This is a genomic window from Pseudomonas sp. HR1 (genome assembly GCF_030175875.1).
Taxonomy (GTDB): domain Bacteria; phylum Pseudomonadota; class Gammaproteobacteria; order Pseudomonadales; family Pseudomonadaceae; genus Chryseomonas; species Chryseomonas oryzihabitans.
The window spans coordinates 1-55,354 of the sequence record NZ_JASNRF010000009.1 but is presented as its reverse complement, the minus strand read 5'-3'; the positions used below and the strand labels follow the sequence as shown (position 1 = coordinate 55,354).

At 66.5% G+C, this 55,354-nt stretch carries 54 protein-coding genes, 1 other RNA gene and 1 pseudogene (1 of these 56 cut by a window edge); 23 read left to right on the top strand and 33 right to left on the bottom strand.

The genetic code is table 11. The features are described 5' to 3' along the window. The 16 genes from ftsZ to rsmI form a co-directional block, all read right to left on the bottom strand. A protein-coding gene (gene ftsZ, locus QKY98_RS22590; protein WP_007162050.1) for a cell division protein FtsZ crosses the window boundary here: on the bottom strand, window positions 1-127 show its 5' portion. The gene continues 1,055 nt to the left of window position 1, outside the view; only the first 127 of its 1,182 coding nucleotides appear in the window; its start codon is at window positions 125-127; the stop codon falls past the left edge of the window. A gap of 53 nt (window positions 128-180) precedes the next feature. After that, entirely contained in the window at window positions 181-1,425 is a 1,245-nt protein-coding gene (ftsA, locus tag QKY98_RS22585) for a cell division protein FtsA (protein WP_007162051.1), read from the bottom strand. Window positions 1,426-1,441: 16 nt separating this feature from the next. After that, window positions 1,442-2,296 carry a cell division protein FtsQ/DivIB gene (locus QKY98_RS22580; protein ID WP_007162052.1) on the bottom strand — a complete coding sequence of 285 codons (855 nt, stop codon included), beginning with the start codon at window positions 2,294-2,296 and terminating at the stop codon, window positions 1,442-1,444. Between the two features lie 65 nt (window positions 2,297-2,361). Further along, window positions 2,362-3,777 carry a UDP-N-acetylmuramate--L-alanine ligase gene (murC, locus tag QKY98_RS22575; protein WP_007162053.1) on the bottom strand — a complete coding sequence of 472 codons (1,416 nt, stop codon included), beginning with the start codon at window positions 3,775-3,777 and terminating at the stop codon, window positions 2,362-2,364. Between the two features lie 34 nt (window positions 3,778-3,811). After that, window positions 3,812-4,882, bottom strand: a complete 1,071-nt coding sequence (gene murG / locus QKY98_RS22570; RefSeq protein ID WP_267400909.1) for an undecaprenyldiphospho-muramoylpentapeptide beta-N-acetylglucosaminyltransferase — start codon at window positions 4,880-4,882, stop codon at window positions 3,812-3,814. Continuing rightward, window positions 4,872-6,071 carry a putative lipid II flippase FtsW gene (gene ftsW, locus QKY98_RS22565; protein ID WP_027600273.1) on the bottom strand — a complete coding sequence of 400 codons (1,200 nt, stop codon included), beginning with the start codon at window positions 6,069-6,071 and terminating at the stop codon, window positions 4,872-4,874. The genes murG and ftsW overlap by 11 nt, the downstream gene beginning before the upstream one ends. After that, the gene (gene murD, locus QKY98_RS22560) at window positions 6,071-7,414 is read right to left on the bottom strand and encodes a UDP-N-acetylmuramoyl-L-alanine--D-glutamate ligase (RefSeq protein ID WP_284671630.1); all 1,344 of its coding nucleotides are present in this window, start codon (window positions 7,412-7,414) and stop codon (window positions 6,071-6,073) included. Before murD ends, ftsW begins: the two co-directional genes overlap by 1 nt. 5 nt (window positions 7,415-7,419) lie before the next feature. Beyond that, window positions 7,420-8,502, bottom strand: a complete 1,083-nt coding sequence (gene mraY / locus QKY98_RS22555) for a phospho-N-acetylmuramoyl-pentapeptide-transferase (RefSeq protein WP_007162057.1) — start codon at window positions 8,500-8,502, stop codon at window positions 7,420-7,422. Continuing rightward, a complete protein-coding gene (locus QKY98_RS22550; protein WP_284671629.1) occupies window positions 8,502-9,869 on the bottom strand; it encodes a UDP-N-acetylmuramoyl-tripeptide--D-alanyl-D-alanine ligase in 1,368 nt (455 codons plus the stop codon). The genes mraY and QKY98_RS22550 overlap by 1 nt, the downstream gene beginning before the upstream one ends. Then, window positions 9,862-11,331 (bottom strand): UDP-N-acetylmuramoyl-L-alanyl-D-glutamate--2,6-diaminopimelate ligase, encoded by a 1,470-nt coding sequence (locus tag QKY98_RS22545; RefSeq protein WP_150339418.1) that lies wholly within the window; start codon window positions 11,329-11,331, stop codon window positions 9,862-9,864. Before QKY98_RS22545 ends, QKY98_RS22550 begins: the two co-directional genes overlap by 8 nt. Beyond that, the gene (locus tag QKY98_RS22540) at window positions 11,328-13,022 is read right to left on the bottom strand and encodes a peptidoglycan D,D-transpeptidase FtsI family protein (RefSeq protein ID WP_371099671.1); all 1,695 of its coding nucleotides are present in this window, start codon (window positions 13,020-13,022) and stop codon (window positions 11,328-11,330) included. The genes QKY98_RS22545 and QKY98_RS22540 overlap by 4 nt, the downstream gene beginning before the upstream one ends. Window positions 13,023-13,081: 59 nt before the next feature. Further along, window positions 13,082-13,375, bottom strand: a complete 294-nt coding sequence (gene ftsL / locus QKY98_RS22535; RefSeq protein ID WP_007162061.1) for a cell division protein FtsL — start codon at window positions 13,373-13,375, stop codon at window positions 13,082-13,084. After that, window positions 13,372-14,313: a 16S rRNA (cytosine(1402)-N(4))-methyltransferase RsmH gene (gene rsmH, locus QKY98_RS22530; RefSeq protein WP_145155642.1), complete on the bottom strand. Its 942-nt coding sequence runs from the start codon at window positions 14,311-14,313 to the stop codon at window positions 13,372-13,374. The genes ftsL and rsmH overlap by 4 nt, the downstream gene beginning before the upstream one ends. Window positions 14,314-14,315: 2 nt before the next feature. Next, window positions 14,316-14,771 (bottom strand): division/cell wall cluster transcriptional repressor MraZ, encoded by a 456-nt coding sequence (mraZ, locus tag QKY98_RS22525; protein WP_007162063.1) that lies wholly within the window; start codon window positions 14,769-14,771, stop codon window positions 14,316-14,318. Between the two features lie 288 nt (window positions 14,772-15,059). Next, window positions 15,060-15,415, bottom strand: an RNA gene (gene rnpB, locus QKY98_RS22520) — RNase P RNA component class A. A 61-nt stretch (window positions 15,416-15,476) separates the two neighbouring features. Beyond that, window positions 15,477-16,322: a 16S rRNA (cytidine(1402)-2'-O)-methyltransferase gene (rsmI, locus tag QKY98_RS22515; RefSeq protein ID WP_115945329.1), complete on the bottom strand. Its 846-nt coding sequence runs from the start codon at window positions 16,320-16,322 to the stop codon at window positions 15,477-15,479. Between the two features lie 123 nt (window positions 16,323-16,445). Here rsmI and QKY98_RS22510 point away from each other — a divergent pair, with 123 nt between their 5' ends. The 4 genes from QKY98_RS22510 to QKY98_RS22495 are packed head-to-tail and all read left to right on the top strand — an operon-like array spanning window position 16,446 to window position 19,799. Next, complete coding sequence (locus tag QKY98_RS22510; protein WP_144957093.1) at window positions 16,446-18,233, top strand: penicillin-binding protein activator; 1,788 nt, start codon at window positions 16,446-16,448, stop codon at window positions 18,231-18,233. Further along, entirely contained in the window at window positions 18,230-18,604 is a 375-nt protein-coding gene (locus QKY98_RS22505; protein ID WP_044342451.1) for a YraN family protein, read from the top strand. The genes QKY98_RS22510 and QKY98_RS22505 overlap by 4 nt, the downstream gene beginning before the upstream one ends. A 32-nt stretch (window positions 18,605-18,636) precedes the next feature. After that, window positions 18,637-19,230: a phosphoheptose isomerase gene (locus tag QKY98_RS22500; RefSeq protein ID WP_007162067.1), complete on the top strand. Its 594-nt coding sequence runs from the start codon at window positions 18,637-18,639 to the stop codon at window positions 19,228-19,230. After that, on the top strand, window positions 19,227-19,799 hold the full coding sequence (locus tag QKY98_RS22495) for a BON domain-containing protein (RefSeq protein ID WP_007162068.1): 573 nt from the start codon (window positions 19,227-19,229) through the stop codon (window positions 19,797-19,799). Before QKY98_RS22500 ends, QKY98_RS22495 begins: the two co-directional genes overlap by 4 nt. A 65-nt stretch (window positions 19,800-19,864) precedes the next feature. On the opposite strand, the gene QKY98_RS22490 is transcribed toward QKY98_RS22495, so the two are convergent. Beyond that, the gene (locus tag QKY98_RS22490) at window positions 19,865-20,101 is read right to left on the bottom strand and encodes a DUF2171 domain-containing protein (RefSeq protein WP_027600263.1); all 237 of its coding nucleotides are present in this window, start codon (window positions 20,099-20,101) and stop codon (window positions 19,865-19,867) included. Window positions 20,102-20,249: 148 nt separating this feature from the next. Between QKY98_RS22490 and QKY98_RS22485 the strand changes: the two genes are divergently transcribed. Next, window positions 20,250-20,903, top strand: a complete 654-nt coding sequence (locus tag QKY98_RS22485) for a sulfite oxidase-like oxidoreductase (protein WP_284671628.1) — start codon at window positions 20,250-20,252, stop codon at window positions 20,901-20,903. 7 nt (window positions 20,904-20,910) lie between these two features. Here QKY98_RS22485 and QKY98_RS22480 read toward each other — a convergent pair whose 3' ends face one another. Then, window positions 20,911-21,315, bottom strand: coding sequence for a hypothetical protein (locus QKY98_RS22480; protein ID WP_007162071.1), 405 nt, complete (start codon window positions 21,313-21,315; stop codon window positions 20,911-20,913). Next, complete coding sequence (locus tag QKY98_RS22475; protein WP_284671627.1) at window positions 21,312-22,532, bottom strand: N-acetylmuramoyl-L-alanine amidase; 1,221 nt, start codon at window positions 22,530-22,532, stop codon at window positions 21,312-21,314. The genes QKY98_RS22480 and QKY98_RS22475 overlap by 4 nt, the downstream gene beginning before the upstream one ends. Window positions 22,533-22,812: 280 nt before the next feature. Here QKY98_RS22475 and osmE point away from each other — a divergent pair, with 280 nt between their 5' ends. The 11 genes and pseudogenes from osmE to QKY98_RS22425 all read left to right on the top strand — a co-directional run bounded on the left by osmE (window position 22,813) and on the right by QKY98_RS22425 (window position 34,496). Next, entirely contained in the window at window positions 22,813-23,151 is a 339-nt protein-coding gene (osmE, locus tag QKY98_RS22470; protein WP_007162073.1) for an osmotically-inducible lipoprotein OsmE, read from the top strand. Between the two features lie 192 nt (window positions 23,152-23,343). Continuing rightward, entirely contained in the window at window positions 23,344-23,865 is a 522-nt protein-coding gene (locus tag QKY98_RS22465; protein ID WP_007162074.1) for a hypothetical protein, read from the top strand. A 231-nt stretch (window positions 23,866-24,096) separates the two neighbouring features. Continuing rightward, the gene (gene ilvD / locus QKY98_RS22460) at window positions 24,097-25,932 is read left to right on the top strand and encodes a dihydroxy-acid dehydratase (protein ID WP_027600792.1); all 1,836 of its coding nucleotides are present in this window, start codon (window positions 24,097-24,099) and stop codon (window positions 25,930-25,932) included. A gap of 439 nt (window positions 25,933-26,371) precedes the next feature. Next, complete coding sequence (locus tag QKY98_RS22455; RefSeq protein ID WP_042137190.1) at window positions 26,372-27,598, top strand: maltoporin; 1,227 nt, start codon at window positions 26,372-26,374, stop codon at window positions 27,596-27,598. Between the two features lie 63 nt (window positions 27,599-27,661). After that, window positions 27,662-28,690, top strand: a complete 1,029-nt coding sequence (locus QKY98_RS22450) for a sugar ABC transporter substrate-binding protein (RefSeq protein WP_284671626.1) — start codon at window positions 27,662-27,664, stop codon at window positions 28,688-28,690. A gap of 106 nt (window positions 28,691-28,796) precedes the next feature. After that, window positions 28,797-29,879: an ABC transporter permease gene (locus tag QKY98_RS22445; protein WP_007162078.1), complete on the top strand. Its 1,083-nt coding sequence runs from the start codon at window positions 28,797-28,799 to the stop codon at window positions 29,877-29,879. Next, complete coding sequence (locus QKY98_RS22440; protein ID WP_042137188.1) at window positions 29,879-30,646, top strand: ATP-binding cassette domain-containing protein; 768 nt, start codon at window positions 29,879-29,881, stop codon at window positions 30,644-30,646. The genes QKY98_RS22445 and QKY98_RS22440 overlap by 1 nt, the downstream gene beginning before the upstream one ends. A 912-nt stretch (window positions 30,647-31,558) precedes the next feature. Beyond that, window positions 31,559-31,840: pseudogene (locus QKY98_RS24110) on the top strand (HAMP domain-containing protein); the annotation flags it as partial. Between the two features lie 153 nt (window positions 31,841-31,993). Continuing rightward, window positions 31,994-32,698: a methyl-accepting chemotaxis protein gene (locus QKY98_RS24105; RefSeq protein ID WP_372237665.1), complete on the top strand. Its 705-nt coding sequence runs from the start codon at window positions 31,994-31,996 to the stop codon at window positions 32,696-32,698. A 116-nt stretch (window positions 32,699-32,814) separates the two neighbouring features. After that, the gene (locus tag QKY98_RS22430) at window positions 32,815-34,173 is read left to right on the top strand and encodes a nucleobase:cation symporter-2 family protein (RefSeq protein WP_027600795.1); all 1,359 of its coding nucleotides are present in this window, start codon (window positions 32,815-32,817) and stop codon (window positions 34,171-34,173) included. Window positions 34,174-34,295: 122 nt separating this feature from the next. Continuing rightward, the gene (locus QKY98_RS22425) at window positions 34,296-34,496 is read left to right on the top strand and encodes a hypothetical protein (protein WP_007162082.1); all 201 of its coding nucleotides are present in this window, start codon (window positions 34,296-34,298) and stop codon (window positions 34,494-34,496) included. Here QKY98_RS22425 and QKY98_RS22420 read toward each other — a convergent pair. Together QKY98_RS22420 and QKY98_RS22415 are read right to left on the bottom strand one after the other, a co-directional pair. Further along, window positions 34,493-34,987, bottom strand: a complete 495-nt coding sequence (locus QKY98_RS22420; protein ID WP_284671625.1) for a 2-thiouracil desulfurase family protein — start codon at window positions 34,985-34,987, stop codon at window positions 34,493-34,495. The two genes, QKY98_RS22425 and QKY98_RS22420, sit on opposite strands and share 4 nt — an antisense overlap. 31 nt (window positions 34,988-35,018) lie before the next feature. Continuing rightward, window positions 35,019-35,651, bottom strand: a complete 633-nt coding sequence (locus QKY98_RS22415) for a 2OG-Fe(II) oxygenase (protein ID WP_027600255.1) — start codon at window positions 35,649-35,651, stop codon at window positions 35,019-35,021. A gap of 179 nt (window positions 35,652-35,830) precedes the next feature. On the opposite strand from QKY98_RS22415, the gene QKY98_RS22410 reads away from it, so the two are divergent. Continuing rightward, a complete protein-coding gene (locus QKY98_RS22410) occupies window positions 35,831-36,568 on the top strand; it encodes a DUF2059 domain-containing protein (RefSeq protein ID WP_181125924.1) in 738 nt (245 codons plus the stop codon). 6 nt (window positions 36,569-36,574) lie between these two features. Here QKY98_RS22410 and bipL read toward each other — a convergent pair whose 3' ends face one another. Next, window positions 36,575-37,513, bottom strand: coding sequence for a phospholipase BipL (gene bipL, locus QKY98_RS22405; protein ID WP_284671624.1), 939 nt, complete (start codon window positions 37,511-37,513; stop codon window positions 36,575-36,577). 182 nt (window positions 37,514-37,695) lie between these two features. On the opposite strand from bipL, the gene QKY98_RS22400 reads away from it, so the two are divergent. From QKY98_RS22400 to QKY98_RS22385, 4 genes are read left to right on the top strand one after another with little or no spacing between them, the layout of a single operon-like run. Continuing rightward, on the top strand, window positions 37,696-38,166 hold the full coding sequence (locus QKY98_RS22400; RefSeq protein WP_042137179.1) for a MarR family transcriptional regulator: 471 nt from the start codon (window positions 37,696-37,698) through the stop codon (window positions 38,164-38,166). 3 nt (window positions 38,167-38,169) lie between these two features. Continuing rightward, window positions 38,170-39,624 (top strand): efflux transporter outer membrane subunit, encoded by a 1,455-nt coding sequence (locus QKY98_RS22395; RefSeq protein ID WP_007162088.1) that lies wholly within the window; start codon window positions 38,170-38,172, stop codon window positions 39,622-39,624. Between the two features lie 16 nt (window positions 39,625-39,640). Next, window positions 39,641-40,852: an HlyD family secretion protein gene (locus QKY98_RS22390; protein WP_007162089.1), complete on the top strand. Its 1,212-nt coding sequence runs from the start codon at window positions 39,641-39,643 to the stop codon at window positions 40,850-40,852. A gap of 54 nt (window positions 40,853-40,906) precedes the next feature. Further along, a complete protein-coding gene (locus QKY98_RS22385; RefSeq protein ID WP_044342444.1) occupies window positions 40,907-42,433 on the top strand; it encodes a DHA2 family efflux MFS transporter permease subunit in 1,527 nt (508 codons plus the stop codon). Between the two features lie 8 nt (window positions 42,434-42,441). Here QKY98_RS22385 and QKY98_RS22380 read toward each other — a convergent pair whose 3' ends face one another. The 3 genes from QKY98_RS22380 to QKY98_RS22370 form a co-directional block, all read right to left on the bottom strand. Further along, window positions 42,442-42,816 carry a c-type cytochrome gene (locus tag QKY98_RS22380; protein ID WP_108582597.1) on the bottom strand — a complete coding sequence of 125 codons (375 nt, stop codon included), beginning with the start codon at window positions 42,814-42,816 and terminating at the stop codon, window positions 42,442-42,444. Further along, complete coding sequence (mutM, locus tag QKY98_RS22375) at window positions 42,813-43,625, bottom strand: bifunctional DNA-formamidopyrimidine glycosylase/DNA-(apurinic or apyrimidinic site) lyase (protein ID WP_027600251.1); 813 nt, start codon at window positions 43,623-43,625, stop codon at window positions 42,813-42,815. Before mutM ends, QKY98_RS22380 begins: the two co-directional genes overlap by 4 nt. Before the next feature lie 250 nt (window positions 43,626-43,875). Further along, window positions 43,876-44,700: an HDOD domain-containing protein gene (locus QKY98_RS22370; protein ID WP_161796604.1), complete on the bottom strand. Its 825-nt coding sequence runs from the start codon at window positions 44,698-44,700 to the stop codon at window positions 43,876-43,878. 220 nt (window positions 44,701-44,920) lie between these two features. Between QKY98_RS22370 and QKY98_RS22365 the strand changes: the two genes are divergently transcribed. Then, window positions 44,921-45,460 carry a type 1 glutamine amidotransferase domain-containing protein gene (locus tag QKY98_RS22365; RefSeq protein WP_284671623.1) on the top strand — a complete coding sequence of 180 codons (540 nt, stop codon included), beginning with the start codon at window positions 44,921-44,923 and terminating at the stop codon, window positions 45,458-45,460. A 330-nt stretch (window positions 45,461-45,790) separates the two neighbouring features. Here QKY98_RS22365 and QKY98_RS22360 read toward each other — a convergent pair whose 3' ends face one another. The 8 genes from QKY98_RS22360 to QKY98_RS22325 all read right to left on the bottom strand — a co-directional run bounded on the left by QKY98_RS22360 (window position 45,791) and on the right by QKY98_RS22325 (window position 54,290). Beyond that, window positions 45,791-46,381 carry an LON peptidase substrate-binding domain-containing protein gene (locus tag QKY98_RS22360; RefSeq protein ID WP_007162095.1) on the bottom strand — a complete coding sequence of 197 codons (591 nt, stop codon included), beginning with the start codon at window positions 46,379-46,381 and terminating at the stop codon, window positions 45,791-45,793. Window positions 46,382-46,469: 88 nt separating this feature from the next. Further along, a complete protein-coding gene (locus QKY98_RS22355; protein WP_027600802.1) occupies window positions 46,470-47,177 on the bottom strand; it encodes a PqiC family protein in 708 nt (235 codons plus the stop codon). An 85-nt stretch (window positions 47,178-47,262) separates the two neighbouring features. After that, window positions 47,263-49,515 (bottom strand): DNA topoisomerase IV subunit A, encoded by a 2,253-nt coding sequence (gene parC / locus QKY98_RS22350; RefSeq protein ID WP_284671622.1) that lies wholly within the window; start codon window positions 49,513-49,515, stop codon window positions 47,263-47,265. Window positions 49,516-49,669: 154 nt separating this feature from the next. Continuing rightward, window positions 49,670-51,568, bottom strand: coding sequence for a DNA topoisomerase IV subunit B (gene parE, locus QKY98_RS22345; protein WP_042137169.1), 1,899 nt, complete (start codon window positions 51,566-51,568; stop codon window positions 49,670-49,672). A 7-nt stretch (window positions 51,569-51,575) separates the two neighbouring features. Next, the gene (locus QKY98_RS22340) at window positions 51,576-52,184 is read right to left on the bottom strand and encodes a YqiA/YcfP family alpha/beta fold hydrolase (RefSeq protein ID WP_044342439.1); all 609 of its coding nucleotides are present in this window, start codon (window positions 52,182-52,184) and stop codon (window positions 51,576-51,578) included. 93 nt (window positions 52,185-52,277) lie between these two features. Next, on the bottom strand, window positions 52,278-53,084 hold the full coding sequence (gene cpdA / locus QKY98_RS22335; RefSeq protein ID WP_042137165.1) for a 3',5'-cyclic-AMP phosphodiesterase: 807 nt from the start codon (window positions 53,082-53,084) through the stop codon (window positions 52,278-52,280). A gap of 139 nt (window positions 53,085-53,223) precedes the next feature. Next, complete coding sequence (locus QKY98_RS22330) at window positions 53,224-53,679, bottom strand: DUF1249 domain-containing protein (protein ID WP_007162101.1); 456 nt, start codon at window positions 53,677-53,679, stop codon at window positions 53,224-53,226. Beyond that, window positions 53,670-54,290 carry an NUDIX domain-containing protein gene (locus QKY98_RS22325; protein WP_027600805.1) on the bottom strand — a complete coding sequence of 207 codons (621 nt, stop codon included), beginning with the start codon at window positions 54,288-54,290 and terminating at the stop codon, window positions 53,670-53,672. The genes QKY98_RS22330 and QKY98_RS22325 overlap by 10 nt, the downstream gene beginning before the upstream one ends. A 186-nt stretch (window positions 54,291-54,476) precedes the next feature. Between QKY98_RS22325 and QKY98_RS22320 the strand changes: the two genes are divergently transcribed. After that, window positions 54,477-55,226 carry an RsiV family protein gene (locus tag QKY98_RS22320; RefSeq protein WP_007162103.1) on the top strand — a complete coding sequence of 250 codons (750 nt, stop codon included), beginning with the start codon at window positions 54,477-54,479 and terminating at the stop codon, window positions 55,224-55,226. The last annotated feature ends 128 nt before the right edge of the window (window positions 55,227-55,354 follow it).

Genomic DNA, 55,354 nt, shown 5'->3' with positions numbered 1-55,354 from the left:
CACAGATGAATTCGACGCCTTCAACACCGCTTTTGACCATGTGGTTGACGGCGTTGCCACCGCCACCGCCCACGCCGATGACTTTGATCACGGCGCTTTGTGGAATGTTGTCTACGAGTTCGAACATGGTCCCCTCTCTTCCTTTCGGATCTTCGCCTACTGCCGCGGTTTAATTGTGAATTACAAGTTGCCCTGGACCCAACGCTTCATGCGTTCCAGGACTGTGGATTTGGTTTCGCTGCTATATCCGCCAGAAACAACCGGCAAGGGATCGGTCTGCTTTTGCAGGCCATAGAGCAACAGGCCGACGCCTGTGGAATAGATCGGGTTGCTGATCACGTCAGTCAGACCCTTGACCGTCTGGGGCACCCCCAGGCGTACCGGCATATGGAAAATCTCTTCCGCCAGCTCGACCGCGCCTTCCATCTTCGCGGTACCACCGGTGAGTACGATCCCAGCGGGGATCAGATCCTCGTAACCACTGCGGCGCAGTTCCGCTTGCACCAGTGTGAATAGCTCATCGTAACGGGGCTCGACCACTTCCGCGAGGGCCTGACGCGACAATTCTCGCGGCGGACGGTCACCCACGCTGGGCACCTTGATGGTTTCGCCCGGTCCAGCCAGTTTCGCCAAGGCACAAGCATACCGAATCTTGATTTCTTCGGCATATTGCGTTGGGGTTCTCAAGGCCATGGCAATGTCATTTGTGACTTGGTCGCCAGCAATAGGTATCACCGCCGTATGGCGGATGGCGCCTTCGGTAAAGATGGCTATATCGGTGGTGCCGCCGCCGATGTCGACCAGGCAGACGCCCAGTTCCTTTTCATCGTCGGTCAGCACCGAATAGGCCGAGGCCAGTTGTTCAAGGATGATGTCGTCGACTTCCAGGCCGCAACGACGAACACATTTCTCGATGTTCTGCGCGGCGTTGACGGCGCAGGTCACGACGTGAACCTTGGCTTCCAGGCGGACGCCGGACATGCCCAGGGGTTCGCGCACCCCTTCCTGGTTATCGATCACATAGTCCTGGGCCAGGGTGTGCAGCACGCGCTGGTCGGCGGGGATGGCCACCGCCTGGGCGGCATCGAGCACCCGCTCGATGTCCGCAGGGCTCACTTCACGATCGCGGATCGCCACGATGCCGTGGGAGTTCAGGCTGCGAATGTGATTGCCGGCAATGCCGACGAAGGCCGAATGGATCCGGCAACCGGCCATCAGCTGGGCTTCTTCGATGGCCCGCTGGATGGAGGCGACGGTGGATTCGATGTTGACCACCACGCCCTTCTTGAGCCCGCGCGACGGATGGGTGCCGATCCCGACGATCTCGATCTGACCATCGGAAGACACCTCGCCGACCAGAGCCACGACCTTGGAAGTGCCGATGTCGAGGCCGACGATCATCTTGCCGCTTTGCACGCTTGCCATAGTAAAAAACTTCTCCTCAATGCTTGGCCGGTTCGGTCACGGGGGTGGCAGCGACAGCGGGATCACGCCAGGCCACGGCCAGACCGTTCGGATAACGCAGATCGATCCGCGCGATATTGTCCATCTGTGCCTTGAGCACCTGATCGTACAGGCGCATGAAGCGCCGCATCTTTTCCACCAGCTGGTCGCGGCCGAACACCAGTTCCAGGCCCTGACCGGTGGTGAGGTACCAGCTGCCGCGCTCGTGCATTTCCAGGCGCGACACGGTGTAACCGAGCGGCCGGAGCATCTGGCTGAACATCTGGTACTGCTGCATTACCTGCTGCTGGGCCCGCTTGGGGCCGTACAGCCGCGGTAGATTGTCATAGTTGGCCAGATCCTGCGGGGCAAAAGCCTCACCCTGGTTATTCAGCAGCGCCTCGTCGCCCCAGCGGGCGATGGGCATCTGCTCTTCCAGGCGGATGCTGATCTCGTCCGGCCAGACGCGGCGCACCTCGGCGTGGGCGATCCACGGCATGGTTTCCAGTTCGTGGCGCATGTCGGCCAGGTCGACCTGGAAGAAGGTGGTGCCGACGAAGGGCGCGATGCGCTGCTGCACCGCCCCCTGGCTGATGTAGGACAGGTCGCCCTTGACGCTGACCTTGGCGATCGGCCGGTCGGCATAGGGCAGCAGGCGCTGGGCACCTTCGTAGGTACCGAAGCCCAGCCCCAGCAGCAGGAACGGCCAGAGGATGCGCTTGAGCAGCCCCAGGCTCGGGCGTGGCAGGCGTGTCGACAGCGGCTCTTCGGCGACCAGGCGACTGGCGCCCCGCTGCTCGGCGTTGCGCGACCGGCCGAAGCCGGGCTGGTTGTGACGTAGGGTGGCGACCAAGGTTCAGCCCTCCACGTGCGCGCCGGCAACAGCGGTTGCCGGCAAGGGGTTGTACGGATGAAGGCTCATGCCGAACTCCCGGCGGTCGCGGCAGTGGCGAACAGCGGGTGCTTGAGCAGTTGCGGCGCCAGCGCGCCGATGTCACCCGCGCCCTGGCAGAGCAGGATGTCGCCCGGGCGCAGCAGCGGCTTGACCAGCGGGGCGATGTTGCTGCCGCGCTCCACGTAGATGGGATCGAGCTGGCCGCGCTGGCGGATGCTGTGGCAGAGCTGACGGCTGTCGGCGCCGGGAATGGGCTCTTCGCCGGCCGGATAGACTTCCATCAGCAGCAGGACGTTGGCATCGGCCAGCACCTGGACGAAGTCTTCGTAGAGATCGCGGGTACGGCTGAAACGGTGCGGCTGATAGACCATCACCAGTCGGCGCTCGGGCCAGCCGCCGCGCACGGCCTTGATCACCGCGGCGACCTCGCGCGGATGATGGCCGTAGTCGTCCACCAGCATGACGCTGCCACCGGCGACCGGCAGTTCGCCGTACACCTGGAAGCGCCGCCCTACCCCCTGGAAGCCGGACAGGCCATTGAGGATGGCCTCGTCGCTGACGCCTTCGTCGGTAGCGATGGCGATGGTGGCCAGGGCGTTGAGCACGTTGTGCACGCCCGGCATGTTGACCGAGACCGCCAGGGGCGCGCGGCCCTCGCGCAGCACGGTGAAATGGGTACGCATGCCTTCCTGGCGGATGTCCACGGCGCGCACGTCGGCGTCTTCGGCGGTGCCGTAGGTGACGGTGGGCCGGGCGACCTGGGGAATGATCTCGCGCACCACCGGATCGTCGACGCAGAGCACGGCCAGGCCATAGAACGGCAGGTTGTGCAGGAAGTCGACGAAGGTGCGCTTGAGCCGGTTGAAGTCACCCTCGTAGGTGCTCATGTGGTCGGCGTCGATGTTGGTGACCACGGCGACCATGGGCTGCAGGTGCAGGAAGCTGGCGTCGCTCTCGTCGGCCTCGGCGATCAGGTAGCGGCTGGTGCCGAGCTGGGCATTGGTGCCGGCGGCATTGAGGCGGCCACCGATGACGAAGGTCGGGTCCAGGCCTTCGGCCGCGAACACCGAGGCGATCAGGCTGGTGGTGGTGGTCTTGCCATGGGTACCGGCGACGGCGATGCCGTGGCGATAGCGCATCAGCTCGGAGAGCATCTCGGCGCGGGGCACCACGGGAATGCGCTGCTCGAGGGCGGCGGAGACCTCCGGGTTGGATCTGTTGATGGCGCTGGACACCACCAGCACATCGACCTGATCCAGGTTCTCGGCGCGATGGCCGATGTAGATGCGCGCGCCGAATTGCTGCAGGCGCGCGGTCACCGCGGACTCCTTGAGGTCCGAACCCGAGACTTCGTAACCCAGGTTCAGCAGCACCTCGGCGATGCCGCACATGCCGACGCCGCCGATCCCGACGAAGTGGATGCGTCGAATGCTGCGCATGCGCCGAACTTCGGCCTGAATGGCACTTTGCGACTTAACCACGGGCAACCTCCAGACAGGCGTCGACGACTGCACGGGTGGCATCGGGTTTGGCCAGGGCTCGGCTGCGAGCGGCCATGCCGGCAAGACGTTCGGGATGCATCAGGACCTCGGTAAGCTGCGCGGCGAGATCCGCCGGGCGGGTGGAATGTTGCGGCAGCACCACACCGGCACCGGCGCGCTCCAGGAAGCGCGCATTGCTGGTCTGGTGGTCGTCGATGGCGTGCGGCAGGGGAATCAGCAGCGCCGGCAGACCGGTGGCGGTCAGCTCGGCGACGGTCAGGGCACCGGCCCGGCAGATCACCAGGTCGGCCCAGGCATAGGCGGCGGCCATGTCGGCGATGAAGGGCTGGACATCGGCCTCCACGGCGACGTTGGCATAGCGCTCGGCGGTGACCTCGGCGTGCTGGCGACCGGCCTGGTGGCGGACCAGCGGGCGAAGTCCGGCCGGCAGTTGCGCCAGGGCCTCGGGCAAGAGCTTGTTGAGCGGCTCGGCGCCCAGGCTGCCGCCCAGCACCAGCAGGTTGGCGGCGCGCTCTTCCAGCGGTGCCCGGGTCACCGGGGCGAAGAGTTCGGCGCGTACCGGATTGCCGGTGGACAGGCGCTTTGCGGACGCCGGGAAGGTATCGGCGAAGCCTTCGCAGACGCGCGCGGCCATGGGCACCAGCAGGCGATTGGCGGTGCCGGCGTGGGCGTTCTGTTCGTGGATCACCAGCGGGATGTTGCACAGCTTGGCGGCCAGGCCACCCGGACCGGTGACGAAGCCACCCAGACCCAGCACGCAGACCGGCTTGAGCCGGCGCATGAGGCCGATGGCCTGCATGAGCGCGCCACTGAGCTGCAACGGCGCCTTCACCAGGGAGCGCACACCCTTGCCCCGCAACCCGGTGACCGGAATGTGGTGCAGGGTGATGCCGGCCTTGGGCACCACGTCGTTCTCGATGCCGCGAGGGGTACCCAGCCAGTGCACGGTATAGCCGCGGGCTTCGAATTCACGGGCGCAGGCCAGGGCCGGGAAGACGTGCCCGCCGGTACCGCCGGCCATGATGAGGACGTTAGCGGACATCGGCGAAATCCTCTTCGGTGAATTCCACATCCTCGGTATCCACCAGGGTGCGTCTCTCCCATTCGATGCGCAGCAGCAGGCCCATGCTCACGCAGCAGATCACCAGGGAGCTGCCGCCATAGCTGAGGAACGGCAGGGTCAGGCCCTTGGTCGGCAGCAGGCCGACGTTCACGCCGATGTTGATCAGGAACTGGCCGATCCACAGCATCGACAGGCCATAGGCCACGTAGGCCGAGAAGAACTGCTTGGACTGCTCGGCCCAGTGACCGATGAACAGGCCGCGCACGCAGACGAAGAGGAACAGGCCGACGGTGGCCATGGCGCCGATCAGCCCCAGCTCTTCGGCCAGTACGGCAAAGAGGAAGTCGGTATGGGCTTCGGGCAGATAGAACTGCTTCTGGATGCTGTTGCCCAGTCCGAGGCCGGTCCAGCCGCCGCGACCGAAGGCGATCAGCGCCTGGGTCAGCTGGTAGCCGGAACCGAACTGGTCGGCCCAGGGATCGGTGAAGGTGATCAGACGCTGCATCCGGTAGGACTGGGTCTGCACCAGCACGAACACCGCCAGCACCGCCAGGGCGACCATCAGCAGGAAGCGGAACAGACCGACGCCGCCGAGGAACAGCATGGCGCCGGCAGCGCCCATCATCACCACGGTGGCGCCGAAGTCGGGTTCGCGCAGCAGCAGCATGGCCATCGGCAGGAGCACGATGAAGGGCTTGAAGAAGCCGGCCCAGGTGTGGCGCACCTCATGCTGGCGACGGACCAGGTAGCCGGCCAGATAGAGCACCACGAAGACCTTGGCGATCTCCGAGGGCTGCACGTTGAAGATGCCGAAGCCGATCCAGCGCAGAGAGCCGTTCACCTCGCGACCGATGCCGGGCACCAGCACCGCTACCAGCAGCAGGAAGGCGATGATCAGCAGCGGAAAGCCGAAGCGCTGCCAGGTGGCCATGGGGATCAGCATCACCACGCCGCAGGAGACGAAGCCGATTGCCAGATAGATCAGGTGGCGGTACATGAAGTACAGCGGATTGCCGGACTGGGCGGCGGCCACCTCGGAAGACGCCGAGGTCACCATCACCAGACCGAGGCCGAGCAGCAACAGGCAGCCGGCCAGCAGCGGGAAGTCCAGGTCGATGCCATGGCGGCTCGCCAGCGGCGAGGGATAGGGACGCAGCAGGCTGAGGATCATGCCAATGCCTCCACGGCCTGGGCGAACAGCCGTCCGCGTTCTTCGAAATTGCGGAACATGTCGAGACTGGCGCAAGCCGGAGACAGCAGCACGGCGTCGCCCGGCTGGGCCAGCCGACGGCTCTCGGCCACGGCCTCTTCCAGGGTGGCGACGCGCAGCTGCTGCACGGTGGCCGGCAGGATCTCGGCGATCCGCGCGGCATCACGCCCCAGCAGCACCACGGCGCGGCAGTGACGGGCGACGGGTTCGCGCAGGGCGCTGAAATCGGCACCCTTGCCGTCGCCGCCGGCGATCAGCACCAGTTGGCCGGCGATGTCGTCGCCCAGGCCTTCCACGGCGGCCAGCGCCGCACCGACATTGGTCGCCTTGGAATCGTTGTAGTAGTTGACGCCCGCGACCTCGCCCACCCACTGGCAGCGGTGCTCCAGCCCCGGGAAGGCGCGCAGGGCCTCCAGCATGGGCGCCATGGGCAGACCGGCGGCCTGGCCGAGTGCCAGCGCAGCCAGGGCATTGCTGTGGTTGTGGGTACCGCGGATCTTGAGTTCCTCGACATCCAGCAGGTTGTCGAAGGCCAGCGCCAGATAGCGGCGGCCCTCCTCCTCGCGAATGCCAAAGGCACGGAAATCCGGACGTCCCAGGCCAAAGGTCAGGCAGAGCACGCCCTCGCCGATCAGCGGCCGCGACAACGCATCGTCGCGATTGACCACCACCTGGCGGGCGCCGCGGAAGATACGGTGCTTGGCCTGGTGATAGGCCGGCATGCCGGTGTAGCGATCCATGTGGTCTTCGCTGAGGTTGAGCACCGTGGCGACCTCGGCGTTGAGCCGCTCGCAGGTTTCCAGCTGGAAGCTCGACAGCTCCAGCACATAGAGCTCGACGTCATCGGCCAGCAGATCCAGCGCCGGAGTGCCCAGGTTGCCCCCCACGGCCACGCGCTTGCCGGCGCGCCGCGCCATGTCGCCCACCAGGGTGGTGACGGTGCTCTTGGCGTTGGAACCGGTGATGGCGACGATGGGTGCCTGGGCATGGCGCGCGAACAGGTCGATGTCGCCGGACAGCCGCACGCCGCGGGCGGCGGCCTCCTGCAGCGCCGGTGTTTCCAGGGCCAGGCCGGGACTCACGTAGAGTTCGGCGGCGCGGGCCAGGAAGTCGGCATCCAGCTCGCCGCAGCGCACCTCGACCTGGGGATACTGGGTTCTCAGGGTCGCGAGTTCCGGCGGCTGTTCCCGCGTGTCGGCCACGGCAAAGGGCACGCCCCGGCGCGCGAGAAAGCGCACCAGCGACATGCCACTCTTGCCGAGGCCGACGACGATACGGAACTGGTCGGAAGCGATGAGCACTGCGATTACCTCAACTTCAGGGTGGCGAGACCGAACAGCACCAGGATCACGGTGATGATCCAGAAGCGCACGATGACCCGCGGTTCGGGCCAGCCCTTCAATTCGAAATGGTGGTGGATCGGCGCCATGCGGAAGACGCGCTTGCCGGTCAGCTTGAAGGAGGCGACCTGGATGACCACCGAGAGGGTCTCCATGACGAAGACGCCACCCATGATGAACAGCACCACTTCCTGACGGACGATCACGGCGATGGTGCCCAGGGCGGCGCCCAGCGCCAGGGCGCCGACATCACCCATGAAGACCATGGCTGGATAGGTATTGAACCAGAGGAAACCCAGGCCCGCGCCGATCAGGGCGCCGCAGAAGACGATCAGCTCGCCGGAACCCTCCACATAGGGAATCAGCAGGTAGTCGGCGAATTTCACATTGCCCGACAGGTAGCAGAAGATGCCCAGGGCGCCACCGACCATCACGGTGGGCATGATCGCCAGGCCGTCGAGGCCGTCGGTGAGGTTGACCGCGTTGCTGGAGCCGACGATGACGAAGTAGGTCAGCACAACGAAGAAAATCCCCAGCGGGATTTCGATGTTCTTCAGCAGCGGCAGGATCAGCGTGGTTTCGATGGGCGCCTTGGCCGTGACATAGAGGAAGATCGCCGCCCCCAGGCCGAATACCGATTGCCAGAAGTACTTCCAGCGACTGGGCAGGCCCCGGGAGTTCTTCTCGATCACCTTGCGATAGTCGTCGACCCAGCCGATGGCGCCGAACAGGAAGGTCACCGCCAGCACGGTCCAGACGTAACGATTGTGCAGATCGGCCCACAGCAGGGTGCTGATGCCGATGGTGGTCAGGATCAGGGCGCCGCCCATGGTGGGGGTGCCGGACTTGGACAGGTGCGACTGGGGGCCATCGTTGCGCACGGCCTGGCCGATCTGGCGGATCTGCAGGGTGCGGATCATCCAGGGGCCGAGCCACAACGACAGCAACAGGGCGGTCAGGACGCCCAGAATGCCGCGCAGGCTGAGGTATTGGAAGACGGCGAAGCCCTTGTAGAACTGTTGCAGGAACTCCGCCAACAGCAGCAGCATCAGTGTTTCTCCTCGGTATTAATGGCGCAGAGCGCGGCGACGACCTTGTCCATCGCGGCGCTGCGGGATCCCTTGATCAGCAGGGTGGTTCCGGCCCGGTCCTCGTCCGCCAGGGCCTCGATCAGCTGTTCGCGATCGGTGAAATGCCGCGCCTCGGCGCCGTAGGCGCGGGCCGCATGGGCCATGGCGGGACCGACGCTGTAGAAGGCGTCCACCTTGCCGCGGGCATGCTCGCCCACGTCGCGATGGCCCTCTTCGGTCCACTCGCCCAGCTCGGCGATGTCGCCCAGTACCACCACCCGACGGCCCGGCAGGGCCGCCAGCAGGTCGATCCCGGCTTTCACCGACGCAGGGTTGGCGTTGTAGCTGTCGTCGATGACCTGGGCACCGCGCTGGCTGGTGCGGGTCAGGGTGCGGCCCTGGACCGGTGCCGCGGTGGCGAGGCCACGGGCGACGGTGGCCAGCTCCAGGCCCAGGCTGAGGGCGGCGGCGGCCGCGGCCAGGGCGTTGCCGACGTTGTGGGCACCCAGCAGTTGCAGGGTGACCGGCGCCTCGCCCTGGGCGGTGTGCAAGAGGAAGCTCGGGCGGCCCTGGGCGTCCAGGGTGACCGCGCTGGCGCGGACGTCGGCGCGGGCATCCAGGCCGAAGGCGACGACCTTGCGACCGGCCGCGCGGCGCTGCCAGGTCTCGAAGGCCACGTCGTCGCGATTGAGCACCACGGTGCCACCCTCGCCCACGCCTTCGATGATCTCGCCCTTGGCCTCGACGATACGATCGACGCCGCCGAATTCGCCCACATGGGCCTGGCCGGCGTTGGTAATGATAACGACATCCGGGCGTGTCAGGCTCACGGTGTAGGCAATGTCACCGACATGGGAAGCACCCAGCTCGATGACACCATAGGCATGCTCGGCGGCCAGTTGCAGCAGGGTCAGGGGCGCGCCCAGGTCGTTGTTCAGATTGCCCTGGGTAGCCAGAGTGGCGCCCTGCTGACGCAGGATGGCGGCGAGCAGCTCCTTGACCGTGGTCTTGCCACTGGAGCCGGTCACGGCGGCGAGCCGGCCCTGGAACAGGTCACGATTGAAGGCGCCCAGGCGACCCAGCGCCAGGCGGGTATCGGCCACCACCAGCTGGGGCAGGTGCACCTCGGGGACGGCACGCTCGACCAGGGCCGCTGCGGCGCCCCGGGCGGCCACGTCGGCCAGATAGGCATGACCATCGAAGCGCGGCCCGGTCAGGGCGACGAAGAGCTGTCCGGCCACGGCCTTGCGGCTGTCGGTGCCGACGCCGTCGAACAGGGCATCGGCGCCCAGCAGGTTGCCGGTCAGGGCCTCGGCCACTTCGGTGAGGGTGAAGGATCTAAGCATGCTGTCGCTCCCAGGCGGTCAGGGCCCGCTCGGCCTGGTCGAGATCGGAAAAGGGATGGCGGACACCGGCGATCTCCTGGTAGGGCTCATGGCCCTTGCCAGCCAGCACCACGATGTCCTGGGCGGTCGCCGCGGCCACGGCCTGGGCAATGGCCACCTCGCGCCGGCCGGCGAAGCTCACCTGCTCGGGCTGCGCGAAGCCGGCGCGGATGTCGGCGACGATGGCGGCCGGATCCTCGGTACGGGGGTTGTCGTCGGTCACCACCACCTGATCGGCCAGGCGCTCGGCCACTGCGGCCATTTCTGGCCGCTTGCCGCGATCGCGATCGCCGCCACAGCCGAATACGCAGACCAGACGCCCCTCGGCACCCACATGGGGCCGGAGGGCGGTGAGCACCTTGTCCAAGGCATCGGGGGTATGGGCGTAGTCCACCACCACCAGCGGCCGCCCGGCGCCGCCCAGGCGCTGCATGCGTCCGGCCGGGCCCTGCAGCTGCGGGAGGATGGCGAGGATGTCGGCCAGTGCATGACCGATACCCAGCAGGGCCCCGATCGCGGCCAGCAGATTGCTCAGATTGAAGCGCCCGATCAGCTGGCTGCGCAGCTCGCCGGTGCCCTGGGCGGTGACCAGCTGGGCGCGCACGCCGTGGTCGTCGAACTGGACGGCCTGGCAATGGAGGCTGGCGGCCGGATCGCTCAGGCTGTAGGTCAGGGTTGCGGCCGGGCTGGGGCGAGCCGCCAGCTCGCGGCCAAAGGCGTCATCCAGATTGAGGACGCGGGTGCCGAGCCCGGGCCAGGCGAACAGCTGGGCCTTGGCTTCGCCATAGGCGGCCATGGTCCCGTGATAATCGAGGTGGTCGCGGGAGAGATTGGTGAAGACCGCGACCTTGAAGGCCAGCGCCGCCACCCGGCCCTGGGCCAGGCCATGGGAAGAGACTTCCATGGCCACGGTGGCGGCGCCACCCTCGGCCAGTTCGGCCAGGGTCGCCTGCAGCTTGAGGGCATCCGGCGTGGTATGGCGGCCTTCGGCCAGGGCGCCATAGAAGCCGCTACCCAGGGTGCCGACGATGCCGCAACGCTGACCGAGCAGGTCGCAGGCCTGGGCGATCAGCTGGCTGACACTGGTCTTGCCATTGGTACCGGTGACGCCGACTAGCGCCAGGCGCCGGCTGGGCTCGTTGTGAAAACGCCCGGCGATGGCGGAAAGCTGGTCGGCCAGACCCTCGACGGCAATCAGGGGAATGTCCAGGGTCGGCAGCGCGGGGGCGTCCTTCGCTTCGTAGGCGATGGCCGCGGCTCCGCGCTCGGCGGCAGCGGCGATATGGGCGCGGCCGTCGCTGTGCAGACCGGGAATGGCGAGGAACAGGAAACCCGGCTGAACTTCGCGGCTGTCCAGCGCCAGACCGCCGATATCGACGGCGGCGGTGGCTTCAGGCAGGAGGTCGGTCAGCAGACGGCTCATCGATCACGCTCCCCGACCAGCAGCGGTTTGGCGGCAGCCTGGGCCTGGGCCTGCTGCACGGGCAGCGGCTGCAGGTTGTCCGGCTGGATGTTCATCAGGCGCAGGGCACCGGACATCACGCGGCTGAACACCGGCGCCGAGACCACGCCGCCGTAGTAGCCGCCCTTGCTGGGACGATCGATCACCACCACCGCGGCCAGGCGCGGATTGCTGGTGGGGCCGAAGCCGGCGAACAGCGAGCGATAGGAATTCTCGGCATAGCCACGGGTACCGGTGCTGGTCTTGCGCGCGGTACCACTCTTGCCGGCAACGTGGTAGCCCGGCACCTGGGCGCGGAAGGCGCCGCCGGGGGCTTCCACGACCTGTTGCAACATGCCCTGCAGAGTCTTGGCAACGCGTTCTTCCACTGCCTGATCGCTGGGCGGGGCCTTGTCCAGGCGCACCATGGACAGCGGCACCGAGCGACCGTCGTTGGCCAGCACCGAATAGGCGTGGGCCAGTTGCACGGCGGTCACCGCCAGGCCGTAGCCATAGGACAGGGTCGCGGTCTCGGCCGGGCGCCAGTTGCGATGGTTGGGCAGATTGCCGACGCGCTCGCCGGGAAAGCCCAGACCGGTGTCCTGGCCGAGGCCGACGGCGCGCATGGCGTTGTAGATGTTCTCGCCACCGACGTCGAAGGCGATCTTGCTCATGCCGACGTTGCTGGACTTGATGAGGATGCCGGTCAGGTCCAGGGCGCCGTCGCTGTGGGAGACGTCCTTGATGGTGTAGCGACCGATCTGCAGCGAACCGGGATAGACGTTGACCTTGTCGGTGGGCTTCCAGCGGCCGCTGGCGAGCGCGGCGGTCATGGAGATCGGCTTCATCACCGAACCGGGCTCCATCACGTCGATCATCGCCCGGTTGCGCATGGCGGCCGGTTCCAGACTGCGGCGATTGTTGGGGTTGTAGGTGGGCATGTTGACCATCGCCAGGACCTCGCCGGTCTTGACGTCGACGATGGTCAGGCTGCCGGCCTCGGCTTCGAACTGGGTCAGGGCGTTGCGCAGTTCGCGCGCCGCGAGATACTGCAGGCGCAGGTCGATGGACAGCGCCAGGGTATTGCCCGGCTTGGCGTTCTTGGCGACCTGGACATCGCGGATCAACCGACCGCGGCGATCCTTGACCACTTGGCGACGACCCGGCACGCCGGACAGCCACTCGTTGAACGCCAGTTCGATGCCCTCGCGCCCGTGGTCGTCGATGTCGGTGAAGCCGACCACATGGGCCGCCACTTCACCCGCCGGATAGAAACGCCGAAATTCCTCGATGTCGTAGACACCGGGAATCTTGTGCGCCTTGACCTGGGTCATCACCGCATCGCCCTGCTCGGGCGTGAGGCCGCGGGCCAGGTAGAGGAATTCCTTGCTGGCGTTCTGCTCGATGCGCTTGGCCAGTTCCGCCCGTGGCTGGCCGACGGCATCGGCCAGGGTCGCCCAGCGATCCTCGGCACCCAGCAGTTCCTTGGGATTGATCCACAGGGTGGTGACCGGCGTACTCACGGCCAGGGGTTCGCCGTTGCGGTCGGTGATCAGGCCGCGGTGCGCGGGAATGGGGATGGTGCGCACGCTGCGCGCATCGCCCTGCCCCTTCAGAAAGGCCCGGTCGATCACGTGCAGATCGACGATGCGCCAGATGATGGTGCCGACCATGACCAGCAACAGCCCGATGATGAGGCTGAAGCGCCATGGCAGGCGCGCGATCAGGCCTTTCACGGATTGACCATCCGAATTTCGGCCGGATCGGGGATGCGCATCTGCAGCTGGCCGCTGGCCAGGGCCTCGACGCGACTGTGGGCGGTCCAGGTGCTCTGTTCCAGCAGCAGCCGGCCGTATTCGGCCTGGGCCTTGTCGCGGATGGCCATCTCGCCATAGAGGGTGTTGAGCAGCTGGCGATTCCAGTGGGCGCTATAGGCCACGGCCACCGCCGACAGCAGCACACCGGCGAACAGCACCAGCATGACGCTGCTGCCCAGGGGCAGTTTCTTGACGAAGAGCCGGCTCATTTCAGCTTCTCGGCAACGCGCATCACGGCGCTGCGCGCGCGGGGATTGGCAGCCAGTTCGGCGTCGCTGGCATAAACCGGCTTGCCCAACAGGCGCAGCGAGGGCTCGAAGACCGTGGCGCGGATCGGCAGGTCGCGCGGCAGCTGGTCGGCCTCGCCCTTGGCCAGGCGGCGCATGAACTGTTTGACGATGCGATCTTCCAGCGAGTGGAAGCTGATCACCACCAGCCGGCCACCCACGGCCAGCTGTTCGTAAGCGGCCTGCAGGCCCTGCTCTAGATCGCTCAGCTCGCGGTTGATGTAGATGCGCAGACCCTGGAAGGCGCGCGTCGCGGGATGCTTGCCCTTTTCCCAGGCCGGATTGGCCTCGGTGAGCACCTTGGCCAGGTCGCCGGTGCGCTCGAAGGGCTGGACCTCACGGCGCTGCACCACGGCACGCGCCATGCGCTTGGCGAAACGCTCTTCGCCGAATTCCTTGAATACCTGGGCGATGTCGGCCTCGGGCGCGGTGGCGATCCAGGCGGCGGCGCTCTGCCCCCGACTCGGATCCATGCGCATGTCCAGGGGGCCGTCCTGCATGAAGCTGAAACCGCGCTCGGGATCGTCGAGCTGGGGCGAGGACACGCCCAGATCCAGCAGCACGCCATCGACCTGACCGGACCAGCCCCGGCCGGCGAGTTCATCGCCCAGCTCGGCGAAGCTGCGCTGGACGATCTCGAATCGCGGGTCTTCCGTGGCCAGGGCCTGGCCGGCGGCGATCGCCTGGGGATCCTTGTCGAAACCCAGCAGCCGCCCTTCTCCACCCAGCAGGCGCAGCACGGCCCGGCTGTGTCCGCCGCGGCCGAAGGTGCCGTCCAGATAACGGCCGGCAGGCTGGATCGCCAATGCCTGTACGGCCTCGTCCAGGAGAACGGAGACGTGGTGGAAGACTGGGTTCATGGTCACAGGATCAAATCGCGCATTTCATCCGGCATACCGCCGGGTTCCTTAATCGCCAGGAGATCCGCGTCGCACACGGCACTCCAGGCATCCTCATCCCATAACTGGAACTTGTTGAGCTGCCCGACCAGCATCACGCGCCGGTCCAGCTTGGCGTATTCACGCAGGCGCGGCGGAACCAGGAAGCGGCCACTGCCGTCGAGCTCCAGATCCACCGCATTGCCGATCAGCAAGCGCTGCAAGCGGCGAGTCTCCTCGCGTAGCGAGGGCAACTGCCGCAGCTTGCTTTCGATGATTTCCCATTCCGGGAGTGGATAGACGCAAAGGCAGGGGTCGACGGCATCGATCGTCACGATGAGCTGGCCGGCACAACGCTCCAGCAGCTCGTCACGATACCGGCTCGGCATCGCGGCGCGCCCCTTGGCGTCGAGACTGATGGCGTTCGCTCCCCGGAACAATTTCGCGTCCTCTAATAGGCTGTCCTTGCCATTAAATCCCACTTCGCCCCACTTCGTACCACCGGCCGCCACTATATTGAGGAGGGCCGCTTTCAGTCAAGGTAAGCGAGGGGGTTCCCAGGCCGCGTGGGACGGGGATTTCGAGCAAATTGCACGAGTTCACGACCAGGACGAACGACATCGATTTCCGACAAACGGAAATGAAGTCAATTGATTGGCTCAATTGATTAAAGTGATGTCTCAAGAAGAGGTCACAAGCCCGGGCGCAGGGGCCCAGGAGGGAGGGGGTGCGAGAGCCGACCTGTAAGCCGGGTTCTGTCGAGGACAGTCATTCCTCTGGGACAACCATCGCTGATTGCCTCTAGCGACCTACCCGAATCCAGCGCGGGCCACGCCTATGGATTCCTATTTGGTCTTGCTCCAGGTGGGGTTTACCTAGCCACGAACTGTTGCCAGCCGTGCGGTGCGCTCTTACCGCACCTTTTCACCCTTACCGGCGCTTGCGCGCTTAGGCGGTTATTTTCTGTGGCACTTTCCGTAGGCTCACGCCTCCCAGGCGTTACCTGGCACCTCGCCCTATGGAGCCCGGACTTTCCTCCCTCGCAACCCTTGCGGATCACGACAGCGACTGCCCGGTCGGCTCTCGCGGCGCAAGGGTATAGAGACTGGGGGCGGATAACAAGGAAAGATGCCCACTAATTCGCCCTACTCGCCCTTGCGCTCCAGCGCCAGCTGATAGAGCAGATTCTTGCGCGCGCCGGTGATCTGGGCGGCCAGGGCGGCGGCGCGCTTGATCGGCAGCTCGGCCAGCAGCAGATCGAGGATGCGCAGGGTCTCGGCATCGACCTCGGCGTCCTCGGGCGCCGCCCAACCGGCCACCAGCAGCACGCACTCGCCGCGCTGCTGATCCAGATCCGCGCGGATCCAGGCCAGCAGCTCGCCGGCGGGCAGGCCGCGCAGGGTCTCGAAGGTCTTGGTCAATTCGCGACCCAGCACGATGTGCCGTTCAGGCCCGAAGGTGCTCACCATGTCGGCCACGCAATCCTCAAGCCGATGAGGCGCCTCGTAGAAGATCAGGGTGCGCGGGTCTTCGCGCAGGGCCGCCAGTCGCCCCTGCCGGCCCACCGCCTTGGCGGGCAGGAAGCCTTCGAAGCTGAAGCGATCCGAGGGCAGCCCGGCTGCCGACAGCGCCGCGATCAGCGCGCAGGCGCCCGGTATCGGCGAGACCTTGATGGCCTGGGCGCGCGCTGCCCGCACCAGATGGAAACCCGGATCGGAAATCAGCGGCGTGCCCGCATCGGAGATCAGGGCGACATCGTCCCCCGCCAGCAGCCGGGTGATGAAGCGGCCACCGGCATCGCGCTCGTTGTGGTCGTGGCAGGCCGCGAGGGGCGTCTCGATGCCGAAATGGCGCAGCAGGCGCGCCGAATGACGGGTGTCTTCGGCGGCGATCAGGGCCACGTCGCGCAGCACCTTGAGCGCGCGGGCGGTGATGTCGTCCAGGTTGCCGATGGGCGTGGCAACCACATAAAGAGTACCCGGCGAAATCATGATGAAACCTGACGGACTGGAAATAGCCCAACAGTGTACGCCGCTCTCGCCCTCGGCGTTCGCAGCGCTTGGGTGCTGTGAGACAATCGCCCCCTTTCCAGACATTTGCTCAGGAACCACAGCATGAAGTTCCGCCTGCGTCCGCTGCTCTGCGCCACCGCCTTCGCCCTGCTCGCCGCCTGCAGCAGCTCGCCCGTCAACAACTCCCTCGGCGACCTGCCCCAGCCCAGCCAGGCCAGCATCGAGCAACTGCTGAACCAGGCCGGCTCCAGTCAGTCCGAGCAGGCCAATCTGCTGCGCCTGACCGCCGCCGACAAGGCCTATGCCCAGCAGAACGCCCGCGAAGCGCGGCAGATCCTGGGCTCCATCAATCTCGAAGGCCTCAAGCCGGCCCAGCAGATGTTCGCCCAGACCCTGCTGGCCCAGCTCGACCTGCTCGACAAGCAGCCGGCGCAAGCCGTCAAGCGCTTCGACCATCCGAGTTTCGCCCAGCTGGGCGAATTGCCGGCCCAGCAGCAGATCCGCAGCGGCCTGACCAAGGCCGATGCCCAGGCCGCCAACGGCCAGCCGCTCGCCGCCGCCCAGGAGCGGATCTTTCTCGGTCCGCTGCTGGACGGCGATGCCGCCCACGACAATCGCGAGCAGATCTGGCAACTGATCACCAGCCTGCCGGATGCGCAACTGCGCCAGAGCGTGAAGGACGCCGATCTCAATGGCTGGCTGGCGCTGGCCGCCATCACCCGCGGTAACCTGGCGCTGGATCAGCAGCTGGCCGCCATCGAGGACTGGCAGAAGCAGCACCCCGGCCATCCCGCCGCGCGCAACCTGCCCGATGATCTGGAGCGCCTGAAGACCCTGGCGCGGGAACCGCTCAATCGCGTCGCCCTGCTGCTGCCCCTGCAGGGTCAGCTCGCCGGCGTCTCCCGCGCGCTGCAGGACGGCTTCATGGCCGCCCGCTACGAAGCCCTGGCCGCCGGCCAGAGCGCGCCGACCGTGACCGTCTACGACAGCACCCAGATGGGCTCGCTGGACGCCTTCTACCGCCAGGCCCAGGCCGCCGGTATCCAGCTGGTAGTGGGTCCGCTGGAGAAGAACTTCGTCAAGCAGCTCGGCGATCGCCCGCAGCTGCCGATCAACACCCTGGCGCTGAACTATGGCGACAGCCAGGGCGCTCAGCCGCCGCAACTCTTCCAGTTCGGCCTGGCCGCCGAGGACGAGGCCCGCGAAGCCGCGCGCCGCGCCTGGGCCGATGGCAAGCGCAGTGCCGGCGCCATGGTGCCCCAGGGTGACTGGGGTGCCCGCGTGCTGGCTGCCTTCCAGAACGAGTGGCAGCAACTGGGCGGTCGCCTGGTCGCCGCCGAGCGCATCGGCCAGCCGGTCGAGATCGCCAATCGCATCAGCAGCCTGCTGCAGATGCGCCAGGGCATGGACTTCATCTTCCTCGCCTCGACCCCGGCCCAGGCCCGCCAGATCAAGCCGATCCTGGTCTACCAGAACGCCCGCGATCTGCCGGTGTACGCCACCTCCAACCTCAACAGCGGGGTCAATGAACCCGGCGTGAACCAGGACCTCAACGGCATCCTGTTCTGCGAAACGCCCTGGCTGCTCGACCCGAGCAATCCGTTGCGCGCCAAGATCACCGCCCAGTGGCCGCAGGCCGGCACCAGCATCGGTCGCCTCTACGCCATGGGCGCCGACGCCTACCTGCTGGCGCTGCACCTGCAGCAGCTCAAGGCCCTGCCCAACTCCGAGCTGCCCGGCCTGTCCGGCAACCTGAGCGTGGCGCCCGATCAGCGCGTGGTGCGTCACCTGCCCTGGGCGGAATTCCGCAACGGCGTGGCCCAGCCGCTGCCGGCCAGCAATGCGCCGCTGCCCACCACCAGCGTGCCGGCCTCGCTCAGCACCCCGTGAAGCAGGCGCCGCACCTCCAGCGCGGCCGGCAGGCCGAGGACCGCGCGCTGCAGTTCCTGCAGACGCGCGGTCTGCGCCTGCTGGAGCGCAACTGGCGCTGGCAGGGTGGCGAGCTCGATCTGGTCATGCTCGACGGCGATACAGTAGTATTCGTCGAGGTACGCGCCCGCAGGCACACCGCCTGGGGCGGCGCCGCGGAAAGCATAGATGCCCGCAAGCGGCAGCGACTGGTCAACAGCGCCGCCCTCTTTCTGCAATCCGAAGCGCGCTGGGCCAAGCGGCCCTGTCGTTTCGACGTGATCGCGATCGGCCCTGGGGCCGACGCATCCCCTCAGGCACTCGAATGGATCAAACAGGCCTTCGACGCCTGAGGCCCTCTACAGCACAGGTCAAAGATATCGCGATGGACACCCACGCCCGCATCCAGAAACTCTTCCGGGACAGCATCGAAACCAAGCGTCAGGCCATGGAAGTCCTGATTCCGCATATCGATCTGGCCAGCCAGGTCATGGTTGCGGCCTTGCTCAACGAAGGCAAGATTCTCACCTGTGGCAACGGCGGTTCCGCCGGCGATGCCCAGCACTTCTCCTCGGAACTGCTGAATCGCTTCGAGCGCGAGCGTCCCAGCCTGCCGGCCCTGGCCCTGACCACCGACACCTCGACGCTGACCTCCATCGCCAACGACTACAGTTACAACGAGGTGTTCTCCAAGCAGATCCGGGCCCTGGGTCAGCCGGGCGACATCCTCCTGGCCATCTCCACCAGCGGCAACTCGGCCAACGTGATCCAGGCGATCCAGGCCGCCCACGACCGCGAGATGACCGTGGTCGCCCTCACCGGCCGCGACGGCGGTGGCATGGCCTCCCTGCTGCTGCCCGAAGACGTCGAGATCCGCGTGCCGGCCAAGGTCACCGCCCGCATCCAGGAAGTGCACCTGCTGGTGATCCACTGCCTGTGCGACCAGATCGATCAGCAACTGTTTGGAAGCGAAGAATGAAGAAGGCTCCTCTGCTCGCCATCCTGGCGCTGTCCTTTGCGGTCGCCGGCTGCAGCAACGTGGTCACCGCCAGCCGCGACAAACCCATCGACGACAACCGCGGCACCCGTACCCTGGGCAGCACCGTGGACGATGCCCTGATCGAGACCAAGGCCTCGGTCAACATCTCCAAGGCCAATGCTGATCTCGCCAGCTCGCACATCGTGGTGGTGAGCTACAACGGCGTGGTGCTGATCGCTGGCCAGACGCCGCGGGCCGATCTCAAGGCCCAGGCCGAACAGGCCGTGCGCAGCGTGCAGCGGGTCAAGACCGTCCACAACGAATTGCAGGTGACCGGCAACTCCTCGCTGCTGGCGCGCAGCAACGATTCCTGGCTGACCACCCGCATCAAGACCCAGATGTTCGCCGACGAGGACATCCCCGGTTCGCGCATCAAGGTGGTCACCGAAAACGGCATCGTCTACCTCCTGGGCCTGGTGACCCAGCAGGAAGCCGCCCACGCCGTGCAGCTGATCCAGAGCGTCTCGGGCGTACAGCGCATCGTCAAGCTGTTCGAATACATCAACTGATCCCTATTCGCCGGCCAACAAAAAGCCCCGCCAGTGCGGGGCTTTTTGTTGCTGTGCCAGGCGCCTCAGGCGGCCTGCCACTCGCGCTCGGCTTCGTCGCGGGTCTTGACCAGGCGCACCTGGCTGCCTTCCACGGACTGGACCCAGCTCAGCGGGATGTAGTGGTGCTTGCCCTGGGCATCCTGATCGCGCTTGGTCAGCTTGATGCGATCGGCGCCTTCCATATGGTCGACGGTGCCTACGTGCTGGCCGTCCGAACCGACGACTTCCGCATGCTCTTTGATCTGGGTTGCATCTACCATGGTCGTTCTCCGGCAGGTTAAGAAAAAGGAGGCGCCTCTCTGAGTGCCTGCAGGATAGGAGGCGCAAGACGCCGTCTGGGTTCGGCCTGTGCCGACGAAAGGCCATCATGGCGGTCAGAAACCCACGACCCGTGAAGAGGATCCCTCGATGAGCGATGAGCCAAGCAAGCTGACCCGTTCCAAGGAACGCTGGGCCCAGGAGGGCCGTTTCCTCACCGGCCAGAGTGCCCGTCCGGAAAGCGAGCGACTGCCGCCCGGCCAGCATCGCGTCAGCAACTGGCCGGTCCTGGATCTGGGGGTGCGGCCGGAGGTCAGCCGGGAGCGCTGGCAACTGGCGGTAACCGGCGCAGTGCGCAGGACGCTGCGCTGGAACTGGGAGACCTTCGCGGCGCGGGCGACCAGCCAGGCCGTCAGCGACATGCACTGCGTCACCACCTGGTCACGCTATGACAATCGCTGGATCGGCCTGCCGGTAAGCGAATTGCTCGACGAGGTGCAGCCGCGGGACGAGGCGACCCATGTGCTCCTGCACAGCTACGACGGCTACATCACCAACCTGCCCCTGGCGGATTTCGCCGCACCGGGCGCCATGCTGGTCCACAGCTGGGAGGGCCAGCCGCTGACCGCCGAGCACGGCGGGCCGGTGCGGGCAATGATCCCGCACCTCTATCTGTGGAAGAGCGCCAAATGGCTCAGGCGCATCGACTTACGGGTCGGCGACACGCCGGGCTTCTGGGAGATGCGCGGCTATCACGACCGCGGCGACCCCTGGCAGGAACAGCGCTACGCCGACGACGCCTGAAGGCGTCTCAGCGCGCCGCCGGAGCCAGCTGTAGCTCCACCGGATCGCCTGGGTTGAGGCTGCGGATACGGAATTCGTCGCGCGAGAGGCTGAGGATTTCCGTGGGATAGGTGATGCCTTCCTCGATCAGGTTCAGACCCTTCTCGGTACGCGTCCAGCGGCCCAGGGAGGGCTGGCTGCTCGGCGAGGCCATCACCAGGGTGCCATCGCTGAGAAAGACGTAGAGCATTCCCGGCTCGATGCTGTTGCTGGTCTTGATCTGCCAGACCTTGTTGACGAAGCCTTCCTGGGCACTGCCCTGCTTGTCGCCACCGCCCTGACCGTAGCCGATCAACCCGGCCACGACACAGAGCGCACCTATCACCAGCACCACCACGCGCCAGTAACGACGCGCCTTGTCTTGCAAACTCATGTCACTCCTTGGGTGTTCTTGACGCTGGCCAGGTAGGTGCCCAGCGGGGGGCGCTCCTGGAAATAGCCATGCAGTCCGGCAAAGATGGAATCGGCCAGCTGCTTCTGGTGGCGACTGTCGAGCAGGCGTCGGCAATCGCGATCATTGGAAATGAAGCCCGTCTCGACCAGGATCGAGGGGATGTCGGGCGATTTGAGCACAGCGAAGCCTGCCTGCTCCACTCGTTTCTGGTGCAGGTTGGTGATGCTCGACAATTGCCCCAGCACCTTGTGGCCCAGGTCCAGACTCGACGAGATGGTGGCGTTCATCGACATGTCCAGCAGCACGCCGGCGAGCATGGGGTCGCGGCCCTTGAGAATCTCATTGGCGCCGATCAGGTCGACGTTGTTCTCGCTGTCGGCCAGGAAGCGCGCCGTGGTGGAGGTCGCGCCCCGCTCCGACAGGGCATAGACCGAGGCACCGTAGGCGGTGCGGCGTGGCGCGGCATCGGCATGCACCGAGACGAACATGTCGGCGTTGTAGCTGCGGGCGACCTCGACGCGCTTGCGCAGCGGCACGAAGAAGTCGTCGTTGCGCACCAGCTTGGCCTTGAAGCCCTTCTGCAGATTGATCCGCCGCGCCAGATTCTGCGCCACGATCAGAGCGATGTCCTTTTCCCGATCACCGCGCGCGCTCAGCGCACCCGGGTCCTTGCCGCCATGACCGGCATCGACCACCACCATGATGTCGCGACCCGTGGCAAGGCCCTTGCCGCGCTTGACCTCCAACGGCGGCTCGGCGTCGACCGGCTTGCGCGCAGCCACCGCCGGCGCCCCGGCCCGCTTGAGATCCAGCACCAGGCGATTGGCCGCGCCTTCGCCCGGACCGAGGATGAAGCTCTCCACCTCCACCGGATGGGCCAGCTCCAGCACCACCCGGGTGTCCTGAGCGCCGTAGTGGGCGCTGCGCACGGCGCGCACCGGCGACCCCTGCAGGGCGAGATGATTGAGTACCGCTGGCGCCTGGGTATCGGCGAGATCGAGAATGATGCGGTCCGGCGCGACCAGGGTGAAGGTCTTGTAGCGGACCGGCCCGGTGAGATCGAACACCAGGCGAAGCTTGTCGGCATCCTGCCAGGCCCGGGCACCCTTGAGTTGCTGCCGGGCGGCGAACGCCGGCAACCCGACGGGCAAGGTCATGCCAGCCAGGATCAGATTGAGCAGACGACGGCGATTCATGAGGTCCTCGCGAGAAACGAGAAACGGCTGGGGGAGTTACAACATAACGCTAAAGATCGCCTGCCGCCTGGCCCCTGTCAACTGCCGTTCGGACAAAATAATCCTTAAAAAACGGGGGCATAGCGTTCGTTTGCAGAATCAGCTTTAGATACAGTGACTTGCCGTCGCCAGTGGGTGATCCGTCAAAGCGGCAAACGGCGAGAAGTGCGACGGAGAGCGAATTTATCGGCGCCGCCATCGTCGAAGTGTCAGGCACTTCCGCCTTTGAAGGGATCACACCATGAACAAGAAGATTGCAGTCGCGACCGCCCTGCTGGCTGGCACCGTGCTGGCGGGCTGCGCCTCGGTAAAGAACACCGCCGACTACACCGTGGGCCGCGTCGAATTTCGCGAGCAACCCCTGGTGAAGCAGGTGGACAAGGGCATGAGCAAGGCTGACGTGCTGCGCATCGGCGGTACCCCGTCGAGCACCTATACCCGCAAGTACCGCCCCGGCACCTGCAACAACTATGTGCTCAACAAGGACGGCAAGGAGCAGGTCTATTCGATCGGCTTCGACAGCATGAACCGCGTCGACAGCAAGGACTTCGAAACCTGCGAAAGCGCCGACCGCGCCTGAGCCGGGCACTGACCGGCCAGCCAGGCCGGGTGTCCTGAAGGACGCTGGCGGCGTCTGATGGACAGGATGGGCGAGCGGCAGCACCATGGGCCCTCGCCATCCCCGACCGCTGCGCCAACCTCCTGCACTGTGGATCGACGCAGGCGCGGCCAGCGCCGCCAGGCTCTACCCATCGTTCCAAGGAATTCAGGCATGTCCAGACGTCACCTCATACTCACAGCTGCGGTGCTTTCCCTGACTGGCTGCGGTGGCTATGACTACAGTTGCGATGCGGCCAAGACCGCCGAGCTGGTCCGTCAGCAATACGCCCAGACCATCAACGAGATCTATGCGGACGACATCGCCGCCGGCCAGCCCGCGCTGGAAGCCGGCCAGGTCTCGCTGGTCGACATCAAGACCCAGGAAGAACCCTCGGACAGCGGCGAAGCGGGCTTCTATACCTGCAACGCGACCGTCGAGGCCACCTGGCCCAAGGCCGCCCTCGAACGCCTGGCGCCAGCCGCCGCCCAGCTGGCCAGCGTCGGCGCCATCCTCGAGAACGGTCACCTGCGCCATGCGCTGAGCTACGAATCCTCGCTGGAAGGCAGCGACCAGCAGCGCGTCGACATCACCCTGCCCGAAGCCGTGGACCTGAGTCTCAAGACCCTGGCCGGCCAGGAGCCCATGGACGAATACCTGGAAGACGCCCCCGACGGCGAACAGGAAGCGCCCTGATCCGTCCGGCGCCGGCCTGCTGTGCAGTGCTGGCGCCCGGGTGTATGATCCAGACTCCCCTCCGCCAGCATCCTCCGGCGGGTTCGTGAGCCCTGGCACCCCCTGTGGAGATCCCGCATGGCGTTGCCGCCCTCCGGCCCGGCAACCGTCACTCCGCGTTTGCACCGTGCCTCGTCTGCGCTCACGATGACCAGAACCGTGATCTAGAAAGCCGCCTCGGAGAGACGCTTCATGCCTGACTATCGCTCGAAAACCTCCACCCAGGGCCGCAACATGGCTGGCGCCCGGGCGCTCTGGCGCGCCACCGGGATGAAGGACGAAGACTTCAAGAAGCCCATCATCGCCATCGCCAACTCCTTTACCCAGTTCGTGCCGGGCCACGTCCACCTCAAGGATCTCGGCCAGCTGGTCGCCCGCGAGATCGAGAAGGCCGGCGGCGTGGCCAAGGAATTCAACACCATCGCCGTGGACGACGGCATCGCCATGGGCCACGACGGCATGCTCTATTCGCTGCCCAGTCGCGAGATCATCGCCGACGCCGTGGAATACATGGTCAATGCCCACTGCGCCGATGCCCTGGTGTGCATCTCCAACTGCGACAAGATCACCCCCGGCATGCTGATGGCCGCCCTGCGCCTGAACATCCCGGTGGTCTTCGTTTCCGGCGGTCCCATGGAAGCCGGCAAGACCAAGCTGGCCAGTCACGGCCTGGACCTGGTGGACGCCATGGTCATCGCCGCCGACAGTTCGGCCAGCGACGAGAAGGTCGCCGAATACGAACGCAGCGCCTGCCCCACCTGTGGCAGCTGCTCGGGCATGTTCACCGCCAACTCCATGAACTGCCTGGTCGAGGCCCTCGGCCTGGCCCTGCCCGGCAACGGCTCGACCCTGGCCACCCACGCCGACCGCAAGGAGCTGTTCCTGCAGGCCGGCCGCACCATCGTCGAGCTGTGCCGCCGCTACTACCAGGAGAACGACGAGTCGGCGCTGCCGCGCAACATCGCCTCCTATGCGGCCTTCGAGAACGCCATGACCCTGGACATCGCCATGGGGGGCTCGACCAACACCATCCTGCACCTGCTGGCCGCCGCCCAGGAAGCCGAGGTGGACTTCGACCTGCGCAACATCGATGCCCTGTCGCGCAAGGTGCCGCAGCTGTGCAAGGTGGCGCCGAACATCCAGAAGTACCACATGGAAGACGTGCACCGCGCCGGGGGCATCTTCAGCATCCTGGGCGAACTGGCCCGTGGCGGTCTGCTGCATACCGACCTGCCCACCGTGCACAGCCGGACCCTGGGCGAAGCCATCGAGCACTGGGACATCACCCTGACCCAGGACGAGGCGGTGAAGACCTTCTTCCGCGCCGGTCCGGCCGGCATCCCGACCCAGGAAGCCTTCAGCCAGGCGACCCGCTATGACAGCCTGGACGACGATCGCGCCGAGGGCTGCATCCGCTCGGTCGCCCATGCCTATTCCCAGGAAGGCGGCCTGGCGGTGCTCTACGGCAACATCGCCCTGGACGGCTGCGTGGTGAAGACCGCCGGCGTGGATGAATCCATCCATGTGTTCGAAGGCAATGCCAAGGTGTTCGAGAGCCAGGACGCCGCCGTGCGTGGCATCCTCGCCGACGAGGTCAAGGCCGGCGACATCGTCATCATCCGCTACGAAGGGCCCAAGGGCGGCCCGGGCATGCAGGAGATGCTCTACCCCACCAGCTACCTGAAGTCCAAGGGCCTGGGCAAGCAGTGCGCCCTGCTCACCGACGGCCGCTTCTCCGGCGGCACCTCGGGCCTGTCGATCGGCCATGCCTCGCCGGAAGCGGCAGCGGGTGGCGCCATCGGCCTGGTGCGCGACGGCGACAAGGTGCTCATCGACATCCCCCAGCGCAGCATCAACCTGCTGGTGAGCGACGAAGAGCTGTCCCACCGCCGCATCGAGCAGGACAAGCTGGGCTGGAAGCCGGCACAACCCCGTGCCCGCCGCGTGACCACTGCACTCAAGGCCTATGCCCTGCTAGCCACCAGCGCCGACAAGGGCGGCGTGCGCGACAAGGCCCTGCTGGGCTGATTCGTGCCCTCCGGGCGACGGCATCCGTCGTCGCCCGGACGCTCCGCCCCACCTTCCCTCCTGCTCTCCCGCTCTATTCCGCCCTTCCGCTTGCGCTCCTTTCTCTGCGCTTCGCCTGTCGCTTCTTCAGCAGGAGAAGTCCTCGCCATGACCCCATTCCAGAGGGGTTCCACAGTTGCTTGGCTTGCTATTTTTGTAGAAGCACAGCTTGTGATTCAGCTCACACATCGCTGTAATCGAGCCGCTAGGCCGTTGAGTGATCAAAGGCTACCCTCCGTCTGCCGCTGAATTGATTCAGCGATAAGTTTGTAGTCAGGTTGGGTTCCAATGGTCACACCTATGTCGATCTTCCGCTGGAGCACGGCGGGTCAGGTGCAGGCCAGGCACTGAGTTACACAACAACAATAAATAGGGAACATAAATGAATAAGAAAAAGGCTATGCCCTTGGCCAGGGTTTCGGTCGCGTCCTTGATGAGCACTCTTCTGCTGATTCCTGCGGCTAACGCCCTGGAAACCACCGGTTACTTCCGTACCGGCCTCGGTGATTCCTCCGGTTCCGACTCCATGCGCTGCTTCAAGCTGCAGGGTGCCCAGTCCAAGTACCGTCTGGGCAACGAGTGCGAGCAGTACGGCGAGCTGGCGCTGAAGCAGAATGTCTTCAATCTGGACGACGGCTCGGCAATCGGCGTCTATGGCATGGGCAGCTTCTTCAACAGGTACGATCGCACCCCGACCTTCAATGGCGACAACGGCGAGATCCGCGCGGTCCAGGCCTATGCCTACTGGAACAACATCGCCGCGCTGAACGGCGGCAACCTCTGGGCCGGTCGCCGTTACTACAAGCGTAACGATATCCACATCTCCGACTTCTTTTACTGGAACCAGAGCGCCACCGGCGGTGGTATCGAGGACGTCAACATCGGCGGCCTCAAGTACAGCCTGGCCTTCTCGCGCAAGGACAACCAGAACCAGAAGGACTTCCAGAACCGCATCGACTTCAACGTCGCCGGCTTCAACACCAACCCCAATGGCTCGCTGGAAATCGGCGTCAGCTACCTGGACAAGCCCAGCAACCAGCCCAATGCCAACAGTGGTGTCGCGGTGACGCTGCAGCACAAGCAGGCCAACTTCATGGGCTGGGGTGGCGTGAACACCTTTGCCGTGCAGCGCGGTCAGGGTCCGGGCACCGCCCTGGGCAGCACCGGCGATCCCACCCTGAGCAGCGCCGACGTCTCCTATCGCGTCGTCGACTACTTCGACTGGCAGATCAGCCGTTACTGGGGTGGCCAGATCGCCGCGGTCTACCAGAAGGACGAGCGTCCCAATGGCAACGACCTGCGCTGGACCTCGCTGGGTGGCCGTCTGGTCTACGGCATCAGCGACCAGTTCAAGTTCTCCACCGAACTGGGTCATGACCAGGTGCAGGCCCCGGGTGGCACCCGCAAGCTGACCAAGCTGACGCTGGCACCCACCTGGTCGCCCAAGGGTCCGGAATTCAAGTCGCGTCCCGAATTCCGCCTGTTCTACACCTATGCCGCCTGGAACCGGGCAGCCCAGCAGGCGGCCGATGAATTCGACGCCGGCTCCGCGCTGTCGAGCACCGGTACCTTCGGCAACGATCTGCACGGCTCCAACGTCGGCTTCCAGATCGAGCAGTGGTGGTAACAGCTCCACGGCGACCGACGCGCTGTCGGTCGCCTTCCCGTCTCTGAACCCGAGCGCACAACAATGAAAAGAACCGTCTCCCTCGCGTCCTTCGCCGGTTGCCTGTTGGCCGCCGCCCTGGCCAGTGGCACCGCCCAGGCAGCCCCCGTGTCCGCCTGCCTCATCACCAAGACCGATACCAATCCCTTCTTCGTGAAGATGAAGGAAGGTGCCACCGCCAAGGCCAAGGAGCTGGGGGTGACGCTCAAGGCCTACGCCGGCAAGATCGACGGCGACAGCGAAAGCCAGGTGGCCGCCATCGAGACCTGCATCGCCGATGGCGCCAAGGGCATCCTCATCACCGCCTCCGACACCAAGGGCATCGTGCCCAATCTGCAGAAGGCCCGCGAAGCCGGCCTGCTGGTGATCGCCCTGGATACCCCGCTGGATCCGGTGAGCGCCGCCGACATGACCTTCGCCACCGACAACCTGCTGGCCGGCAAGCTGATCGGCCAGTGGGCGCGGGAAACCCTGGGCGACAAGGCCAAGGACGCGCGGGCGGCCTTTCTCGACCTGAACGCCTCCCAGCCGTCGGTGGACGTCCTGCGCGACCAGGGCTTCATGCTCGGCTTCGGCATCGACCCCAAGGATCAGAGCCGCATCGGCGACGAGACCGATCCGCGCATCGTCGGCCACGACGTGACCAACGGCAACGAAGAAGGCGGCCGCGCCGCGATGGAGAATCTGCTGCAGAAGGATCCGACCATCAACGTGGTGCACACCATCAACGAGCCGGCCGCCGCCGGTGCCTACGAGGCGCTCAAGGCCGTGGGTCGCGAGAAGGACGTGCTGATCGTGTCCATCGACGGCGGTTGCCCGGGCGTGCACAACGTCGCCGACGGCGTCATCGGCGCCACCTCCCAGCAGTACCCGCTGCAGATGGCGGCCCTGGGCATCGAGGCGATCAAGACCTTCGCCGACACCGGCAAGAAGCCGACCCCGACCGAGGGCAAGAGCTTCGTCGACACCGGCGTGAAGCTGGTGACGGACAAGCCGGTCCCTGGCATCCAGTCCATCGACAGCAAGACCGCCCTGCAGAAATGCTGGGGCTGATGGCCCCTCGTCCACGCTAGAGGAGACCGATCGCCCCGCCTGAGCCCTCTGGGTCCGGGTGCGGGCGATCGACTCTCGGCCGCTTTCCCGCTTTCAGGAGATTGCCATGAGCGATCCGACCTCACCCTCTCCGTCCGGCCAGCCCTTCGAACAGGTGCTCAAGCACAGCGCCACGGAGGTCGCCTCCTTCGCCCGTGACGAGCGCAGCCCGCTGGTCAAATTCCGTCACTTCCTGCATTCGCGTCCCTCGGCGGTCTCGCTGCTGGTGCTGCTGCTGTCGCTGGGCATCTTTGGCGCCCTCCTGGGCGGCAAGTTCTTTTCCGCCTTCGCCCTCACCCTGATCCTGCAGCAGGTCGCCATCACCGGCATCGTCGGCGCGGCCCAGACCCTGGTGGTGGTCACCGCCGGCATCGATCTCTCGGTGGGCGCCATCATGGTGCTGTCCTCGGTGGTCATGGGCCAGTTCACCTTCCGCTACGGCCTGCCGGTGGAGCTGTCGATCCTCTGCGGCCTGGCGGTGGGCACCCTGTGCGGCATGGCCAACGGCTGGCTGATCGCCCGCATCAAGCTGCCACCCTTCATCGTCACCCTGGGCATGTGGCAGATCGTGCTGGCGGCCAACTTCCTCTATTCGCGCAACGAGACCATCCGCGCCCAGGAAATCGGCGCGACCGCGCCGCTGCTGCAGGTGTTCGGCGACAATTTCCGCCTGGGCGGCGCGGTCTTCACCTATGGCGTGATCGCCCTGGTGGTGCTGGTCGCCCTGCTCTGGTACGTGCTCAACCACACCGCCTGGGGGCGCCACCTCTATGCGGTGGGCGACGATCCCGAGGCCGCGGCGCTGGCCGGGGTCAACGTCCGCCGCATGCTGATCACCGTGTACGGGCTGTCCGGACTCATCTGCGCCTTTGCCGGCTGGGTGCTGATCGGCCGCATCGGCTCGGTCTCGCCCACCGCCGGGCAGTTCGCCAACATCGAGTCCATCACCGCCGTGGTGATCGGCGGCATCTCGCTGTTCGGCGGACGCGGCTCCATCCTCGGCATGCTGTTCGGCGCCCTGATCGTCGGCGTCTTCGCCCTCGGCCTGCGGCTGCTGGGCACCGACGTGCAGTGGACCTATCTGCTGATCGGCACGCTCATCATCGCGGCCGTGGCTATCGACCAATGGATCAGAAAGGCGGCCAGCTGATGACTACCGAACCCCTGCTCATGGCCCGTGGCCTGGTGAAGCGCTATGGCCGCGTCACCGCCCTCGACCACGCCGACTTCGACCTGCTGCCCGGCGAGATCCTCGCCGTGATCGGCGACAACGGCGCCGGCAAGTCCTCGCTGATCAAGGCCATCTCCGGTGCCCTGCGGCCCGATGAAGGCGAGATCCGCTTCGAGGGCCAGCCGGTGCAGTTCGCCTCGCCCATCGCGGCGCGGCGGGCCGGCATCGAGACGGTCTACCAGAACCTGGCGCTGTCGCCGGCGCTGTCCATCGCCGACAACCTCTTCCTGGGTCGCGAATTGCGCAAGCCGGGGCTGCTGGGCACCCTCTGCCGCACCCTGGACCGCAAGGAAATGGAGCGCATCGCCCGGGAAAAACTGTCCGAACTGGGATTGATGACTATCCAGAACATCAACCAGGCGGTGGAGACCCTGTCGGGTGGTCAGCGCCAGGGCGTGGCCGTGGCGCGGGCGGCGGCCTTCGGTTCCAAGGTGATCATCCTCGACGAACCCACGGCGGCGCTGGGGGTGAAGGAATCGCGCAAGGTGCTGGAGCTGATCCTCGATGTGCGTGCCCGCGGCATCGCCATCGTGCTGATCTCCCACAACATGCCCCATGTGTTCGAGATCGCCGATCGCATCCACATCCATCGCCTGGGTCGCCGCCTGACGGTGATCGATCCGCGCCAGCACTCCATGGCCGACGCCGTGGCGCTGATGACCGGCGCCCAGACGGTCGCCGCCTAGGCGCAGGCCTGACCGCGGGCCTCCCCGGCCGCGGCCGAGCGGGAGACCCGGGGCCGGCCCGAGCTCCGTTGATCCGGCCTCTCAGGAAAAACCTGACTGGCCGCTCAAGTTATCTCCGGCAGGCACCGATAAAGTCGGACAATTAATTGTCGGAGTCATCCCGCCGTGCCTGCCTTGTCGTTGAAACAGAAACTCTCGTTGTCTGCCACCGCGGCCGTCCTGGTCGTGGGGGTGGGTCTCACCGCCATCAACTTCTTCAATACCCGCACGGCGCTGGAAGCCTCTACGGTCGAGCAGCTGAAGACCGTCAGTTTCGTCTTCAACGGCGGAGTTCGCCAGTGGCTGGACGGCAAGGCCGCGGCGCTGGGCGCCCTGGCTGCCGACACCCCGGACGCCCAGCTTCCGGCCAGCCTCAATCAGGTCAAGAACTCCGGCGCCTTCGACAACGTCTTCTATGCCCGCGGCGATGGCAGCCAGGTCAATGCCAATGGCGTCCAGCTGCCTCCCGACAACAACGATCCGCGCCAGTGGCTCTGGTACCAGCAGGCGCAGCAGAATCCCGGCAAGGTGTTCTTTTCCATTCCCACCGTGGCGGCGGCGACCAAGCAGAACGTGCTGTCGCTGGGCTGGGCGCTGCAGTCGGCGGGCAAGACCACCGCGATCCTCGGCGCGGACGTCAGCATCAGCGACATCCTCGACCAGCTCAAGCGCGTGCAACTGCCGGGCGCCGGCAGTGCCGTGCTGGTCAACGGCCAGAACATCGTCCTGGGCCACGAAGACGCCGCCCTGCTGGCCAAGCCGATCACCGAGCTCTTTCCCCAGCTCGACGCGGACACCCTCCAACGCCTGGCCCAGGCACCCGGCGAGCGCTATGTGGAAACCCCGGCCGGCCAGCGGCTCTATGCCGCGCCCATGAATCACCATGGCGAAACCCTGGTGATGATCGTCGACAGTGGCGTGCTCATGGCGCCGCTGCAACGCCAGCTGTGGATCAGCCTCGCCATCCTGGCCGTGGTGCTGGGGGGCTCGCTGCTGCTCATCAACCTGCTGTGCAGCTATCTGCTCCGGCCGCTGGGCGTGGTCTCGACCGGTCTGCAGGTGATCGCCGACGGCCAGGGCGATCTGACCCGCCGTATCGCCGTGCAGAGCACCGATGAGGTCGGCGGATTGGCCGGCCATTTCAACCAGTTCGTGGCCAGTCTGCACGGCCTGATCGGCGGCGTGCGCCAGCATGCCCAGAGCGTGGACGCCGAATCGCAGAAGGTCCTGCAGCGCAGCGCCGCGGCCACCCGGGAACTGGGGCGCCTGCAGCAGGAGATCACCCTGGTGGCCACGGCCGTGACGGAGATGTCTTCCGCCACCCAGGAGATCGCCCGCAATGCCGAGCAGACCGCCGAGGCCATCCGCCAGTCTTCCGACAGCACCGCCCAGGGGCTGACCCTGGTGCAGACCAGCAAGGAATCCATCAACAGCCTGGCGCGGGAAGTGGATGACGCCACCCGGGTGATCGGCGAGCTGGACCACCACTCCCAGGCCATCGCCAAGGTACTGGACAGCATCCAGAGCATCGCCGAGCAGACCAACCTGCTGGCGCTCAACGCGGCCATCGAGGCGGCCCGCGCCGGCGAGCATGGCCGGGGCTTCGCGGTGGTCGCCGACGAGGTGCGGACACTGTCGCAACGGACCCAGGCCTCGACCCGGGAGATCAACGAGACCATCGGCACCCTGCAGCAGATGACCCGCCAGGCGGTGCAGCGCATGGACAGCAGCATGGCCATCGCCGAGCGCAGCGTCGCCGACGTGGAACGCGCCTCCAGCGCCCTGGAAGAGATCGCCCAGAGTGCCGGCGTCATCTCCGAGATGTCCCTGCAGATCGCCACCGCGGCCGAGGAGCAGACCTCGGTCACCGAGGAGATCACCCGCAATGTCATCACCATCAAGGGCCTCGGCGACACCCTGGCCAGCGGCGCCGAGGACTCGGAGCGCCAGTCGCGCTCGCTGCAGCATCACGCCGCCGACCTCAATCGCGACGTGGCCCGCTTCATCCTCTAAACCATAAGGGACACAGCCGCCGGCCGCCAGGCCGCCGGCTGTGTCCCGGTCGAAGACCCTGCGCCGCGGGGCGGGCATCCGGTAAGATCGGCGCTTTTTCCGCGACGACTCCGCCCATGTCCCAACCCTCCCGCTCCGAACTGCTCTATGGTCCCCAGGACCGACCGCGCCCGCTGATCGCCCTCCTGGCCGCCATCCAGCACCTGCTGGCGATCATCGTGCCCATCGTCACCCCCGGTCTGCTGATCTGTCAGGCCCTGGGCGTCTCGCCGCGCGACACCAACCTGATCGTCTCCATGTCGCTGGTGATCTCGGGCATCGCCACCTTCGTCCAGTGTCGTCGCTTCGGGCCCTTCGGCGCCGGGCTGCTGATCGTCCAGGGCACCAGCTTCAACTTCGTCGGTCCGCTGATCGCCGGTGGCGCCCTGATGGTCAAGAACGGCACCCCGGTGGAAGCCGTGATGGCGGCCATCTTCGGCGTGGTGATGGCCGGCTCCTTCGTCGAGATGGGTGTGTCGCGGGTGCTGCCCTTCGTCAAGCGCCTCATCACTCCGCTGGTGACCGGCATCGTGGTGCTGATGATCGGCCTGACGCTGATCAAGGTCGGTCTGATCAGCATGGGCGGCGGCTTCGCGGCCCTGGGCAACGGCACCTTCGCCAATGGCGAGAACCTGCTGCTGTCGGGCACCGTACTGGCCACCATCGTGGTGCTCAATCGCATTCCGCTGCGCGCCCTGCGCAGCAGCGCCATCGTCGTCGCCCTGCTGCTGGGCTATGCCCTGGCGGCCTGGCTCGGCCGGCTGAACTTCACCGGCATGCACGAGGCTACCTGGGTGCAGATCCCCCTGCCGCTGCACTTCGGCCTGGGCTTTTCCTGGTCGCTGTTCGTGCCACTGCTGGTGATCTACCTGGTCACCTCGCTGGAGGCCATCGGCGACATCACCGCCACCAGCAAGGTCTCCCGCGAACCCGTGGAAGGCCCGCTGTGGATGCAGCGGATCAAGGGCGGGGTGCTGGTCAACGGCGCCAACTCGCTGCTGGCCGGGCTGTTCAACACCTTTCCCAGCTCGGTGTTCGCCCAGAACAACGGGGTGATCCAGCTGACCGGCATCGCCAGTCGCCATGTCGGCCTGTGGATCGCCGCCATCCTGGTCCTGCTGGGGCTGTTCCCGGCGGTGGCCGGGGTGATCCAGGCGGTGCCCGAGCCGGTACTCGGCGGCGCGGCCATGGTGATGTTCGGCGCGGTCGCCGCCTCGGGGATCAACATCCTCGCCGGCGTCGAGCTGGATCGACGCGCGCTGCTGATCATCGCCGTGTCCCTGGCCCTGGGCCTGGGCATCTCCCAGGTACCGGAATTTCTCGCCCATATGCCGGCCGGCCTGAGGGCGGTGCTGGAATCCGGCGTCGCCACCGGCGGCCTGTGCGCCCTGCTGATGAACTGGTTCCTGCCGGAGACGCCAAAAGCCGCTGGCTAGACCAGGCTTTTTCATCCGCGGGCTGAAGTTCCGCGCTGGGGTGCCGATAAGCCTGGCAAGTCACCTGTGGGCTTGCCGCGATCGTCGTTTCGAGCGTGGGCGACCCACCCAGCAGAGCGCCCATGATCAGCCCGGATGTTCCTGTCGTTAAGGTCCCGCTGCGCGAATATGCCGTCCTGGCGCGTGCCATGGGCGCCACCGTCTTTGCCCAGAATCTCGAAAAGCAGCCGGGCGAGCTGGTCGGCTGGCGCTTTCCCAAGGGCTGCTTCGTGCAGAAGGCGCATTTCCAGAGCCTGCTGGGCCGCCAGCCGGAGACCCTCTAGGCGTTGCCTTCCAGCGCCGCGAGCAGGCGCTGCGCCGCGACCAGTTCGGTCTCGTTGAAGACGGCGACGCCGGCGCGTATCAGCGCCGCCGCCGTGACCCCCTCGCCCGCCACCCGGGTGCCGCTGAAGCTGCCATCGTAGTTTTCCAGATTGCCGCAGGACGGACTGCGCGCCTTGAGCACCGCCAGGCGGATGCCATGCCGCGCGATCAGTTCGAGGGCGGCCTCGGCACCGGCGACAAAGGCAGTGGTCACGTCTTCGCCGCCCACGGTCACCACCGCTACCCGGCCGTCCAGCACGGCGCCGCCCTGGCCACCGGGAATCTCCGCGGGCGGACGTGGCGTGGGCAGGCCCCCGGCCACCTCCGGACAGAGGGGCACGATGCGCCCTTCCGACTGCCAGACGCCCAGCAGATCGAAGGGGCCATGGGCGCCGCCGTCATAGCGCACCCGATGCCCCAGCAGGCAGCGACTCACCAGTATCTTTTCCATACGCCCTCCGCGTCCGTCGCCAATCTACCGCCTAGCCCTGCAGCGGATTGTCGCCACGGCGGCGGAACCAGCCGGTCAGCGACAGCCGCTCGCGGGTGGCCGGCAGCACCTCGTGGGGCAATTGGCCGGACAGGAAGCACACCAGGCTGCCGCCCAGCGGCAGGACATCCTGGTGGCGCTGCTCGTCCAGATAGAGCCGCAGCTCGCCGCCCTGCTCCGGCAACCAGGCGTCGTTGAGATAGAGCACCAGGGAGACCATGCGGCGGTCGTCGTCGCGGAAGCGATCCAGGTGGCGGGCATAGAAGGCCCCCGGCGGATAGAGGGCGAAGTGGCTTTCGTAGTCTTCCAGCCCCAGGAACAGGGTGCGGTTGAAGGCCTCGCGCAGGGTGTCCATGAGCTGCAGGTAGCGCTGCACGCCGGGATGCTCGTCGTCCGGCTCCAGCCAGGCGATGTGATCGCCGCGGACGCCCTCGCGGATCAGCGGGCTTTCGCCACGGCCGATACCGGCGCGCTCCAGCTCGCCGCGGGCATGGCGCAAGCGGCATTCGGCGGCCAGTTCGGCGGTGAGGTCCAGGGGCAGGAAGATGCTCTGCCGCGACCAGCCGTGCTCGGCGAGATCGTCGACGATACGTTGCAGCAGGGGATGCTCGGGATGCAGAGCCATCGGGAAAACCGTAGCGGACCGGGCCAGGCCGGCGGGATGCCGAGTGTAAGAGAAGTCGGCCACGGCTGCGCGCCTGCCTTGACCAGGCGACGAATGCCCGGGATGAGCGCCTCGACAGCCAGCCTGGGGTTGCCGACAATGGCGGACTTTCCGGCTCCGTGCCGCTGCCCGAGGTGTCCATGCGCGTTCTGTTCGCTTCCCTGCTTTTCGCCATCAGCCTGCCCGTCCTGGCCGACGATACGGTCAGCCTCTATCAGGCCGCAGGTTGGCCCGAGCAGCGCGGACACTTCCGCGACGCCCTGCAGGCCGCCCAGCAGCGCTACCAGAACAGCCTGCCGCCGGCGCTCTACCAGAGCCTGGTGGACAACAGCAACAAGCGCTACACCGCCGCGGCCATCGACCAGCGTGCCCTGGCCGCGCTGCGCCAGAGTCTGCCGGCCGACGGCCCGGCCCTGCAGTTCTTCCAGTCGCCAGTGGGCCGCAAGGTGGTCGCCGCGGAAATCGCCGCTACCCGCAGCGACCAGCTGGCCAAGAACGCCAATGGCGTGCCCCAGATGCAGGCCAGCCCGGCCCGCCGCGCCCAGGCCAAGCGCCTGGCCACCGCCCTGCCCGTGCGCGAAGCCGGGGCCGAGGTCAGCGTGGCCCTGGCGGGCCTCGCCGCCGACAGCCTGAGTTCGATGCTGCCGGGGCTGATGGGTCAGCAGCAGTCCGGCGGCATGATCGAGCAACAGCGTCAGAGATTCATCCAGCAGATGAATGCCGGCGACCTGGAAAACACCCTGCTCTATGTCTATCGCACCCTGAACGACAGCGAACTCGGCCAGTTCGCCGACTTCGCCAGTTCGCCCAATGGCAGCGCCTACTACCGCGCCGCCGTGGCGGCCCTGCGCGCCGGCCTGGGCGGCGGCGGCCAGTAGGACGGCTCAGGCGAGACGGTCGTCCAGCCAGCGGAAATAGCGCTGGCGCAGGGCTGCGGTTTCATTGACCAGATGGTGCCGCGCTTCCGGCAGGCGCAGCACCTCGGGCCGCGCGAACTTGGCCTCCAGCACTCCCAGGTTGTGCCGCCAGTCGACGGTGAAATCCTGCTCGCCCTGGATCACCAGCGGGCGGCGGGAACTGGCCGGTGCCCCCTCCAGTTGCGGAATCCAGCGCGCCAGGGCGCCGACCCATTGCGCGGGTAGCTCGCGTGGCTGCAGGCCGTCCTGCTGCAGGAATTCGAGAAAGGCCGGATCCCCGGAATTCACCGAGAAGCGCCGCGGCAGGGCGCGCACGAAAGGCTTCACCAGCCGATAGGTCCACAACCCCTGGCGCCAGGCATGGGGCCTGACCAGGGGCGCCAGCAGGATCGTCTCGCCCAGTTCGGGAGCGGGCTCACCGCGCAGCAGATAGTCCAGCAGGATGGCGCCGCCGGTGCTCTGGCCGAGCAGGTGCCAGGGCCGCGGCAGGTCCAGGCGCCGCGCCTCGGCGATCAGGGCCGTCAGGGTGGCCTGGTATTCGGCGAAGTCGTTGATGCTGGCGCGGGCCCCGCTCGACAGGCCATGCCCGGGCAGGTCGCAGGCCAGCACCGCCAGCTGCCGCGACAGCGCCCAGTCCACCACGTGGCCATAGAGGCCCATGTGATCGTAGTAGCCGTGCAGCAGCAGCAGGCTGCCCCGCGGCTCGCGCGGCCACCAACCCTGCACGGCGAGCCGGTAGGCACCGGCGGCCAGCGCGCCCAAGGCCACGGTCAGCTCCGGCCGCGCGTGGCTGTCCGCGAGGCGGTAATGGGCGCGATAGCCCTGGTGGTCGAGATCCGGCGGCAGGTCGTGGCGCAGGGGCACCAAGGCCTGGCGCAGTCGGTCTAGATCGAAGAGAGGGGTCATGGTTCGGTTCAGTCTGAAGTAGCCGCCATGATCGGCGTCCGGACAGCCGTGGGACAAGCGTCTGCCAGCATACTTTTCCAATTGTTTCAAAATGCGCAACTCTCCCCTGCGCAAAGGTGTCTGAATATTTCACTGCCTAGGCAGTATTCTGGATACGCTTGATTGCCTGGGCAGATACTGCAATGTCACATTTCGACCGTAGCAATTTTCCGCTGCGCAATTCCGTAGGCCATTTGATCCACCTCGCGAACCAGTACAAGGATCGCGTGCTGGACAGTCACCTCGCGCCCTACGACATCACCGCTGCCCAGTTCAAGGTGCTGTTGCTGCTCGCCCGCGACCAGACCGACACCCCGGCCGAACTCAGCCGCTGCCTGTCCCTCGACAGCGGCGCCATGACCCGCATGCTCGATCGCCTGGAAGCCAAGGGCTTGCTGCGCCGCGTACGCAGCCTCAGCGACCGCCGCCAGGTACGCCTGGAACTGACCGAACAGGGTCAGGCCCTGAGCAGTGAACTCATGCAGATCGGCGTGGACGCGCTCAACGACCTGACCCACTGCCTGGACCGCCAGGAACTGGATGACCTCGAACGCCTGCTACGCCGCCTGCTCAGCCCCTCCGGCCTGCTGCCGGAGTCCTCTGGAGACCTCTGACCCATGACCTTTCGCCTGCCATTGACCGCCCTCTGCGCCGCCCTGCTGCTGGCCGGCTGCGTGTCGTCCGAGGGGCTGCACACCCAGGGGCGCGCCGTGGATCCGGCGACGCTCAAAGGCGAAGCCACCTTTGCCAGCGACCGCCTCTCCCCCGCCCAGTGGCCGAGCGCCGACTGGTGGACCCGGCTGGGCGATCCGCAACTCGACAACCTGATCCGCGAGGCGCTGCGCGACAGCCCCTCGCTGCAGGAAGCCGATGCGCGCAGTCGCCAGGCCGATGCCGCGGTGCTCGCCGCCGACGCCGATCGCTATCCGCAGATCGACGCCAATGGCGGCGTGACCCGCTCGCGCCTGGCGCGACCGGACGATCCTCTCGGTCAGGGCGACCGCTACAGCACCCTGCGCCAGTTCGATGTGAGCGGCAGCTACAGCTTCGACCTCTGGGGTGGCCAGCGCGCCGCCTGGGAAGCCGCCCTCGGTCGCGCCCGCGCCGGCGAGGTGGATCGCCAGGCCGCACGCCTGACCCTGGCAGCCAACGTCAGCCGTGCCTATAACCAGCTCGGTCTGGCCTACACCAGCCTGGACGTCGCCCAGCAGGACCTGGAGCGTACCCGCGGCATGCTCGACCTGGCCCAGCGCCGGGTCGACGCCGGTCTCGACAGCGACTACCAGCTGCAGCAGACCCAGAGTCTGGAAGCCAGCGCGGCAGCCTCCCATACCGCCGCCGAGCAGCAGGTGCGCAGCGCCCAGATCCGTCTCGCCGTGCTGCTGGGCAAGGGGCCCGACCGGGGCGCCGAGATCCCGCGACCCAAGCTGATCGCCCCCGCCGCGGTGAATCTGCCGGCCCAGCTGCCCGCCGAACTGGCCGGGCGCCGTCCGGACCTGATCGCCGCCCGCTGGCGCGTGGAGGCCGCGAGCAAGGACATCACCGCGAGCAAGACCAACTTCTATCCCAATCTCAACCTGACGGTGGCGGCCGGCAGCAAGGCCATCCTCGGCGACGCCCTGTTCGGCGCACCGGCGCGCTTCTTCAACGTCGGTCCGGCGCTGTCGCTGCCGATCTTCGACGGCGGACGCCGCCGCGCCGATCTCGCCAGCCGGGACGCCGACTACGACCTGGCCGTGGCCCAGTACAACCAGACCCTGGTGCAGGCGCTGGGCGACATCGCCGACGCCATCACCCGCCAGCGCTCGCTGGACCAGCAGATCGTCGAGCAGCAACGGGCCCGCGACATCGCCAAGAGCTCCTTCGACATCGCCATGCAGCGCTATGGCGCCGGCATCGGCAACTACCTCGACGCCCTGACCGTCGAGCAGCAACTGCTGCAGGCCGAGCGCCAGCTGGCCAGCCTCCGGGCCGATCGCATCGACAGCGGCGTGCTGCTGATGCAGGCCCTGGGTGGCGGCTTCCAACCGTCCAACCTGCCGCCGGCACCCGCCGCCGCGGCCACACACTGATACCGAGAGCCCGACCATGGCCGATTCCGCCGCAACCCCCAACGACAATGCCCAGGAGCAGAAGCCGCAGCGCTCCGGCAAACGCAAACTCTTCCTGTTGCTCCTGCTGCTGGTGGTGATCCTGGCTGGCGTGGGCGTCTACTGCTACCACCTGTTCTATGGCCGCTTCCATGCCAGCACCGACGACGCCTACGTCAACGGCAACCTGGTGCAGATCACGCCCCAGGTCACCGGCACCGTGACCCGCATCGCCGTGGACGATGGCGACTTCGTCCGCCAGGGCCAGCCGCTGGTGGAGTTCGATCCAAGCGACACCGCCGTGGCCCAGCAGAGCGCCGAGGCCAACCTGGCCAAGACCGTACGCCAGGTGCGCGGCCTGTTCAGCAACGTCGACAGCTACAAGGCCCAGGTGGCCGCGCGGCGCGTCGAGGTCGAGCGTGCCCGTGCCGACTACGCCCGCCGCCAGCAACTGGCCAAGGGCGGCGCCATCTCCAAGGAAGAACTGGCCCACGCCCGGGACACCCTGGTGGCGGCGCAGAGCTCCCTGACCTCCGCCCAGCAGCAGCTGGATACCAACCAGGCGCTGGTGGACGACACCGAGATCGCCTCGCACCCGGACGTCAAGGCCGCCGCCGCCCAGCTGCGCCAGGCCTACCTGAACCACGCCCGCAGCACCCTGGTGGCGCCGGTCAGCGGCTATGTCGCCAAGCGCTCGGTGCAGGTCGGCAGCCGCGTGCAGCCCGGCGCGGCGCTGATGGCCGTGGTGCCCCTGGACCAGATCTGGATCGACGCCAACTTCAAGGAAACCCAGCTGGCCGAGATGCGCATCGGCCAGCCGGTGGAAATCCATTCCGACCTCTATGGCGACGACGTGCGCTATCGCGGCGTGGTGGAAAGCCTGGGCGTGGGTACCGGCAGCGCCTTCTCGCTGCTGCCGGCGCAGAACGCCACCGGCAACTGGATCAAGATCGTCCAGCGCTTGCCCGTGCGGATCCGCCTGGAAGGCGACAACCTGGACAAGCACCCGCTGCGCATCGGCCTGTCGACCGTGGTCGACGTCGACCTGCACGACCAGGACGGCGCCCGCCTGCCGACCACCACGCCGCAGCAGCCGCGCTACAGCACCGACGTCTACGACCATCAGCTGGCCGAGGCCGATCAGCTGATCCAGCAGATCGTCCACAACAACGGTCCAGCGGCGCGTGCCGCGGGCGTCGCCAAGCGCTGACAGCCAAGGAGGCTCCCTGGCGAGCCTCCCCGTCCACCCTTCTGGTAATCCGTCATGAGCGATAACGCCTTTCGCCCGGCGAGCCTGGTGCTCGCCACGGTGGGCCTGTCCCTGGCCACCTTCATGCAGGTGCTCGACACCACCATCGCCAACGTCGCCCTGACCACCATTTCCGGCAACCTCGGGGTGAGTTCGGAACAGGGCACCTGGGTCATCACCGCCTTTGCCGTGAGCAACGCCATCGCCCTGCCGCTGACCGGCTGGATGGCGCGCCGCTTCGGCGAGGTCAAGCTGTTCATGGCCGCCGTGGTGCTCTTCGTCATCACCTCCTTTCTCTGCGGCATCGCCACCTCCATGCCGGAGCTGGTGATCTTCCGCGCCATGCAGGGCTTCGTCGCCGGCCCGCTCTATCCCATGGCCCAGACCCTGCTGCTGGCGATCTTTCCGGCGGCCAAGCGCGGCATGGCCCTGGCGCTATTGGCCATGGTGACGGTGGTGGCGCCCATCATCGGCCCCATCGCCGGCGGCTGGATCACCGACAACTACAGCTGGCCGTGGATCTTCTTCATCAACATCCCCATCGGCATCTTCGCTACCCTGGTGGTCTGGAGCCAGCTGGGCAAGAAGCCGGAAAAGCTGGTGCACCAGCCCATCGACTATGTCGGGCTGATCCTTCTGGTGCTGGGCGTGGGCGTGCTGCAGGTGGTGCTGGACAAGGGCAACGACCTGGACTGGTTCGAATCCAACCTGATCTGCCTGGGCGCCGCCTTTTCCGCCGTGGCCCTGACCGCCCTGGTGATCTGGGAACTGACCGACAAGCACCCCATCGTCAATCTGCGGCTGTTCCGCTATCGCAACTTCAGCTGCGGCACCCTGGCGCTGGTACTGGGCTATTCGGGCTTCTTCGGCATCAACCTGCTGCTGCCCCAGTGGCTGCAGACCCAGCTCGGCTACACCCCGGTATGGGCGGGCCTCGCCGCGGCGCCCATCGGCATCCTACCGGTGATCCTTTCTCCGCTGGTGGGCAAGTTCGCGCACAAGACCGATCTGCGGCTGCTGGCCGGCGGCTCCTTCCTGGTGATCGGCGCCTCCTGCTTCATGCGAGCCACCTTCAACAACGAGGTGGACTATCGCCACATCGCCGAGGTGCAGACCTTCATGGGCCTGGGCGTGGCGCTGTTCTTCATGCCCACCACCAGCATCCTGCTGTCCAGCCTCAAACCCTCGGAACTGGCGGACGGCGGCGGTCTGGCGACCTTCCTGCGGGTCTTGGGCGGCAGCTTCGCCTCCTCCCTGACCACCTGGCTATGGCAGCGGCGCGCCATCCACCACCATGCCCAGCTGACCGAGGACGTGACCCCCTACAGCCCGGCCACCCAGCACTACCTGGACGCCCTCGGCGGACCGTCGCAGCAGGCCTATGCCCAGCTGGACAAGGTGGTGGAAGGCCAGGCGTACATGCTCTCCACGGTGGACTACTTCACCCTGCTCGGCTGGATCTTCATGGGGCTGTTCCTGATCATCTGGCTGGCCAAGCCGCCCTTTGCGGCCAAGCCGGGCGCCGGAGGCGGCGACCACTAGGACAGGGACTAGGGCGCGTGATGCTGGGTCTGCAGGTAGTCGGCGATGTCGCCCAGATCCTCGGCATCGCCGATGCCCCAGAATCTCATCTTGGTCCCCGGCACCTTCTGTTCGGGATCGCGCAGAAAGGCCGCCAGGGCCTCGCGATCCCAGGCGAAGCCGGCATTGCGCATGGCTTCGGAGTAGTTGTAGCCGGCCAGGCTCCCGGCCTGACGACCAAAGAGGTCATTGAGCTGGGGGCCAAAGCCAGACTGGGCGCCCGGCCCCACCGAATGGCAGTTGTGGCAGCGGCGCAGGAAGAGGTTGCGGCCGTTGTCGGCATCCGCCCAGGCCGCCTCCCCGCCCAGCAGCGTCAGCAGGACCACCGCGGCCAGGGTCTTCATCGCTGGCACTTGCGGCAATAGACGCTGGCGCGCTGGCCGAGGCGGATCTCCTGCAATCCCGTCCCGCAGACCTTGCAGAATTCGCCCTTGCGACCGTAGACGAACAATTCCTGCTTGAAATAGCCCGGCGCCCCGTCTCCGCCGATGAAATCGCGCAGGGTGGTGCCGCCACTCTCGATGGAGCGCGCCAACACCTTCTTGATCTCTTCGGCGAGGCGGTCGTAGCGCGCCCGGGAAACGCTCCCGGCGGCGCGGCGGGGATCGATACCGGCGGCGAACAGTGCCTCGGCGGCGTAGATGTTGCCCACCCCCACCACCACGGCGTTGTCCATGATGAAGGGCTTGACCGCCATGCTGCGTCCGCGCGACAGCTCGTACAGCCGACCGCCGTCGAAGGCCTCGGTCAGGGGCTCGGGGCCCAGCTTGCTGAGCAGCACATGGGCATGGGGATCCTGGGTCCAGAGCAGCGCGCCGAAACGCCGGGGATCGGTGTAGCGCAGCGACAACCCGGATTCCAGCTCGATGTCGACGTGCTCGTGCTTGGCCGGCGGCTGGTCGGCCGGCACCAGGCGCAGGCTGCCGGACATGCCCAGGTGGCCGATCAGGGTGCCGCTCTCGGCGCGGATCAGCAGGTACTTGGCCCGCCGCTCGACGGCCTCGATGCGCTGCCCGGAAAGGCGTACATCCAGGTCCTCGGGCACCGGCCAGCGCAGCCGGCCATCGCGGACGATGACCCGGCGCACGCGCTGACCGACGACATGGGGCGCGATGCCCCGGCGGGTGGTTTCGACTTCAGGTAATTCGGGCATGAGGATCCAGGGGCTTATTTCAGAGATTTGGCTTAAAAGGCGCCGAGCGAAGGTCAGGCAAGGCGCAACGACCAACGGGAGTAACAGCCGAAGGCTGGCCCGAAGGGTGAGCGCCAGCGAATCAAAACAGCGAGGAAGCGGACCGGGCTCGCGCACGAGTTTACAAAGCGTAAATGAGCATTCCGACCGGGCTGGCGAACCAGCTGGTTTTCAACGCCGCATGGTCGAGCGCAGGCCCTTTTAACCAAATCTAGTAATTGATCCGACCGCTGCCCATTTCAAGGATGGTCTCCTTGAGCGACTCGAAGTCGTACTCGGACAGGCCGACGTGATCCAGCACCCGCGGGGCGATGGCCTGCCACTCGTGATCCTCGTCCTGGCCACCGAGGGCGCGATAGCAGCCGCAGATGTGTTCGGCCATCTTCAGCAGGGCCAGCAGATTCTTGATCTGGATGTCGGTGGTCGACTCCTCGTCAAAGACCGACTGGGCGTTGTGGTGGTTGGCGATGGCCTGGCCGACGTGCTCCGGCAGGCGCCAGGAGCGCGAGATGAAATAGCCCACCACGGCGTGGTTGGTGCTGAAGATGCGATTCTCCACGTCCACCACCCGTACCTGCTCGTTGACGCTGGCATAGGCCTCTTCCAGCACCGCCATGTAGTTGGGGAAGCGCTTGAGCATCAGCGGGATGCCGCAGTTGTGGAATAGACCCAGGGCGTAGGCCTCGTCCGGGGTCGGATAGCCGGTCTTCTTGGCCAGGCTCAGGCAGGTCTCGGCCACGTCCTGGGCGGTGTCCCAGAAGCGGTTGAGGATGACGATGGTCTCGTCGGTGAGCTCGCCCTTGATCGACTGGGCGTTGATCAGGTTGATGACCGACTGGCTGCCCAGCAGATTGACCGCCCGCTGGATCGAGGTGATGCGATTGCTGAGGCCGAAATACGGCGAGTTCACCAGCTTGAGCAGGGCACCCGAGAGCCCCGGGTCCTGGCCGATCAGGCGCGAGATGACCTTGAGATCGGGGCTGGGCATGAGCTGTTCGAGTTGCAGATCCACCATGATCTGCGGCTGCGGGGGAATGCTGATGCCTTGCAGGGCCTGACGGATCTGCTCCTCGGTCAGCTGAGGGGACGCTTGGGACATGGGGACTACTCTGCGATGGATGTCGCAAATTTACTCCGCACCGCCCGGCGATGCCATCGGGCGCGACGAAGGAACTTCGGGTAGGCAAAGCGGGACGGACTAGAGAGCGCTGGCAAAAGGCTAGCCCGACCGAATGTCCATCGAGGTATGCGCAACCATGGCTACATCCCTGAACGGCAAGAAAATCGCCATCCTGGTCACCAACGGCTTCGAGCAGGCCGAACTCACCGGCCCCAAGCAGGCGCTGGAGCAGGCCGGCGCCCAGACCCACATCATCTCCGCCGAGAGCGGCGAGGTGCGCGGCTGGGACGGCACCGAGCCGGCCGACAGCTTTCCGGTAGACCTCACCTTCGCCGCGGCCAATGCCGGTGACTATGATGCCGTGCTGCTGCCCGGCGGCGTGGTCAACGCCGACACCATCCGCATCGACGAACAGGCCCAGCAGCTGACCAAGCAGATCGCCGACGCCGGCAAGCCGGTCGCCGTCATCTGCCACGGTGCCTGGCTGCTGATCTCCGCCGGCCTGGTGCAGGGCAAGACCATGACCAGTTGGCCGTCGCTGACCGACGACCTCAAGAATGCCGGCGCCACCTGGCAGGACCAGGAGGTCATCGTCGATGGCCAACTGGTGAGCAGCCGCAAGCCGGACGACATCCCGGCTTTCAATCGCGAGTTCATCAAGCTGCTGGCAGGCTGAGCCAACAAGACTGGCACTTTGATCTCATAAGACTGAACTTATGGCAAAGTGCCAGGGTCTTATCCAGTGCCCCCAAAGCACTTTTAGCCCGCCCTGCCCGGCGGGCTTTCTTTTGCCTGGCGTTTGGCCCGGAGCCTGTTCAGAATCTTGCGAGCTAGAGCCAAACAAGGCCTAGGTGGCCCGCAAAAACGCCTGAGGAAGCGGATCGGACCCGCGCCCGGGTTTACATAGGGTAAATGAGCATTGCGACGGGGCCGCCCAGGCCGGGCTGGCGATCCAGGGTGTTTTCAACGCGGTTTGGCCGACGCGCAGCAGATTATGAACAGGCTCTTAGGCCTGGAAATCACCCTGCAAATCCACCAGATGGCGCTCGATGTCGGCCAGGCGCTGACCCTGGTCGCTCAGGCCCAGCCATTCGAGCTTGAGGTGCGCCTCGAACGGCAGCAGATAGGCCAGCTGGCAACCCAGGGCCTGGCGGTCGGCGACTTCGCCCCCCATGTCCAGGCTGGCGACCATGGGGTGCTGGGCCAGGGCCACCAGCAGAGCCATGAGATCGGCATCGCCATCGCGCAGCGGCTGGGGCTCGGTCTCCGGAAGCCACTCCACCTCCCCCACCACCAGATGGTCGGGTTGCTCTTCCTGGCTCAGCAGGCGAAAGCGCCGTCCGCCTTCGATGCGGATACCCAGCAGGCCATTGCTCTGCTGCTGCCAGTCGCGGATCAGCGCCTCGCAGCCGTAGGCGCCCAGGCGATTCGGCGCGGCACCGGTCTCGCGGCCTTCGAGGATGGTCACCACGCCAAAGCTGCTGCCCTGCTTGAGGCAGCGGCCGAGCATGTCCAGGTAGCGGGCTTCGAACAGCTGCAGGTCGAGGCGGCAGCCGGGAAACAGGGTGGTGTTGAGCGGAAACAGGGGCAGCGTCATGAAACCTCCGGGGCTTGAGGGTCCTGCTGGATAGAGCGTCGCGCGCCGCCGAAGGCTCCCGCGCGGCGACGCGCGGGAGCCTTGCGGATCAGAAGCGATAGACCTCGGCGCCGGTGCGGATGGGCACCACGGCCGGCAGCGTCGGCCGGGCCTGGGCCTCTTCCACGAGTTTCTTCGGCTCCTTGCGCGCCACCTCGCTGTCACGCCGGCCGCGCTGGGCAACCTTGGTGAGATCGGTGGCCAGCCGCGCCGACAGCTGTTGCAGCAATTCGCTCTGGGCGCGCACCTGGGCCGCGCGATCACCTGCATGACGAGCCTGCAGGTGGACCACCTCGGTGTCCAGCAGACGACCCTGGCCGTCGCGCAGTTGCCAGCTGGCGTCGAGGGCGGCAGGCGCCTGGTCACCCGCATCGAGGCGGGTCACCACCAGTTCCACCCGGTACTGCGGATCGAAGCCGGCGGGTTGTTCACCCACCACCACCCGACCGCTGTTGAGGCGACCGGCGAGCTGGCGCTGCAGCAACTGGCGCACGTTGGCGTCGAGCGGCCCGGCCCAGTGATCGCGGGTGGTCTTGAGACTGCCGTCAGGCTGGCGTTCCAGCAGGACATCGCGCTGCAGGTAGTCGGCCAGCTGCAGGTTTTCGATCCACACGGCAAGACCACGCTCGCTGCTCGCGGGCGTACGCGCATTGCCGCCATCGAGCTGATAGTAGTGGCTGGGGCCGAGGCTGGCACAGCCACCCAGGCCGGCCAGCAGGCCAACGAGCGCCAGCCTGGCGAGACACATCCGTTTCATCGAGGCTCTCTCTCGACGGGCGCCACGGCCCGGCGAGTCCTGGTCGAAAAAATCCGGGCTATGCTAGCGGCTGACCGCGGGCGGCTCAAGTTTCCACCTGCAGCGAGTCCACCCGCTGGAAGCCCCGCGGCAACTTGTTGCCGCGCCGACCGCGCTCGGCCCGGTAGTGCTCCAGGTCGCTGCCCTTGAGGGTATAGGGCCGCTTGCCGGCCTGCAGCGTGAGGGAGGCGCCGGCCGGCACCACGGCCAGATCGACCACGTATTCCTCGCGCTTGGCGACCCGCTCGCCAGGGATGGAAATCAGCTTGTTGCCCTTGCCCTTGGCCAGTTGCGGCAGTTCGCTGATGGCGAACACCAGCAACCGTCCCTCGTTGGTGACCACCGCGATAGAGGTGTCCTCCAGGGACGCCACCGGCTTGGGCGGCAGCACCTTGGCACCGTTGGGCAGGCTGATCAGCGCCTTGCCGGCCTTGTTCTTGGCCTGCAGGTCCTCACCCTTGACCACGAAGCCGTAGCCGGCGTCCGAGGCCATGACATAGAGACCACTGTCGTCCGGCAGCAGCAGGCATTCGAAGCTGGCGCCCGGCGGCGGCGTCAGGCGGCCGGTCAGGGGCTCGCCCTGGCCACGCGCCGACGGCAGCGAATGGGCGGCCACCGAATAGCTGCGCCCGGTGGAATCGATGAACACGGCGAACTGGTTGGAGCGACCCAGGGCCGCCGCCTTGAAGCCGTCGCCGGCCTTGTAGGACAGCCCGGTCGGATCGACGTCGTGGCCCTTGGCCTGGCGCACCCAGCCCTTCTCGGACAGCACCACGGTCACCGGCTCGGTGGGCATGAGTTCGGTTTCGGACAGGGCCTTGGCTTCGGCACGCTCGACGATGGGCGAGCGGCGCGCGTCGCCATAGGTCTCGGCGTCCTTGATCAACTCGTCGCGGACCAGGTTGCGCAGCTTCTTGTCGCTGCCCAGCAGGGTCTGCAGGCGCTTCTGCTCCTTGAGCAGCTCGGCCTGTTCGCCACGGATCTTCATCTCTTCCAGCCGCGCCAGTTGGCGCAGCCGGGTTTCCAAGATGTAGTCGGCCTGTTCCTCGGAGAGCTCGAAGCGGGCCATCAGCGCCTGCTTGGGTTGCTCCTCGGTGCGGATGATGTGGATCACCTCGTCCAGGTTGAGGAAGGCGACCAGCAGGCCATCCAGCAGGTGCAGGCGGCGATTGACCTTGTCCAGGCGGAACTGCAGGCGACGGCGCACGGTGCCGATGCGATAGATCAGCCACTCCTGGAGGATCTGCCGGAGATCCTTGACCTGGGGCTTGCCGTCCAGACCGATGACGTTGAGGTTGACCCGGTAGCTGGACTCCAGATCGGTGGTGGCGAACAGGTGCTGCATCAGCTCGTCGGCATCGATGCGATTGGAGCGCGGCACGATGACGATGCGGGTCGGATTCTCATGGTCCGACTCGTCGCGCAGGTCGGCCACCATGGGCAGCTTCTTGGCCTGCATCTGGGCGGCGATCTGCTCCAGCACCTTGGAACCGGAGACCTGGTGCGGCAGCGCGGTGATGACCACGTCGCCGTCCTCGCGGCGGTAGACGGCGCGCATGCGCACCGAGCCGCGACCGGTCTCGTAGATCTTGCGCAGGTCGGCCCGCGGCGTGACGATCTCGGCCTCGGTGGGGAAGTCCGGACCGGGCACGTGTTCGAGCAGCTCGGGAATCCCGGCGATGGGGTCGTCCAGCAGGCGCACGCAGGCGGCGGCCACTTCCCGCAGGTTGTGCGGCGGGATGTCGGTGGCCATGCCCACGGCGATGCCGGTGGTGCCGTTGAGCAGCAGGTTCGGCAGGCGTGCCGGCAGCACCGCCGGCTCGTTCAGCGTACCGTCGAAGTTGGGTACCCAGTCCACGGTGCCCTGCCCCAGTTCGCTGAGCAGCACCTCGGAATAGCGCGACAGCCGCGCCTCGGTATAGCGCATGGCGGCAAAGGACTTGGGATCGTCCGGCGCGCCCCAGTTGCCCTGGCCATCCACCAGCGGATAGCGATAGGAGAACGGCTGGGCCATGAGCACCATGGCTTCGTAGCAGGCCGAGTCGCCGTGGGGGTGGTACTTACCGAGGACGTCGCCCACGGTACGGGCGGACTTCTTGTGCTTGGCGTCGGCGTCCAGGCCCAGTTCGCTCATGGCGTAGACGATACGGCGCTGGACCGGCTTGAGGCCGTCGCCGATGTGCGGCAGGGCGCGGTCCATGATGACGTACATGGAGTAGTTCAGGTACGCCTGCTCGGTGAAGTCGGCCAGCGAACGGCGTTCGACGCCATCCAGGCTCAGGTCGAGGGGTGCACTCATGGGAATCCTTTGGTGTTACGTCTTTGATCGGGGTGTCGTGTCCATCGCGGCCGTGGCGGTCCGCCGAAGCGGCCGCTCCTACAGGGGCGATGGAGACCGTAGGAGCGGTCGCTGCGGCGAACCGCCATGGCCGCGATAAGCACAGCCAACATATTTAGATCAGCACTTCAGCGCGGTCGCCCTTGGATTCCAGCCAGCTCTTGCGGTCGCCGGATCGCTTCTTGGCCAGCAGCATGTCCATCATCTCGAGGGTGCCGGGCACGTCTTCGAGGGTCAGCTGTACCAGGCGGCGGGTGTTGGGATCCATGGTGGTCTCGCGCAGCTGCAGCGGATTCATCTCGCCAAGGCCCTTGAAGCGGGTCACCTGGGGCTTGCCGCGCTTCTTCTCCGCGGCCAGGCGATCGAGGATGCCATCGCGCTCGGCTTCGTCGAGGGCGTAGTGCACCTCCTTGCCGAGGTCGATGCGGTACAGCGGCGGCATGGCCACATAGACGTGACCGGCATCCACCAGCGGCCGGAAGTGCTGCACGAACAGGGCGCACAGCAGGGTGGCGATGTGCAGGCCGTCGGAGTCGGCATCGGCGAGGATGCAGATCTTGCCGTATCTCAGGCCGCTCAGGTCGGCGCTGCCCGGATCGATGCCGATGGCCACGGCGATGTCGTGCACCTCCTGGCTGCCCAACACCTCGCTGCCGTCCACTTCCCAGGTGTTCAGGATCTTGCCGCGCAGCGGCATGATGGCCTGGAATTCCTTGCTGCGCGCCTGCTTGGCGCTGCCGCCGGCGGAGTCGCCCTCCACCAGGAACAGCTCGGAGCGCATCGGGTCCTGGCCGGCGCAATCGGCCAGCTTGCCAGGCAGCGCCGGGCCTTGGGTGATCTTCTTGCGCTCGACCTTCTTGCCCGCCTTGAGGCGGCGGCCGGCGTTGTTGATGGCCAGCTCGGCGATCTGCTGACCCAGTTCCGGATGGGCATTGAGCCAGAGGCTGAAGGCGTCCTTGACCACCCCGGCGACAAAGGCCGCGGCCTCGCGAGAGGACAGGCGCTCCTTGGTCTGGCCGGAGAACTGCGGCTCCTGCATCTTCATCGAGAGGACGAAGGCGATGCGCTCCCAGACGTCTTCCGGGGCCAGCTTGAGGCCGCGCGGCAAGAGGTTGCGGAATTCGCAGAATTCCCGGATGGCGTCCAGCAGGCCCTGGCGCAGGCCGTTCACATGGGTGCCGCCCTGGGCGGTGGGAATCAGGTTGACGTAGCTTTCCTGCACCGACTCGCCGCCCTCGGGCAGCCAGAACAGCGCCCAGTCCACCGCTTCCCGGGCCGAAGCCAGGCTGCCGTGGAAGGGCGCCTCGGGCAGCCGCAGGGCGTCACCCACGGTGTCGATCAGATAGGATCTCAGCCCGTCTTCGTAGTGCCATTCGCTGCGCTCGCCGCTGGCTTCGTCGAGAAAGCTCACCGCCAGACCCGGGCAGAGCACCGCCTTGGCCTTGAGCACGTGCTTGAGGCGGCTGACGGAGAACTTGGGCGAATCGAAGTACTTGGGGTCCGGCCAGAAGTGCACGCTGGTGCCGGTATTGCGCTTGCCGACGCTGCCGACCACGGCCAGTTCGCTGGCCTTGAAGCCGTCGGCGAAGGCCATGGCGTATTCGTTGCCCTCGCGCTTGACGCGCACCTCGACGCGGGTCGACAGGGCGTTCACCACCGAGATGCCCACTCCGTGCAGGCCGCCGGAGAACTGGTAGTTCTTGTTGGAGAACTTGCCGCCGGCGTGCAGCTTGGTCAGGATCAGCTCGACGCCGGAGACGCCCTCTTCCGGATGGATATCCACCGGCATGCCGCGACCGTCGTCGATCACCTCGAGGGAGTTGTCGGCGTGCAGGATCACCTGCACCTGGCGCGCATGACCGGCCAGGGCCTCGTCCACGCTGTTGTCGATGACTTCCTGGGCCAGGTGGTTGGGCCGGGAGGTGTCGGTGTACATGCCAGGGCGCTTGCGCACCGGATCGAGTCCGGAGAGGACTTCGATGGCGTCGGCGTTATAGGCGTTCTGCGTGGCCATGGGGTCTCTATTCGAAGGTGTTGAAATCCAGCTCGCGCCAGAGCGCCGGGTCGAAGCCGGCCAGCTCCAGCAACAGGGGCAGCTGGCGATGGAAGCCCTGGAAGCCGTGGTCGCCGCCCTGCTCGATGCGCAGGGTACAGCCGCCGTAGTAGCGCTCGGCGTCCCGGTAGTCGAGGGTCTCGTCGCCGGTCTGCAGCCAGACGTGGAAGCGTTCGGGATCCGCCGGCGCCGCGACTTCCTGCGCCCGCATGGCCTCGACGTGGGCCTCGGTGAGGATCCAGCTCTCGCCGGTATGGTGATTGCGCTGGGGGCCCAGGTAATGCTCCATGAAGCGCCAGGGCCGGACCGCCGGGTTGATCAGCACGGCCTTGAGCCCGTGGCGCTCGGCCAGGACGGTGGCATAGTAGCCGCCCAGGGAGCTGCCGACCAGCAAGGGGGCGTCCAGCTCGGCCAGTTCGCGCTCCAGGAGGGCGAAGGCGGCGTCGGCATCGTTGGGCAGCGCCGGGGCGCGCAGGCGGTCCGCCAGGCCCAGGCGGGTCATGCAGGCGGTCAGCTGCCGCGCCTTCAGGGACGCGGGTGAACTGTTGAAGCCATGGATATAGAGGATCGACGGCATCGGGCCGCTCCTACTGGATAAATAAACAGGTAAAGAATAACCCGTTTCGACCCTCGCGACCAAGGCTGCCGACCGGCGTCAGCCCCGACAGCCCTAGTAGCCCGCGGCGCTGTGATCCACAGTGAAGGCATGCTGTTGCAGGCGCGAGACACCGGTTTCCAGGTTGCCGTCGGGCAGCAGGCGCAACCAGCGATAGCCCGGCGCCTGATCGCCGGCCTTGAAGTCCTCGCTGCCCGGCTCGAATTGCAGACCGGTGGAAGGCGAGGCCAGCAGGCGCACGCCGTTGCGCAGCTGGTCGAACTCCTGGTGGATATGCCCCCAGAGCACCACCTTGACCTGGGGATGGCGATCCAGCACGGCAAACAGCTCGTCCGCCCGGTGCAGGCCCAGGGGCTCCATCCAGCCACAGCCAACCGGGACCGGATGATGGTGCAGGCAGATCAGCGCCGGACGCTCGGGCGCGGCGCTCAGGGCCTCGTCCAGGGCGACCAGCTGCGCCTGCTCCAGTTCGCCGAACACGCAACCGCGCACGGTGCTGTCGAGCAGGATGAGGCGCCAGGCGCCCAGGTCGGTGACCGTCTCGAGGAAATCGCGATCACCACAGGCCTTGGCCATGGGCGCGTTCTCGTCGTGGTTGCCGGCCAGCCAGCGCATCGGCGCGGCCAGGGGCTCGGTCAGCTCGCAAAAGCGCTGGTAGGAGGCCACGGAGCCGTCCTGGGAGAGGTCACCGCTGGCCAGCAGCAGATCGATGCGTGGCTGCTCCCGCACCACCTGGGCGACCACCTGTTGCAGGCTGGCGGCCGTATCGATACCCAACAACCGACCGTTGGCACGCGCAAACAGATGACTGTCGGTCAATTGGATGACGAGGGGAGCGTTGACACTATCCGGCAAACTCACCAAAGCCTCCTAGGCATAAGGGGACAACGAGCGCAGGCAGGGTGCAGAAAAGTTCCCGGGAACTTGCGTGCATGCTTCACATTTTCGCAGCTTGCACCGCGTGAGGGAAGCCGCGGCTGTCAGCGTTGCGCCCTAGTGCTCATCGCTGCAGGATAGGTTCAGCTTCGTGGCCACAGGCCAGGCAGTGACTCAGCCACTCACCGAGGAACAGATTGAGCTGGCTCTTTTCGTCAGGCTGATGCATCGCCTGATTGGGATAGGGATAGCGCCCGAGCAGGTGCCGAGAGGCCCCGGCCGACACCACTTCCGCCATCCGCGCATCGTGATAGACGCGCACTTCCAGTTCGGGCACCGGCAACCAGGGCAGTCCCAGTTCCTGGCGCACCCGCAAGGCCGTCGTATAGGGACAGGCCTCGGTGACTTCCAGCGCGAGCACCCCCAGCGGGCGCTCGCCTTGCGACAACATGACGCGGCGCGATACCACGGCTTCGCGCATCTTGGGCAGAAGCCGCATCAGCCGCACGTAGTTGGCCTCGCACGTGGCCTGCAGGCCCGGCAGGTCAACCCGATAGCGATCTCGCAGTTTCAGCCCCATAACCCCCGTACCTCGGCGCGATTGAGCGCCAACCATTGCAGGGCGATGATTGCCGCTGCGTTATTGATTCGACCGTCGCGAACCCCTGCCAGTGCCTCGTCCAGCGACCAGACATGGACGCGAATGTCCTCGCCCTCCTCTTCCAGGCCATGGACGCCACCGGCGTCCACGGTGCTGCAGCGACCCAGGTAGAGATAGACCTGTTCGTCACTGCCGCCGGGCGAGGGGAAGTAGGTGGAGATGGGCCAGAGCGATTGCAAGGTCAGCCCGGCTTCTTCCTCGGCTTCCCGATGAGCGACCGCCTCGACGGCCTCGCCCTGCTTGTCCACCAAGCCCGCCACCGGCTCAAGCAGCCAGGGATGAGCGGTCTTTTCCATGACGCCGACGCGAAACTGCTCGATCAGCACCACCTCGTCGCGCACGGCGTCGTAGGGCAGCACGCAGACGGCATCGGGACGCACGAAGACCTCGCGTTCCAGTTCCGGGCCCAGGGCACCGGAGAACTGGCGATGGCGCAGCCGGAAGCGGGCCATGCTGTAGAAGCCCTGGAAGCAGATCTCGCGGCTCAGGATTTCAACGGCGGGCGCCTGGGATTCGTTGGCTTCGGTCATGGGCGCTCCAGCGCTGATTGCAGGTAATCAGACCATCCTAGCGTGCCGCCTGCGTGCGTGCAGCCCCTGACGCGCCAAGTCGCGAAAAGGACAACAAGCCGGGAAACCTCCGCCCGCCCCTGGCAAACTTATGGGGCCAGACGGGTTCGAAAGCCGTCGTTCTCCGTTTCCATGACAAGGAATCCCATGCGTATCCGCTCGCTCCTCCTGCTCGCCGGCCTGTTGCTCGGTGGTTGCCAAAGCGTCTTCGGCCCCAACCTCGACAAACCCCTCACGCCTCGCCACCAGGCCTGGGAGCACCGCCCGGCCGGTTGCCAGGGCGAAGACTGCCCGCTGATCAACATCGACTACGTGGAATTCGGCGACCCGGCGCTGGACGCCCTGGTGCAGCGGCACCTGCTGGGCCTGGCCCGCGCCGAGCCGGGCGCGCCCATCCCCGCTTCGCTGGAGAGCTACGAGCGGGATTTCCTCGCCAAGGCCCAGCCACGCTGGAGCAGCTATCTGCAGGCCAAGGTGCGTGAACAGCATGACGGCCTGGTGATCATCGAATTCTCCAGCTACCTGGCCAACGGCGGTGCCCATGGCCTGGCCGGCCGCGACTTCGTCACCTGGGATCGCCATCTCGACCGGCAGATCACCCTGGGCGACATGCTGGTGCCGGGGCAGGAAGCCGAATTCTGGCGCCTGGCGCAGCTCTCCCGTGAGGCCTGGATGCTCAGCAACAACGTCGGCGATGCCGAATTCCGCCAGCAGTGGCCCTTCCTAAAAACCAACAACGTGGCCCTGGACTTCGGCGCCCTGACGCTCAAGTACGACATCGGCAGCATCGCCCCCTACGCCATGGGCCATCCGGAATTGAAGATCCCCTATCCCAAGCTCAATGGCATCCTCAAGGGCGAGTACTTTCCGGGCCGGGGCAAGGCGCGGCAGCCGTAGGACCTGGTCAACAGAAATCATCTGCCGTAGTTGGGTTTGATCGCGGCCATGGGCCGCTCCTACAGCGGACTCAATCTTCTGTAGGAGCGGCCCATGGCCGCGATAACCCCCCCCCAAACCACCCCCCC

Bases quoted from the DNA above. Each gene is read 5' to 3' on its own strand.
- ftsA (WP_007162051.1), bottom strand. From the start codon at position 1,425: ATGGCAAGCGTGCAAAGCGGCAAGATGATCGTCGGCCTCGACATCGGC.
- murC (WP_007162053.1), bottom strand. From the start codon at position 3,777: ATGCGCAGCATTCGACGCATCCACTTCGTCGGGATCGGCGGCGTCGGC.
- murG (WP_267400909.1), bottom strand. From the start codon at position 4,882: ATGTCCGCTAACGTCCTCATCATGGCCGGCGGTACCGGCGGGCACGTC.
- mraY (WP_007162057.1), bottom strand. From the start codon at position 8,502: ATGCTGCTGCTGTTGGCGGAGTTCCTGCAACAGTTCTACAAGGGCTTC.
- QKY98_RS22550 (WP_284671629.1), bottom strand. From the start codon at position 9,869: ATGCTTAGATCCTTCACCCTCACCGAAGTGGCCGAGGCCCTGACCGGC.
- QKY98_RS22545 (WP_150339418.1), bottom strand. From the start codon at position 11,331: ATGAGCCGTCTGCTGACCGACCTCCTGCCTGAAGCCACCGCCGCCGTC.
- QKY98_RS22540 (WP_371099671.1), bottom strand. From the start codon at position 13,022: ATGGTCGGCACCATCATCTGGCGCATCGTCGATCTGCACGTGATCGAC.
- ftsL (WP_007162061.1), bottom strand. From the start codon at position 13,375: ATGAGCCGGCTCTTCGTCAAGAAACTGCCCCTGGGCAGCAGCGTCATG.
- rsmH (WP_145155642.1), bottom strand. From the start codon at position 14,313: ATGAACCCAGTCTTCCACCACGTCTCCGTTCTCCTGGACGAGGCCGTA.
- rsmI (WP_115945329.1), bottom strand. From the start codon at position 16,322: ATGATTTCGCCGGGTACTCTTTATGTGGTTGCCACGCCCATCGGCAAC.
- QKY98_RS22510 (WP_144957093.1), top strand. From the start codon at position 16,446: ATGAAGTTCCGCCTGCGTCCGCTGCTCTGCGCCACCGCCTTCGCCCTG.
- QKY98_RS22500 (WP_007162067.1), top strand. From the start codon at position 18,637: ATGGACACCCACGCCCGCATCCAGAAACTCTTCCGGGACAGCATCGAA.
- QKY98_RS22495 (WP_007162068.1), top strand. From the start codon at position 19,227: ATGAAGAAGGCTCCTCTGCTCGCCATCCTGGCGCTGTCCTTTGCGGTC.
- QKY98_RS22490 (WP_027600263.1), bottom strand. From the start codon at position 20,101: ATGGTAGATGCAACCCAGATCAAAGAGCATGCGGAAGTCGTCGGTTCG.
- QKY98_RS22485 (WP_284671628.1), top strand. From the start codon at position 20,250: ATGAGCGATGAGCCAAGCAAGCTGACCCGTTCCAAGGAACGCTGGGCC.
- QKY98_RS22480 (WP_007162071.1), bottom strand. From the start codon at position 21,315: ATGAGTTTGCAAGACAAGGCGCGTCGTTACTGGCGCGTGGTGGTGCTG.
- QKY98_RS22475 (WP_284671627.1), bottom strand. From the start codon at position 22,532: ATGAATCGCCGTCGTCTGCTCAATCTGATCCTGGCTGGCATGACCTTG.
- osmE (WP_007162073.1), top strand. From the start codon at position 22,813: ATGAACAAGAAGATTGCAGTCGCGACCGCCCTGCTGGCTGGCACCGTG.
- QKY98_RS22465 (WP_007162074.1), top strand. From the start codon at position 23,344: ATGTCCAGACGTCACCTCATACTCACAGCTGCGGTGCTTTCCCTGACT.
- ilvD (WP_027600792.1), top strand. From the start codon at position 24,097: ATGCCTGACTATCGCTCGAAAACCTCCACCCAGGGCCGCAACATGGCT.
- QKY98_RS22455 (WP_042137190.1), top strand. From the start codon at position 26,372: ATGCCCTTGGCCAGGGTTTCGGTCGCGTCCTTGATGAGCACTCTTCTG.
- QKY98_RS22450 (WP_284671626.1), top strand. From the start codon at position 27,662: ATGAAAAGAACCGTCTCCCTCGCGTCCTTCGCCGGTTGCCTGTTGGCC.
- QKY98_RS22445 (WP_007162078.1), top strand. From the start codon at position 28,797: ATGAGCGATCCGACCTCACCCTCTCCGTCCGGCCAGCCCTTCGAACAG.
- QKY98_RS22440 (WP_042137188.1), top strand. From the start codon at position 29,879: ATGACTACCGAACCCCTGCTCATGGCCCGTGGCCTGGTGAAGCGCTAT.
- QKY98_RS24105 (WP_372237665.1), top strand. From the start codon at position 31,994: ATGTCTTCCGCCACCCAGGAGATCGCCCGCAATGCCGAGCAGACCGCC.
- QKY98_RS22430 (WP_027600795.1), top strand. From the start codon at position 32,815: ATGTCCCAACCCTCCCGCTCCGAACTGCTCTATGGTCCCCAGGACCGA.
- QKY98_RS22425 (WP_007162082.1), top strand. From the start codon at position 34,296: ATGATCAGCCCGGATGTTCCTGTCGTTAAGGTCCCGCTGCGCGAATAT.
- QKY98_RS22420 (WP_284671625.1), bottom strand. From the start codon at position 34,987: ATGGAAAAGATACTGGTGAGTCGCTGCCTGCTGGGGCATCGGGTGCGC.
- QKY98_RS22415 (WP_027600255.1), bottom strand. From the start codon at position 35,651: ATGGCTCTGCATCCCGAGCATCCCCTGCTGCAACGTATCGTCGACGAT.
- QKY98_RS22410 (WP_181125924.1), top strand. From the start codon at position 35,831: ATGCGCGTTCTGTTCGCTTCCCTGCTTTTCGCCATCAGCCTGCCCGTC.
- bipL (WP_284671624.1), bottom strand. From the start codon at position 37,513: ATGACCCCTCTCTTCGATCTAGACCGACTGCGCCAGGCCTTGGTGCCC.
- QKY98_RS22400 (WP_042137179.1), top strand. From the start codon at position 37,696: ATGTCACATTTCGACCGTAGCAATTTTCCGCTGCGCAATTCCGTAGGC.
- QKY98_RS22395 (WP_007162088.1), top strand. From the start codon at position 38,170: ATGACCTTTCGCCTGCCATTGACCGCCCTCTGCGCCGCCCTGCTGCTG.
- QKY98_RS22390 (WP_007162089.1), top strand. From the start codon at position 39,641: ATGGCCGATTCCGCCGCAACCCCCAACGACAATGCCCAGGAGCAGAAG.
- QKY98_RS22385 (WP_044342444.1), top strand. From the start codon at position 40,907: ATGAGCGATAACGCCTTTCGCCCGGCGAGCCTGGTGCTCGCCACGGTG.
- QKY98_RS22380 (WP_108582597.1), bottom strand. From the start codon at position 42,816: ATGAAGACCCTGGCCGCGGTGGTCCTGCTGACGCTGCTGGGCGGGGAG.
- mutM (WP_027600251.1), bottom strand. From the start codon at position 43,625: ATGCCCGAATTACCTGAAGTCGAAACCACCCGCCGGGGCATCGCGCCC.
- QKY98_RS22365 (WP_284671623.1), top strand. From the start codon at position 44,921: ATGGCTACATCCCTGAACGGCAAGAAAATCGCCATCCTGGTCACCAAC.
- QKY98_RS22360 (WP_007162095.1), bottom strand. From the start codon at position 46,381: ATGACGCTGCCCCTGTTTCCGCTCAACACCACCCTGTTTCCCGGCTGC.
- QKY98_RS22355 (WP_027600802.1), bottom strand. From the start codon at position 47,177: ATGAAACGGATGTGTCTCGCCAGGCTGGCGCTCGTTGGCCTGCTGGCC.
- parC (WP_284671622.1), bottom strand. From the start codon at position 49,515: ATGAGTGCACCCCTCGACCTGAGCCTGGATGGCGTCGAACGCCGTTCG.
- parE (WP_042137169.1), bottom strand. From the start codon at position 51,568: ATGGCCACGCAGAACGCCTATAACGCCGACGCCATCGAAGTCCTCTCC.
- QKY98_RS22340 (WP_044342439.1), bottom strand. From the start codon at position 52,184: ATGCCGTCGATCCTCTATATCCATGGCTTCAACAGTTCACCCGCGTCC.
- QKY98_RS22330 (WP_007162101.1), bottom strand. From the start codon at position 53,679: ATGGGGCTGAAACTGCGAGATCGCTATCGGGTTGACCTGCCGGGCCTG.
- QKY98_RS22325 (WP_027600805.1), bottom strand. From the start codon at position 54,290: ATGACCGAAGCCAACGAATCCCAGGCGCCCGCCGTTGAAATCCTGAGC.
- QKY98_RS22320 (WP_007162103.1), top strand. From the start codon at position 54,477: ATGCGTATCCGCTCGCTCCTCCTGCTCGCCGGCCTGTTGCTCGGTGGT.